This window comes from Hafnia alvei, from assembly GCF_900095695.1.
GTDB classification, from domain to species: Bacteria; Pseudomonadota; Gammaproteobacteria; order Enterobacterales; family Enterobacteriaceae; genus Hafnia; species Hafnia alvei_B.
The window spans coordinates 1-41,663 of the sequence record NZ_FMIQ01000032.1; the positions used below are offsets into that span (position 1 = coordinate 1).

43 protein-coding genes are annotated in these 41,663 nt (G+C 49.3%); 33 read left to right on the forward strand and 10 right to left on the reverse strand.

The features are described from left to right. Both asr and BN1044_RS09330 read right to left on the reverse strand, forming a co-directional pair. The coding region (gene asr, locus BN1044_RS09325) for an acid resistance repetitive basic protein Asr (RefSeq protein WP_072308438.1) at window positions 1-270 on the reverse strand (270 nt) is incomplete at its 3' end. A gap of 180 nt (window positions 271-450) precedes the next feature. After that, entirely contained in the window at window positions 451-816 is a 366-nt protein-coding gene (locus BN1044_RS09330; RefSeq protein WP_072308439.1) for a DUF4186 domain-containing protein, read from the reverse strand. Between the two features lie 202 nt (window positions 817-1,018). Here BN1044_RS09330 and BN1044_RS09335 point away from each other — a divergent pair, with 202 nt between their 5' ends. From BN1044_RS09335 to BN1044_RS09350, 4 genes are read left to right on the forward strand one after another with little or no spacing between them, the layout of a single operon-like run. Then, complete coding sequence (locus BN1044_RS09335) at window positions 1,019-1,396, forward strand: copper resistance protein (RefSeq protein ID WP_072308440.1); 378 nt, start codon at window positions 1,019-1,021, stop codon at window positions 1,394-1,396. 52 nt (window positions 1,397-1,448) lie between these two features. Then, window positions 1,449-3,476, forward strand: coding sequence for a protein-disulfide reductase DsbD family protein (locus BN1044_RS09340; RefSeq protein ID WP_072308441.1), 2,028 nt, complete (start codon window positions 1,449-1,451; stop codon window positions 3,474-3,476). Window positions 3,477-3,480: 4 nt separating this feature from the next. Further along, window positions 3,481-4,224 (forward strand): DsbA family protein, encoded by a 744-nt coding sequence (locus tag BN1044_RS09345; protein WP_072308442.1) that lies wholly within the window; start codon window positions 3,481-3,483, stop codon window positions 4,222-4,224. Continuing rightward, complete coding sequence (locus BN1044_RS09350) at window positions 4,221-4,727, forward strand: protein disulfide oxidoreductase (protein WP_072308443.1); 507 nt, start codon at window positions 4,221-4,223, stop codon at window positions 4,725-4,727. The genes BN1044_RS09345 and BN1044_RS09350 overlap by 4 nt, the downstream gene beginning before the upstream one ends. A 594-nt stretch (window positions 4,728-5,321) precedes the next feature. On the opposite strand, the gene BN1044_RS09360 is transcribed toward BN1044_RS09350, so the two are convergent. Next, window positions 5,322-6,251: a DMT family transporter gene (locus BN1044_RS09360; RefSeq protein WP_072308445.1), complete on the reverse strand. Its 930-nt coding sequence runs from the start codon at window positions 6,249-6,251 to the stop codon at window positions 5,322-5,324. Between the two features lie 152 nt (window positions 6,252-6,403). Here BN1044_RS09360 and BN1044_RS09365 point away from each other — a divergent pair, with 152 nt between their 5' ends. The 17 genes from BN1044_RS09365 to hisP all read left to right on the forward strand — a co-directional run bounded on the left by BN1044_RS09365 (window position 6,404) and on the right by hisP (window position 22,168). After that, window positions 6,404-7,180 carry an AraC family transcriptional regulator gene (locus BN1044_RS09365; RefSeq protein WP_072308446.1) on the forward strand — a complete coding sequence of 259 codons (777 nt, stop codon included), beginning with the start codon at window positions 6,404-6,406 and terminating at the stop codon, window positions 7,178-7,180. A gap of 108 nt (window positions 7,181-7,288) precedes the next feature. Next, a complete protein-coding gene (gene pdxB / locus BN1044_RS09370; protein WP_072308447.1) occupies window positions 7,289-8,416 on the forward strand; it encodes a 4-phosphoerythronate dehydrogenase PdxB in 1,128 nt (375 codons plus the stop codon). Between the two features lie 244 nt (window positions 8,417-8,660). Beyond that, window positions 8,661-9,671, forward strand: coding sequence for an aspartate-semialdehyde dehydrogenase (locus tag BN1044_RS09375; protein ID WP_072308448.1), 1,011 nt, complete (start codon window positions 8,661-8,663; stop codon window positions 9,669-9,671). 23 nt (window positions 9,672-9,694) lie between these two features. Further along, window positions 9,695-10,534 (forward strand): tRNA pseudouridine(38-40) synthase TruA, encoded by an 840-nt coding sequence (truA, locus tag BN1044_RS09380; RefSeq protein ID WP_072308474.1) that lies wholly within the window; start codon window positions 9,695-9,697, stop codon window positions 10,532-10,534. Between the two features lie 92 nt (window positions 10,535-10,626). Then, window positions 10,627-11,292, forward strand: coding sequence for a DedA family protein (locus BN1044_RS09385; protein WP_072308449.1), 666 nt, complete (start codon window positions 10,627-10,629; stop codon window positions 11,290-11,292). A 400-nt stretch (window positions 11,293-11,692) separates the two neighbouring features. After that, window positions 11,693-12,601 (forward strand): acetyl-CoA carboxylase, carboxyltransferase subunit beta, encoded by a 909-nt coding sequence (gene accD / locus BN1044_RS09390; protein ID WP_040046406.1) that lies wholly within the window; start codon window positions 11,693-11,695, stop codon window positions 12,599-12,601. A 227-nt stretch (window positions 12,602-12,828) separates the two neighbouring features. Further along, window positions 12,829-14,103, forward strand: a complete 1,275-nt coding sequence (gene folC / locus BN1044_RS09395; RefSeq protein WP_072308475.1) for a bifunctional tetrahydrofolate synthase/dihydrofolate synthase — start codon at window positions 12,829-12,831, stop codon at window positions 14,101-14,103. Window positions 14,104-14,118: 15 nt separating this feature from the next. Then, complete coding sequence (gene dedD, locus BN1044_RS09400; protein WP_072308450.1) at window positions 14,119-14,931, forward strand: cell division protein DedD; 813 nt, start codon at window positions 14,119-14,121, stop codon at window positions 14,929-14,931. A 277-nt stretch (window positions 14,932-15,208) separates the two neighbouring features. Continuing rightward, the gene (cvpA, locus tag BN1044_RS09405) at window positions 15,209-15,724 is read left to right on the forward strand and encodes a colicin V production protein (protein WP_025797824.1); all 516 of its coding nucleotides are present in this window, start codon (window positions 15,209-15,211) and stop codon (window positions 15,722-15,724) included. A 21-nt stretch (window positions 15,725-15,745) separates the two neighbouring features. Next, on the forward strand, window positions 15,746-17,263 hold the full coding sequence (gene purF / locus BN1044_RS09410) for an amidophosphoribosyltransferase (RefSeq protein WP_046457594.1): 1,518 nt from the start codon (window positions 15,746-15,748) through the stop codon (window positions 17,261-17,263). A gap of 232 nt (window positions 17,264-17,495) precedes the next feature. Beyond that, window positions 17,496-17,801 (forward strand): type II toxin-antitoxin system HigB family toxin, encoded by a 306-nt coding sequence (locus BN1044_RS09415; protein ID WP_072308476.1) that lies wholly within the window; start codon window positions 17,496-17,498, stop codon window positions 17,799-17,801. Beyond that, window positions 17,802-18,182: a helix-turn-helix domain-containing protein gene (locus tag BN1044_RS09420; RefSeq protein WP_072308451.1), complete on the forward strand. Its 381-nt coding sequence runs from the start codon at window positions 17,802-17,804 to the stop codon at window positions 18,180-18,182. It abuts the gene before it with no gap. After that, a complete protein-coding gene (locus tag BN1044_RS09425; RefSeq protein WP_072308452.1) occupies window positions 18,179-18,754 on the forward strand; it encodes a UbiX family flavin prenyltransferase in 576 nt (191 codons plus the stop codon). Before BN1044_RS09420 ends, BN1044_RS09425 begins: the two co-directional genes overlap by 4 nt. A gap of 370 nt (window positions 18,755-19,124) precedes the next feature. Then, window positions 19,125-19,907 (forward strand): histidine ABC transporter substrate-binding protein HisJ, encoded by a 783-nt coding sequence (gene hisJ, locus BN1044_RS09430; protein WP_072308453.1) that lies wholly within the window; start codon window positions 19,125-19,127, stop codon window positions 19,905-19,907. A 77-nt stretch (window positions 19,908-19,984) separates the two neighbouring features. Beyond that, window positions 19,985-20,671 carry a histidine ABC transporter permease HisQ gene (gene hisQ / locus BN1044_RS09435; protein WP_072308454.1) on the forward strand — a complete coding sequence of 229 codons (687 nt, stop codon included), beginning with the start codon at window positions 19,985-19,987 and terminating at the stop codon, window positions 20,669-20,671. Beyond that, window positions 20,668-21,384: an ABC transporter permease gene (locus tag BN1044_RS09440; RefSeq protein ID WP_072308455.1), complete on the forward strand. Its 717-nt coding sequence runs from the start codon at window positions 20,668-20,670 to the stop codon at window positions 21,382-21,384. The genes hisQ and BN1044_RS09440 overlap by 4 nt, the downstream gene beginning before the upstream one ends. 10 nt (window positions 21,385-21,394) lie before the next feature. Beyond that, the gene (hisP, locus tag BN1044_RS09445) at window positions 21,395-22,168 is read left to right on the forward strand and encodes a histidine ABC transporter ATP-binding protein HisP (RefSeq protein ID WP_072308456.1); all 774 of its coding nucleotides are present in this window, start codon (window positions 21,395-21,397) and stop codon (window positions 22,166-22,168) included. Between the two features lie 657 nt (window positions 22,169-22,825). Here hisP and BN1044_RS09450 read toward each other — a convergent pair. From BN1044_RS09450 to yfcG, 3 genes are all read right to left on the reverse strand, one after another. Further along, complete coding sequence (locus BN1044_RS09450) at window positions 22,826-23,731, reverse strand: TIGR01777 family oxidoreductase (RefSeq protein WP_072308457.1); 906 nt, start codon at window positions 23,729-23,731, stop codon at window positions 22,826-22,828. Window positions 23,732-23,801: 70 nt separating this feature from the next. Further along, window positions 23,802-24,179 (reverse strand): dihydroneopterin triphosphate 2'-epimerase, encoded by a 378-nt coding sequence (gene folX, locus BN1044_RS09455; protein WP_072308458.1) that lies wholly within the window; start codon window positions 24,177-24,179, stop codon window positions 23,802-23,804. A 99-nt stretch (window positions 24,180-24,278) separates the two neighbouring features. Beyond that, window positions 24,279-24,905, reverse strand: coding sequence for a GSH-dependent disulfide bond oxidoreductase (yfcG, locus tag BN1044_RS09460; protein ID WP_072308459.1), 627 nt, complete (start codon window positions 24,903-24,905; stop codon window positions 24,279-24,281). 211 nt (window positions 24,906-25,116) lie between these two features. Between yfcG and yfcF the strand changes: the two genes are divergently transcribed. From yfcF to yfcD, 3 genes are all read left to right on the forward strand, one after another. Next, window positions 25,117-25,761 carry a glutathione transferase gene (gene yfcF, locus BN1044_RS09465; RefSeq protein WP_072308460.1) on the forward strand — a complete coding sequence of 215 codons (645 nt, stop codon included), beginning with the start codon at window positions 25,117-25,119 and terminating at the stop codon, window positions 25,759-25,761. Between the two features lie 154 nt (window positions 25,762-25,915). Continuing rightward, on the forward strand, window positions 25,916-26,464 hold the full coding sequence (yfcE, locus tag BN1044_RS09470) for a phosphodiesterase (RefSeq protein ID WP_072308461.1): 549 nt from the start codon (window positions 25,916-25,918) through the stop codon (window positions 26,462-26,464). A gap of 122 nt (window positions 26,465-26,586) precedes the next feature. Continuing rightward, complete coding sequence (yfcD, locus tag BN1044_RS09475) at window positions 26,587-27,204, forward strand: NUDIX hydrolase YfcD (protein WP_072308462.1); 618 nt, start codon at window positions 26,587-26,589, stop codon at window positions 27,202-27,204. 19 nt (window positions 27,205-27,223) lie between these two features. Here the strand turns inward: yfcD and BN1044_RS09480 are convergent, their stop codons facing one another. Beyond that, window positions 27,224-28,243: a LacI family DNA-binding transcriptional regulator gene (locus tag BN1044_RS09480; protein ID WP_072308463.1), complete on the reverse strand. Its 1,020-nt coding sequence runs from the start codon at window positions 28,241-28,243 to the stop codon at window positions 27,224-27,226. Window positions 28,244-28,551: 308 nt separating this feature from the next. Between BN1044_RS09480 and BN1044_RS09485 the strand changes: the two genes are divergently transcribed. From BN1044_RS09485 to BN1044_RS09505, 5 genes are all read left to right on the forward strand, one after another. Continuing rightward, window positions 28,552-28,995, forward strand: a complete 444-nt coding sequence (locus tag BN1044_RS09485; RefSeq protein WP_072308464.1) for a PTS sugar transporter subunit IIA — start codon at window positions 28,552-28,554, stop codon at window positions 28,993-28,995. Window positions 28,996-29,079: 84 nt separating this feature from the next. Further along, window positions 29,080-29,349, forward strand: coding sequence for a PTS sugar transporter subunit IIB (locus BN1044_RS09490; RefSeq protein WP_072308465.1), 270 nt, complete (start codon window positions 29,080-29,082; stop codon window positions 29,347-29,349). A 40-nt stretch (window positions 29,350-29,389) separates the two neighbouring features. Next, window positions 29,390-30,775, forward strand: coding sequence for a PTS ascorbate transporter subunit IIC (locus tag BN1044_RS09495; protein ID WP_072308466.1), 1,386 nt, complete (start codon window positions 29,390-29,392; stop codon window positions 30,773-30,775). A 9-nt stretch (window positions 30,776-30,784) separates the two neighbouring features. Next, window positions 30,785-31,615, forward strand: a complete 831-nt coding sequence (locus BN1044_RS09500) for a transketolase (RefSeq protein WP_072308467.1) — start codon at window positions 30,785-30,787, stop codon at window positions 31,613-31,615. Next, on the forward strand, window positions 31,612-32,577 hold the full coding sequence (locus tag BN1044_RS09505; protein WP_072308468.1) for a transketolase family protein: 966 nt from the start codon (window positions 31,612-31,614) through the stop codon (window positions 32,575-32,577). The genes BN1044_RS09500 and BN1044_RS09505 overlap by 4 nt, the downstream gene beginning before the upstream one ends. Before the next feature lie 240 nt (window positions 32,578-32,817). On the opposite strand, the gene BN1044_RS09510 is transcribed toward BN1044_RS09505, so the two are convergent. The 3 genes from BN1044_RS09510 to ackA all read right to left on the reverse strand — a co-directional run bounded on the left by BN1044_RS09510 (window position 32,818) and on the right by ackA (window position 37,287). Next, window positions 32,818-33,480 carry a hypothetical protein gene (locus BN1044_RS09510; RefSeq protein ID WP_072308469.1) on the reverse strand — a complete coding sequence of 221 codons (663 nt, stop codon included), beginning with the start codon at window positions 33,478-33,480 and terminating at the stop codon, window positions 32,818-32,820. A 197-nt stretch (window positions 33,481-33,677) separates the two neighbouring features. After that, window positions 33,678-35,831, reverse strand: coding sequence for a phosphate acetyltransferase (pta, locus tag BN1044_RS09515; protein WP_072308470.1), 2,154 nt, complete (start codon window positions 35,829-35,831; stop codon window positions 33,678-33,680). A gap of 256 nt (window positions 35,832-36,087) precedes the next feature. Further along, window positions 36,088-37,287, reverse strand: a complete 1,200-nt coding sequence (gene ackA / locus BN1044_RS09520; RefSeq protein WP_072308471.1) for an acetate kinase — start codon at window positions 37,285-37,287, stop codon at window positions 36,088-36,090. Window positions 37,288-37,691: 404 nt separating this feature from the next. Between ackA and yfbV the strand changes: the two genes are divergently transcribed. The 4 genes from yfbV to BN1044_RS09540 all read left to right on the forward strand — a co-directional run bounded on the left by yfbV (window position 37,692) and on the right by BN1044_RS09540 (window position 41,557). Then, window positions 37,692-38,147: a terminus macrodomain insulation protein YfbV gene (yfbV, locus tag BN1044_RS09525; protein ID WP_025797871.1), complete on the forward strand. Its 456-nt coding sequence runs from the start codon at window positions 37,692-37,694 to the stop codon at window positions 38,145-38,147. 256 nt (window positions 38,148-38,403) lie between these two features. Continuing rightward, on the forward strand, window positions 38,404-38,898 hold the full coding sequence (locus BN1044_RS09530; RefSeq protein WP_072308472.1) for a YfbU family protein: 495 nt from the start codon (window positions 38,404-38,406) through the stop codon (window positions 38,896-38,898). A gap of 15 nt (window positions 38,899-38,913) precedes the next feature. Then, window positions 38,914-39,567: a sugar phosphatase gene (locus BN1044_RS09535; protein ID WP_072308477.1), complete on the forward strand. Its 654-nt coding sequence runs from the start codon at window positions 38,914-38,916 to the stop codon at window positions 39,565-39,567. A gap of 157 nt (window positions 39,568-39,724) precedes the next feature. After that, window positions 39,725-41,557 (forward strand): SLC13 family permease, encoded by a 1,833-nt coding sequence (locus tag BN1044_RS09540; protein ID WP_072308473.1) that lies wholly within the window; start codon window positions 39,725-39,727, stop codon window positions 41,555-41,557. The last annotated feature ends 106 nt before the right edge of the window (window positions 41,558-41,663 follow it).

Here is a 41,663-nt window from a genome sequence, read left to right on the forward strand (position 1 = left end):
TTTTTTAGCGGCCTGTGCTTTCTGGGCTACTGGCGCTGCTTTTTTAGTGTGTTTGGCTTTTTTAGCAGCCTGAGCTTTTTGCTCGGTGGTTGCTTTTTTATGGTGCTTCGCTTTTTTGTGGTGAGTGGTGCTGGTTGCTTTGGCAGCAGGTGCAGCGGCGGCCGTTGAAGACGCAGCCGGTGCAGCTGGCGCAGCGGTTGTTTCAGCAGCGAAAGCAACAGAAGACAGACCCATAGTAGCAGCAACAACCAGAGCTAAAACTTTTTTCATTTTCCATTCCTCAAGAATTTGTTTTTCGTAAGCCCCTCGGTGGAGCCGGTGAATGAATAATAGGAGGATGGATGTCAACTTTCCGTAAGTGTTTGGTGTCGGTACGTAACGGCATGTACAACCTGTACATTGAAAGGTAAATAGAAAGGTAAATAGAAAGGCAAATAGAAAGGCAAATCGCTAAGGGTGGCCGCTGGTTTCACTCTCAATCCAGTGCGCAATAAAATTCACAACGTACTGTTTTTCTTCTTCGTTTAACGCTTTGCCCCGTGGAATGCGATGCCATTTTTCTAAACATCCCCGGCAGCATGTTGCCGTTGCGTGCTGTGCCACGAACACGGGATGACCACGCATCGGGGTTTGTTTGCCATCATTGTCAGGAAACGCAGGCGCTAAACGGGCATCTATAAAATCATAAGCATGGGATAAAATCACCGCGGTGCCTTTTTGCTGCAGGTAGGCACTGTCTTTGGCGTTGAGGTGAAACTTCATGCGAAAAGGGGAGCGTTGTAGGCGCGCCCAGATATTTTCAGCAGACTGATACACAACAAAATCCTAAATCTGACGAGTAACTGACGGGGTTACGATCCTCTAGCAGCGTTAAAAATGCAAGTTCAGCGCGTAACAGGCGTTTTCCCAGCAGCATAAAACAGACAAACGTAAAGTTACCGCTAATGGGTTGTTTATCCTCGCTTACTCGGTAAGATAAGGCGTATCTATTTTTGGTGGTGAGAAATTTAAACGGTTTATGGTTGAACGGCAGCGTGTGGCTAAGTGGTTTCTGATATTGGCTTGTCTGGTCGTACTAACGTGTACAACTCAGCGCATGGCCGGTATGCACATGCTCAGTAAATACCTTCCCACTGATATTACGGCAACTCAAATGACTGGCGATTCACAGATCGGTGATAGCCAAGAAAGCCCCATTTCTCCCTGTGAGTTAAGTGCCAAGTCCTTGCTTGCGGCAAACGGCATGGCGGTTGAACACCTGTTTTTTGCACTGCTGCTGTTTGTTGCTTTATTGCTTGAGCCCGCGCGGCAACTGCAATTACTCATTCCCCCTCTACGGGCGGTCTCTTTGCCCCGCTTGCGAGTACATCTCCGGCTGTGTGTTTTCCGAGAATAAATTTCTACGTAACTAACTGTTAACGTAGCGAAATTATTTTTGGAGAAAATCTATGTTCCTATTTTTTAGGGCGCTGGCGTTCAGCCTGAGCCTCTGGTTGCCCATCTCTTGGGCAGCCGATAGTGGATGGTTGCAGAATCCACAAAACGACCATGCACAGGTCCGAATCAGCTCAAACCAGCCTGAAAACGGTATGGTGCGCCTTTTGCTTGATGTGAAGCTTAATGAGGGGTGGAAAACCTATTGGCGTTCACCGGGTGAGGGTGGTATTGCACCAGAAATTAAATGGCAAACGCCAATCGAAAGTATGCACTGGGGATGGCCAACGCCGCAGCGCTTTGACGTTTCTGGCATTTCAACTCAGGGATATCACGGCGATACCGTTTTTCCTATCAACGTAAATATTCCAGCATCAGCCCAGCGGCTACAAGGTGTACTGACACTTTCTACTTGTAGCAACGTTTGCGTGCTCAGCGATTTCCCTTTTGTTTTGGATCTCACACAAGCGGCACCCCAAGAATTTGAGCATGGTTTTACACGCGCTCAGGGAACGCTGCCGCTGGCAGAGGGCATGGTTAACCACGTTCAGGCCGGTTATCACAGCGATGAACTGCGCGTAAGTGCCCAGAGAGAAGAGGGATGGCAAAAGCCCGAAGTTTTCTTTGATGTGCCAGACGGCGCTGATTTTGCCAAGCCTAAAATCCAAATTGACGGCAGACGCCTTGTTGCCACGGTTCGCGTGACCGACGGTTGGGAGGGCAATGCGCCCGATCTTCACGGGCAAAAACTAAGTATGGTCTTTAGCGATGCGGGTATTGCCCAGCAGGCTATTCTCACCGTTGACGATCAACTGCCAGCTCCGGTCACCCCTGTTTTAGCACTATCAACGGCCATCCTATTTGCCTTGCTAGGAGGGCTGATTCTCAATCTGATGCCTTGTGTTCTACCTGTTTTGGCCATGAAGCTTGGATCCGTGCTGCAGCTGGAGAACCGTGAAAGTCGGGTCGTTCGTCGCCAATTTATGGCCTCGGCCGCCGGTATTCTCGTGTCGTTTTGGGCATTAGCCGGTGTGATGACGGCGTTGAGGCTAAGCCAGAGAGCGGTTGGTTGGGGGATCCAATTCCAAAGTCCGTGGTTTATCGGACTGATGGTGGTGGTCACGGCATTATTTAGTGCCAACTTGCTCGGCTTCTTTTCCATTCGCCTAGGCAGCAATACCACCACGCGGATAGCAACAGCCGGAGGCAACGGTAACAGCAGCCATTTTTGGCAGGGTGTTTTCGCCACGTTATTAGCCACGCCTTGCTCTGCGCCATTCTTAGGTACGGCACTGGCGTTTGCGCTGGCGGCACCGATGACCGATCTCTGGCTAGTGTTTACGGCTTTGGGTATTGGTATGAGTTTGCCGTGGCTGCTGATTGCCGCTTTCCCGATCGCTGCAAAAATGCTGCCGAAGCCAGGACAATGGATGAACCGTTTACGCATCGTGCTGGGGATGATGATGCTGGCCTCAAGCCTGTGGCTGATTAGCCTGCTCACAGCGCATGTCGGAATACTGGCTGCGTGGTCTCTTTGTGCAGCGCTGCTGGTGGTATTGCTGATCCTAACGGGAATTCATTACGGACGTCGGCAGTTGCTGATCTGGGGAGCGATATTGCTCTTGCTGACTGGCGCGACGCTAGCGGCGGGGTCGTTAACCGCCGAACATTGGCGCACGCCAATGACCGATAGTGTGCAGTGGCAGCCTTTAAGTGAAGAGGCTATTTCACAGGCGTTAAGCCAGAACAAAAGGGTGTTTGTTGATGTTACGGCAGACTGGTGTGTGACCTGTAAAGCGAATAAATACAACGTATTACTACGCGATGATGTGCAGAAGGCGTTGAATGAACCTGATGTTGTGGCTCTACGAGGTGACTGGACGACGCCATCATCTGCGATTAATCAATTCCTTCAACAACGCGGCGCAGTCGCGGTTCCGTTTAATCAAATTTATGGTCCAAACCTGCCAAACGGTGAGGTGCTTTCCCCATTGTTAGATCGTCAAATCCTACTTAAAACGCTGTCGAATGCTAAGGAATAATGCCATGAAAACCAAAATAACGATGCTAATCCAGAGTGCGTTGTTCTCTATTGCTGCCGTGAGTTTTACGGCTACTGCCGCTCCATTAACGGTTGAACAGCAGAATCAGGTGCGTGAATTAATACGCGAGACCTTAGTGAATAACCCACAGATCTTGGAAGAAGCGGTGACCGCATGGCAGCAGCAGAGTGCGGAACAGGCCGGAGCCCAGTTAAGTAAAGTGATTGAGCAAAACCATGATGCACTGTTTAACGACGCAGCCAGCCCACGTATTGGGGCTAAAAACGCCAAGCTTACGCTGGTTTCTTTCACTGACTATAACTGCCCTTACTGTAAACAGTTCGATCCACAGCTTGAGAAAATCGTTAAAAAATATCCAGACGTTGCGATTGTGATCAAGCTCTTACCTTTCAAAGGGGAAACGTCACAAAGCTCTGCACAATATGCTTTGACGTTGTGGCAGCAAAACCCAGCACGTTTTGACGCGCTACATCAGCGACTGATGTCTAAAAAGGGCTATCACACCGACAGCAGCATCGCGAGCGCGTTAAAATCAACGGATAACGCTGGGCTGAAAATCGATGACAAAACCTTAGATGAAGTTCGTAGCAGCCTGCGTTTGGCCGATGTGATGGGGGTACAAGGAACGCCTGCAACGCTGATAGGTCAGCAAATGATCCCAGGAGCGATTAGCTATGACGATCTGGAGCAGGTGGTTAAAGCTGAATTAGCACGGGTATCCTCATGATGCGGCTAAAAAAATGGGCCAAGGAGCTGGCCATTTTTATGGTGGTTTTAGCTGCCTTCTCATGGGGAATGGATCAATGGCGCAAACCACAGCCGCCTGAGATGATGCATTTGCCTGATGTCACGTTAGTTAATGGTCAAACAGTTTCATTAGCCGCGCTTAGCGCTGAAAAACCGCTGCTGATTTATTTTTGGGCGACGTGGTGTGGCGTATGCAAGCTAACTTCACCGATGGTTGAAGAGCTCCATAAGGACGGCGTGAACGTGCTTAGCATCGCGATTCGCTCTGGAGATGATGAACGTCTGATGCGAGGCATGGCGGCGAAAGGCTTAACTTTCCCTGTTGTGAACGATCGGTTGGGGCGCATGGGGGCAGAGTGGGACATTGGCGCGACGCCAACGTTTGTGATCCTTGATAAAGGCAACATGGTGAGTAGCACCAGCGGATGGAGCAGCGGTTGGGGGATCAAAATGAGGATGTGGTGGGCGGGCTTTAGTGGGTGAGTAGGGTTTCGTATGCTGGATAGATGTAAGGTTTAGACCGCCGATCATCTGTGAGCTTACGGTGTAAGGTTTCGACCGCCTATCAGCACCGGTATTCACATACAAACTAAGTCTAAGGCGTCCGATAAGGGTGGGCCAGAGCGCCCACCCTTAACCCGCGCTCTTTTATCCGCAATGCCATCTCCGCGCCGGGTCGGCATGCGCCATCCCTGGCGCCTCCTCCCCTTGTGGAAACCTCCTGTTTCCACTGCTCTAACTGCCAAGGCTTAAACAATTTAAAAGATAAGAAAGACAGAAATGTCTTTTGTCTTTTTTATGTTTAAAGAAAGCATTTTAGAGCCGCCAGCAGGGATGCTGGTGGCAGGTTGAGGGCGCACAGGACGTGCGCTCCGAGACCGGTCGGTCAAACGACTCAGTTAAAAGCGCGCGAGTTGAGAGTCCCCGCGCAACGGGACTCTCATCGGACGCCAACGCCAGTGGTTTCATAGAAATGTATTTGCTAATTGGCGTACGAAACCTTTCACCAATATCAGCATATGCGACCGGCGTCCGAAACCTTTCACCGTGCTAAATCTAAACAAAGTAACACTTAGGTTAATCAGCCGACGAGCAAACGTCCTTCTCTGTGTTATTCACGCTTTCAGATTTTTTTTTACGCGTTAGCGGAGTACGCAGGCGCTGAGCGACTACCACGCCGAGCAGGGCAATACCGCCGCCGATCAGATGATAGCTATGCAGCTGTTCGTGCAGGAACGATACGGCAATGATGGCGGTGAATACCGGCGTTAGATTCATAAAGATAGACGCTTTGTTAGCGCCTAATCGCACGACGCCTTGGATCCACAGGAAAGGCGCAATAATCGAAGCAGGAATACCGGCAAACAGAACCAATGGAATATTTTGCGCGTTCAAACTTACATTGTCGGTCAGCATAAAGTTAGGGATTAATAGCAACACACCAAAGACGATCTGAATATAAAGCGACTGCCAGTTGGGTAAATTGATATTCCAGCGTTTGGTTAATACACCATAGAGTGCGTAAGAAGCCGAGGCAGCGAACATCATCAACTCGCCAGAGCCAATGCCGTGAGTCAGCAGCTGTTGTGGATTACCTCCGCTCACCAGCCACACGAGGCCAAAGAATGACATCACGCTACCCAGTGCGATACCGACGGTGGGAACAATACGTAGCAGCCAAATGCTGATCAACACCGTTAACAGCGGGATAAGGGAGCTTAAAATACCCATAAACAAGGCGCTGACGCTGTGTGCGGCGTAATAAGCCAAGCTTTGATACAGCACCATGCCGAGCAACCCCAGAATCAGTAATTTTCCAAGATGCGGTCGAATGGCCTTTCGGTTGCGAATCACGCCGGGCAGTACAAAAGGCGTCAGTACTAACAACGCTAACACCCAACGATAAAATGAGATGGCCGCTGGATCGATAGCGCCAGCCGAAACCTTACTGACAATGGCGTTGATTGACCAAATCAGTACGGCAAAAAGTGGAAACAGTGCATTCATGATATTTCTTCTCAAAACATTATTGTCGACAACAGTGGCGACGAGCGTTAGTTTACGCGTGTCTGGTTTATTAGATATAGTGATAACCAGACAAAATTTAATGAAATCCAGACAAACTGAATTATCACTTACTGTGATTGGGGCAAAGCGTTATGGCTCAGCAGCGCACATTTCCGACCTCTGAGGTGAGCTCGGTACGCAACTTGTTTTTCCGCTGCGAAGAGGTCAACGCGGATACCGAATATCTGCCACATAGTCATCCGTGGGGGCAGCTTATTTATATTAGAACCGGCGTATTGGCGTTGAACGTTGGCGACCAGCGTTTTCTCGCGCCGTCGAAATTTGCCGTTTGGTTACCGGTTGGCATTGAACATTCAAGCTACAACCGCAAACTGTCACAGTTTCGTACTATCAATATTAGTGCTCGACTGTGCAAAGACTTACCTCCGCAGGCCTGTTTGCTTAACGTTAGCCCGCTGTTTAATGCCATTGTGGATGATTGCTTTGAGCGTGAACTGGTTTTGCCGGAATCCCGTGAGGACATTCGCCTTTGCCGAGTCTTGGTGGATCAACTGAAACGGGCGCCGGTTCATCAAACCTATTTGCCCACCTCACAGGACAAATTTTTAGCGCCGGTGCTGCGTGTATTGGAAAGCTGCCCGTCAGATAACACGCCGCTCAGCGTTTGGGCGCAGCGGGTATACACCACCGAGCGCACGCTATCTCGCCGTTGCCAGAATGAGCTCGGCATGTCCTTTAGCGAATGGCGCCAGCGCCTGCGTTTTCTGCACTCTTTGCCTTTATTAGAGCAGGGGAAAACCGTGCAGGAAGTCGCGTTGGAGGTGGGATACAGCTCGTCTTCGGCGTTTATTGTGATGTTCCAGCAAATTTCAGGCACAACGCCCGAACGATATCGAAAAGTCAGTTAATCAATGAAAGCGTGCTGACTTATTTGGGCTCCACCCCTAATTGGTGGCAAAATAGCGCTTCAATCATTTTCTTATTTACGCAGCGCAGTGCGCCGGCGGGAGAATTACGTGAAAATTCTGGTCGATGAAAATATGCCTTATGCGGGTGAGTTATTCAGCCGCTTAGGAAATGTACAGGCAGTCCGCGGGCGTCCATTGCCTGCCGAGGCGTTGGTCGATGCGGATGCGCTGATGGTGCGTTCGGTCACTAAGGTGAATGCTGAATTACTGAGTGGCACTGGCGTTCGCTTTGTCGGCACTGCCACTGCGGGTACCGATCACGTTGATGATAAATGGTTGAGTGATAACAATATTGGTTTTTCTGCGGCGCCAGGCTGTAATGCCATTGCCGTCGTGGAGTATGTCTTTTCTGCTTTAATGATGCTGGCCGAGCGCGATGGTTTCGACCTGCGTCAAAAAACAGTGGGTATCGTTGGCGTGGGGAACGTGGGGTCGCGGTTGAATTGCCGCCTGCAAGCATTGGGTGTGCAAACGTTGCTTTGCGATCCACCTCGTGCGGCGAAGGGCGATGCTGAAACATTTTATCCGCTGGAAAAATTGGTTCAGGATGCCGATATTCTGACTTTCCACACGCCGTTGAATAAAACGGGTGAGGACAAAACGCTGCATTTGGTCGATGCTGAACTGCTGGCGGCATTGCCTGAAAATCGCATTTTGATTAATGCGGCGCGTGGCCCGATTGTTGATAATGCGGCTTTGCTGGCCGCGTTGAAAAACGGTAAAAAACTGAGCGTGATCCTCGACGTGTGGGAACCTGAGCCAGAGCTTTCTTTAGCGCTGCTGGATTTGGTTGATATCGGTACGCCGCATATCGCCGGTTATAGTTTGGAAGGCAAAGCGCGCGGCACTACACAGGTCTTTGAAGCCTACAGCGAGTTTATCGGGCAGCCACAGCACGTTGCGTTAAGCGAGCTGTTACCGGTGCCGGAAATCGCGAGCGTAACCGTTTATGGTGCGCTGGATCAGGCAAAGCTCAAACGTCTGATGCATCTAGTGTATGATGTGCGCCGCGACGATGCGCCGCTGCGTCGTGTTGCAGGACAGGCCGGTGAGTTTGACCGCCTGCGTAAGCATTATCAGGAGCGCCGTGAATGGTCTTCGTTATGCGTGAAATGTGACGACAATGCGAGCGTTGAGCTATTGAATGCGCTGGGGTTTAGCGCCGAATTAATCTAGTGAGTGTGGCTTAGCTCTTATCCGCTTTTGTGATGAGAGAAATGACCCCACCCCAACCCTCCCCTTGTCAGGGGAGGGGGCTTATCGAGTTTATCGAATGAGATCTCAGCTCGACTTCTTTCCAAGCAAAGGGGAGGTTGGGAGGGGCTCTGGTTCATAGTGACTCAACGTTTTGTTTTCCAGCGCCCGTTTTGCTTAACCAAGTGATGTCGGGCGCTCTGTATTTTTGCTTTTGGAGAAGAACATGACTGACGGCTGGAATATCGCCTTGTTAGGAGCGACCGGTGCGGTAGGTAGCGCACTGATGGAACAGTTGGCGGAACGTGAATTCCCGGTAGGAGAATTATTCCCTCTGGCTAGCGAGCGCAGCGCAGGTGAATCTGTGCGCTTTAACGGCAAGCAAATCCTGGTAGAAAACGCGGCCGAGTTTGATTGGTCACAGGTACAGTTGGCATTCTTCGTCGCCGGAACCGAAGCGTCTTTGCGCTATGCGGAAGAGGCCGGAAATGCGGGCTGTTTAGTGATTGATAGCAGCGATGCGTTTGCTATGGAACCTGATGTTCCGCTGGTGGTTCCAAGTGTGAACCCACAGGCGCTGTCTGAATATCGTAACCGCAATATCGTGGTTGTCGCTGATAGCCTAGTGAGCCAATTATTGACGGCGATCCGTCCGTTGACCGACGAAGCTGGCCTGTCTCGCATTCACGTTACCAGCCTGTTGTCTGCTTCGGCGCACGGCAAAGCGGCGGTTGACGATCTTGCAGGGCAAAGCGCCCGTTTGCTAAACGGCATTCCTTTCGAGCCAGGCTTATTCCAGAAACAGCTGGCATTTAACCTGTTGCCGCTGGTGGCTGATGCGCAGGGCAGCGTACGTGAAGAGCGTCGCATGGTCGATCAGGTACGTAAGATTTTACAAGATGAAAGCCTGCCGATGTCGGTTAGCGTGATCCAGTCTCCGGTGTTTTATGGCCACGCGCAAACCGTGCACCTCGAGACACTGCGTCCGATATCTTCTGAAGAAGCGCGCGATGTGTTTGGCCGTTTAGACAGCATCGAGTTAAGCGAAGAGAATGATTACCCAACGCAGGTGGGCGACGCATCGGGTAATCCGCTGCTGAGCATCGGCTGTGTGCGTAATGACTACGGTTCACCTGATGTGGTTCAGTTCTGGTCGGTCGCGGATAACGTGCGTTTTGGTGGCGCTTTGATGGCTATCGAAACAGCGGAGCGCCTGATTCAGGAGTACATGTACTAATGTCTGATGTGTCGTTATCCGGTATGGATGTAAATGTAGCAGCGGCAGAGCCAGAGGCTCTGCCAGCCAAACCGGTGTATAAAATCGCGCTCGGTATTGAGTATGACGGCAGCCAATACGCAGGATGGCAGCGCCAGCTTGATGCACCAAGCGTGCAGGAGTGCCTTGAAAAAGCGTTGAGTAAGGTTGCCTGCGAGCCGATTACGGTCTCTTGTGCGGGCCGAACCGATGCTGGCGTTCATGCCACCGGACAAGTCGTCCATTTCGAGACGCATGTTGTGCGTAAAGATGCGGCGTGGACGATGGGCGTGAATACCCATATGCCAAAAGATATTGCGGTACGCTGGGTAACAAGCGTCAGCGAAGATTTTCACGCACGTTTTAGCGCTACGGCTCGCCGTTATCGCTATGTCATCTACAATCATCGCTACCGTCAGGCCGTTTTACAAAGTGGTCTGACGCATTTTTACCATCATTTAGACGCAGAACGGATGGAGCGAGCAGGGCAGGCTCTGCTGGGCGAAAATGACTTCACGTCATTTCGTGCCTCACAGTGTCAGTCACGAACGCCGTGGCGTAATGTGTCGCACCTGAAGGTAACGCGTTTAGGTGATTACGTGATTGTTGATATCAAAGCCAATGCCTTTGTCCATCATATGGTGCGTAATATCGTGGGTAGCCTGATGGAAATTGGCTGTGGTAATCAACCTGAAAGCTGGATGGCTGAGTTGTTGGCGGCCAAAGATCGCAAGTTGGCAGCGGCAACGGCTAAGGCCGCCGGATTGTATCTGGTGTCTGTTGATTATCCTGAACACTTTGGTTTACCTAAGGTTTCGATGGGGCCGCTGTTTTTAGCCGATTAGTTTTTAGCCGATTAGTTTTGAGCTAATGAGTTTTTTGCGGCCCGTTTTTTGGCTGGTGGATGCCGCCAGCGTTATTTGGAGAGTGAAGTGCCATGGAATACATTCACTGGGTAATCGATTTTATTCTGCACATTGACGTGCATCTGGCCGAGTTGGTTGCACAGTATGGCGTGTGGGTTTATGCCATTCTGTTCTTGATCCTATTCTGCGAGACCGGTTTGGTGGTAACGCCATTCTTGCCGGGAGATTCTTTGCTGTTTGTGGCGGGAGCGCTGGCGGCGTTGCCCACTAACGATCTCAACGTGCATACCATGGTGGCGTTAATGATCGCCGCGGCCATTATTGGTGATGCGGTGAACTACACTATCGGTCGAGTGTTCGGAGAGAAGTTATTTAGCAACCCGAACTCCAAGATTTTCCGTCGTAGCTATCTGGATAAAACCCATGCGTTCTACGATAAGCATGGCGGGAAAACCATTATCTTGGCGCGATTTGTTCCTATCGTACGTACTTTTGCGCCGTTCGTTGCAGGTATGGGGCATATGTCCTATCGCCACTTTGCGATGTTCAACGTGATTGGCGCATTGCTGTGGGTTCTGCTATTTACCTACGCCGGCTATCTGTTCGGGAATGTGCCGGTGGTGCAGGAAAACTTGAAACTGCTGATCGTCGCGATTATTGTGCTCTCTATTCTGCCGGGTGTGATCGAGGTATGGCGTCACAAGCGTGCAGCAAAAAAATCAGCCTCTAACGGATAGGTCGCTGTCACAGTTGAGAAATAAATTGTGTTTATTGTTCACTCAGAGTGTTCAATAAATGTAAACTCCACGCGGTTCGACCAGTTTTTTATCCACAGAGTCGAACCGTTGTGGTTTAATGAACGGCATTTATGGTCTGTTCCTGCTGGTATATCCGTCATCTTTCACGTTGCAGGTGTGTTGGCCGCACGCGTTCATCCGAATCACTGACTGATGTCAGCCTATCGGGATTTGTGCGCTTGCCGCTTTCCTGCACCATGAAATATATAGGGTATAGTCTTGAGCGTTTTGATCCCAAAGCCGATTGGCTACGGTGATTTTAAAGACTATAGCTACAACGTTACATAATGGCATGAACAGAGGACTGGCATTTCGCCAGGTTCAAACAGAAAGGTCATCGATGAGCTGGATTGAACGAATTCTTAACAAAAGTAATATCACGCAAACCCGCAAGGCGAGCATTCCTGAAGGTGTCTGGACCAAATGCGACAGCTGCGGTCAGGTACTTTATCGTGCCGAGCTGGAGCGTAATCTAGACGTTTGCCCAAAATGCGATCACCACATGCGTATGTCTGCGCGTATGCGTTTGCATACTTTGCTGGACGAAGGCAGTGAGGTTGAGCTGGGAAGCGAGCTGGAGCCGAAGGATATTCTTAAGTTTAAGGACTCCAAAAAATATAAAGATCGCATCTCTGCGGCGCAGAAAGAAACCGGTGAAAAAGACGCATTAATCGTGATGAAAGGCACCCTGAAAGGTATGCCTGTCGTTGCGGCGTCATTTGAATTTGCCTTCATGGGCGGTTCAATGGCTTCTGTGGTCGGTGCGCGCTTCGTGCGTGCGGTTGAGCAGGCGCTGGAAGATAACTGTGCGCTAATTTGTTTCTCTGCCAGCGGCGGTGCCCGTATGCAGGAAGCATTGATGTCTCTGATGCAGATGGCAAAAACCAGTGCTGCATTGGCTAAGTTGCAAGAACGCGGTCTGCCATATATCTCGGTATTGACTGACCCAACCATGGGTGGGGTTTCTGCAAGTTTGGCGATGCTGGGTGACATTAACGTCGCTGAGCCAAAAGCGCTGATCGGCTTTGCCGGCCCTCGCGTTATCGAGCAGACCGTGCGTGAGAAATTGCCAGCAGGTTTCCAGCGCAGTGAGTTCCTGATCGAGAAAGGTGCGATCGATATGATTGTCCGTCGTCCAGAAATGCGCGATAAATTGGCAAGCCTTGTGGCTAAAATGACAGGGCAACCAGAACCTGTCAGCAGTGAAGTCGTTCGCGAAATCCCTGTTGAAGGCGAGACTCAAGACTAAGTCTTTTCTCCTCCTCTGGTTGTATACCCTCACCATACGGGTTGCAGAAAGTCGGCAAATTTGTAGATACCTAGGGCATCGATCGTGATGTGCCTAGGGAAATTGCTTAGTCGATGTATATGCAGCCTGTCGTCATACGGGTATAGCAGTCTTATATCATAGCCCCATTCGGGGCTTTGTTGACTTCTTGAACCGGTTTGAACGGGACTCATGAACGATCAATGACTATGAACAATCTCCCTATCCCCCAAGCCACGTCGAACTTGAACGAATGGCTGCACTATCTAGAACACCTGCACAGTAAAACGATTGAGTTGGGACTGGATCGCGTTAAGCGCGTCGCTGAAAAGCTCGATTTACTCAAGCCTGCACCTACCGTATTTACCGTTGCCGGTACCAATGGCAAAGGCACCACCTGCCGAACCTTAGAATCGATCCTAATGGCCGCCGGCTTTCGTGTGGGCGTATACAGTTCCCCACATCTGCTGCGCTATACCGAGCGAGTACGTATCCAGGGTGAAGAGCTCAGCGAAGCCGACCACTGCCGCTCGTTTGCAGCCTTAGAAGCTGGGCGCGGCGATATCTCTCTGACCTATTTCGAATACGGCACGCTTTCGGCACTGCAGCTGTTTAAACAGTCAGCGCTGGACGTGGTGATCTTGGAGGTCGGTCTCGGTGGTCGTTTAGATGCAACAAACATTGTTGATCCTAGCGTGGCGGTGGTGACCAGTATTGCGCTGGATCATACCGACTGGCTGGGGCCGGATCGTGAAAGTATCGGGCGTGAAAAAGCAGGCATTTTCCGTGCAGGTATTCCGGCGATTGTGGGTGAGCCTGATATGCCGCTGACAATTGCCGAGGTTGCCGTAGAAAAGGGCGCGCAGCTATATCGCCGTGGTCACGATTGGAACTTCAGTGCCACCCAGCTCGATTGGCAATGGCAGGATGCAGACACCACGTGGTCGCACCTTCCACTACCGAAGGTTCCACTGCCTAATGCCGCCACTGCGCTGGCCGCGCTGCGTCACTGTGCGCTTAAGGTTGATGAATCGGCGATTCGCCAAGGGCTTGAAACCGCGCAGTTACCCGGTCGATTCCAAATTATCAGCGAGCAGCCTGTGCTAATTTTGGATGTGGCACATAATCCTCATGCGGCCGGTTATTTGGCGGGGCGTTTGCAGCTGTTGCTAGAACAGCGTCCGACTACGCAGCCACGGCGGGTACGTGCTGTCGTGGGTATGTTGGAAGATAAAGATATTGCGGGCACGCTGGCGTGTTTAAAACCACTGATCGATGATTGGTACTGCGCGCCGCTGGAAGGCCCGCGTGGTGCTCCAGCAGAGCGTTTGGCCGAACATTTGGATGAACCAAACGTGTTTGCCGACGTCGAAAGTGCATGGCAAAAAGCGATGCATGATGCGGCTCCACAGGATATTGTGATTGTTTGTGGCTCATTCCATACCGTTGCGCATGTTATGGCGGTATTAGAAACGCATCATTAGAAACGGAGAGAGCGAGTGGCAAGTAAGTTTCAAAATCGACTGGTTGGCACGGTCATTATCGTTGCGCTGGGCGTCATCGTTTTGCCCGGTTTGTTAGACGGGCAGAAAAAACATTATCAGGATGAGTTTGCTGCTATTCCGCTGGTGCCAAAGCCAGGTGAGGATGATCCTACAGACGTTATTCCTCCGGTAACTCAACCTCTGAGCGAAACGCCTCAGACACCGCAGGAAGGTGCGAATGCGCAGGCACCAATGGATAACGGCAACGTGCCGACTCAAGACCGTGAAGGGGCAAGCACGGCGGTTTCGCCTAATACCCATCAAGGGCGCGGAGATATGGTTGAACTGAAGCCGGTTGAAAGTAAGCCGGTAGAAAATAAACCTGTTGAACAGCCTAAGCCGGTGAAGAAACCTGTCGAGAAGCCGAAGCCAGTCGAACCGCCGAAAATGGTAGAAGCTAAACCTAAGCCGGTCGAGAAGCCTGTTGAACAGCCAAAACCGGTTGAGCAACCCAAGCCAGTCGAACAGCCTAAACCCGTAGAGCAAGCCAAACCAGCGGCGGTGCCGGAAGAAAAAGCACCGGCGGGGCAAGCGTATGTGGTACAGCTGGGGGCATTACGTAATGCGTCTAAAGCGAGTGAGATTGTGGCTAAGCTGCGGTTGTCTGGTTACCGTGCTTATACGGTGCCGGCGTCGCCGGTTCAGGGCGAAATCACTCGTCTGTTTGTAGGGCCAGATGCCTCTAAACAAAAACTACAGTCTGCTCTGCCTGAACTGAATAGCATTAGTGGCTTGAATGGTCAGGTGCGCAGCTATAGCGGCAAATAGCGGTCAATAGGCGTTCAGAACGTCAATTCACATAACAATGAATTGCGTTCGATTTTACAGCAGCTTTGTTCCCAGCAATGAGAGCAGGGCTGTTGTTCTATTTGGATTGATACATTTGGGCGTTGGTTTAGCCGAGGGTACTGGCTGAATCTGTGTCAAATTTTTATGAGAATAAAATTTGCGAATAGGAAGGGAAATCCTCTACGCAAACGTTTTCTTTTTCTGTTAGAATTCGCCGCGAACTGGATGCCGAGGCAATTCTTGAATTGGAATAGTCATGGTTTGGATTGATTGGGTCATTATTGGCATCATCGGATTTTCGGCGTTAGTGAGCCTAATCCGAGGGTTTGTGCGAGAAGCGTTGTCACTGGTTACGTGGGGGGCAGCATTCTTTGTCGCCAGCCATTTCTACACCTATCTCGCTGTCTACTTCACTCGTTTCGAAGATGCGCTGGTGCGCAACGGCATCGCGATTGCGATCTTATTTGTTGCAACGTTGATTGTCGGCGCCATTGTTAACTATGTGATTGGTTCGCTGGTAGAGCGAACCGGATTGAGCGGAACCGACCGCGTGCTGGGCATCTGTTTTGGTGCGCTGCGTGGGGTGCTGATTGTTTCAGCGATTCTGTTCTTTTTGGATACCTTTACCTCGATGGCGCAAAGTGCGGACTGGAAACAGTCACAGCTCATCCCGCAGTTCAGTTACATCATCAGGTGGTTCTTTGACTACCTGCAGAGCACGTCGAGTTTCATACCGGAGCATTTGCCTTCTATTCCGCTCCCGCTCCGGTAACGCTGATGAGGAAATGACAACATGTGCGGTATTGTCGGTATCGCCGGTTTTACACCGGTAAACCAGTCGATTTATGATGCGTTAACGGTGCTTCAACACCGTGGGCAAGATGCCGCAGGCATCGTCACTATTGATGCCAATAATGGCTTCCGTTTGCGTAAGGCGAACGGTTTGGTGAAAGATGTGTTTGAAGCACGGCATATGTTACGCCTGCAAGGCAATATGGGTATCGGCCACGTGCGTTACCCAACGGCAGGCAGTTCTAGCGCATCCGAGGCGCAGCCGTTTTATGTCAACTCCCCATTCGGTATTACTTTGGCGCACAATGGTAATCTGACCAATGCGCACGAGCTTAAGCAGAAACTGTTTGAGCGTGCGCGTCGCCACGTCAATACCACGTCTGATTCTGAAATTCTGCTGAATATCTTTGCTCACGAGCTGGATCGTTTTGATCACTATCCGCTGGAGTCCGATAACGTGTTTGCTGCCGTGGCGGCAACGCACCAGCAGATCCGCGGCGCTTACGCCTGCGTGCTGATGATCATTGGCCACGGTATGGTCGCTTTCCGCGATCCAAACGGCATTCGCCCCTTGGTGATTGGTAAGCGTGATTTAGAAGATGGCCGTGTTGAGTACATGGTGGCTTCTGAGAGCGTGGCCTTGGATACCTTGGGCTTTGAGTTCATCCGTGACGTTGCACCGGGTGAAGCGATTTATGTCACTGAAAAAGGGCAGCTGTTTACCCGCCAGTGTGCAGATAATCCGAAGAGTAATCCTTGCCTGTTTGAGTATGTGTACTTTGCTCGCCCAGACTCCTTTATCGACAAAATTTCCGTTTACAGCGCTCGTGTGCGCATGGGGCAGAAATTAGGCGCGAAAATCGCCCGTGAGTGGGAAGATCTGGATATCGACGTCGTTATTCCAATCCCTGAAACGTCGTGTGATATCGCGTTGGAGATTGCACGTATTCTGGAAAAACCGTACCGCCAAGGGTTTGTCAAAAACCGCTACGTGGGACGCACGTTTATCATGCCGGGTCAGCAGGAACGCCGCAAATCAGTGCGTCGTAAATTGAATGCGAACCGCGCAGAGTTCCGTGATAAAAACGTGCTTCTGGTTGATGATTCGATCGTGCGCGGCACCACATCACAGCAAATTATGGAAATGGCGCGTGATGCAGGCGCAAAGAAAGTTTATTTAGCCTCTGCGGCACCTGAAATTCGTTTCCCTAACGTGTATGGCATTGATATGCCAAATGCGAATGAGCTGATTGCCCATGGCCGTGAAGTGAGTGAAATTGCCAAAATCATCGGCGCCGATGGTTTGATTTTCCAAGATCTCGACGATCTAATCGAAGCGGTACGTGAAGAAAATCCAGATATCGAACAGTTTGAATGCTCGGTATTTAACGGGATTTACGTGACGAAAGATGTGGATCAGGGCTATCTGGATTACCTGCAGTCCCTGCGCAGCGACGACGCAAAAGCGATTCGCGGTCAGGAAGAGGCAGAGAATCTTGAGATGCATAACGAAGGGTAATTGCTACTGTAAGCAGAGTTAGGGTTTTGCATCCGATTCTTAGTTGCTGCTCGCATTTACTTGCATTGACAGCGCGATAGCTGGCTCATAAATTAGAAATACACTAATACCCCGCATGAAGAAATTTACGTTGAAGTAGATTTTCATCATGCGGGCTTTTTTTTTGCCTTGTCATAGTCCCAATATGGGATATAGTTCACTTGTCCTAAAATGGGACATCATGGATGTTATAATGCGGATAATCGCAATTGGGTGTTTGAAATCGTTTTGGGAACGGTATCCTGAGGTCGAGCAGCCGTTAAGGTCATGGATTGATGAGGTAAAAAACTCTGAATGGACAATGCCAAGTGATATTAAGCGCCTCTATTCGACGGCCAGCGTACTGAAAGGTCGCCGAGTTGTTTTCAATATCAAAGGGAATGAATATCGTTTAGTCGTTGCTATTGCCTATCAGTACCAGTCAATTTATATCAAATTTATCGGCACACATCGGCAATATGATGCAGTTGATGCTAACAGTGTAGAAATGGAGTGGTAGATGAATATTCGCCCCATCCGTAATGAACAAGATTACAAAGCTGCGTTGAAAGAGGTATCGCCCCTTTTTGATAATCCTCCAAAACCGAACACGCCTGAAGGGGATAGTTTTGACGTTATGCTTACTCTGATAGAAGCATATGAGTCTAAACATTTTCCAGTTGATCTTCCCGATCCTGTTGAAGCAATCAAGTTTCGCATGGAGCAATCTGGTTTGACAGTTCGCGATCTGACTGCGGCGATTGGCAACCCAAATCGAGTGTACGAAGTATTAAATCGTAAACGTAATTTAACGTTACCGATGATCCGACGGTTACACACGCTGTTTGGCATTCCTGCCGAATGCCTGATTAAATCTGCAAAAGTAGGCCAACACTCATGAAACGTTTAATTATCGGTATCTCTGGTGCCAGTGGTGCAATCTACGGTGTACGTTTACTGGAAGTGCTGCAGGGTGTGCCTGATATCGAAACTCACCTCATCATGAGTAATGCCGCTCGTCAGACGTTGGCATTGGAAACCGACCTGCAGCTGCGGGACGTACAGAATTTAGCCGATGTAGTGCACGATTCGCGTGATATTGCCGCCAGCATTTCATCGGGATCGTTCAAAACGGCGGGTATGGTTATTCTGCCTTGTTCAATGAAAACGCTGTCGGGTATTGTTCATAGCTATACGGACAATCTGCTAACCCGTGCAGCCGACGTAGTGTTGAAAGAACATCGTCGTTTAGTGCTTTGTGTGCGAGAGACGCCATTGCATCTGGGGCATTTGAGAATGATGACGACCGCTGCCGAATTAGGCGCGATTGTTATGCCACCGGTCCCCGCGTTCTATCATCGCCCGCAAACGCTGCAAGACATTATCGATCAAACCGTTAATCGCGTTATCGATCAGTTCGATATTGAAATGCCTGAAGATCTGTTTACCCGCTGGGACGGTGGACATAAATAGTAGTAACACCCGTGCAACATTAGTGCATTTTTGCAACATTGATCACCTTTGGTGCATAAAGTCTGTTTTTCCCCCTCTTGAACCTGTCGTTTTGCTATTGCTGCTCTATCTTTGCTAAAGCGAGGCAGAGTAGCCCATTTCTCTGAAGCCTGTTATACCGCGTAGTTCTGCATATTCTCAGCGCCGTTTGTGCAGAACGTTTCGTCGCGGAATACGGGATGGCATGAAACCTGCTAAAGATTTCAATGCACGCCTCGCTTGCAAACCTATAACAATTTTAAGTCTAACCATTGAGTTCGACACGCTGCATCACGGTGATGCAGTCAACATAAAACATCACGACCATAAACCGTTTTCTTGAGGGTAGAGTATGAAGAAGCACGTCCTAGCGGTATCTCTGTTTTTGGCGATGGTAGGTTCTTCCAGCGTGTTTGCTGCGGTTCCCGATCACATCCGTGTGGGTACCGATCCAACCTATGCGCCGTTTTCCTCTAAAAATCCGCAAGGCCAGCTGGTTGGGTTTGATATTGATTTGGCTAAAGAGCTGTGCAAGCGAATCAATACCCAATGCACTTTCGTGGAAAGCGATTTTGACGCGCTGATCCCTTCACTGAAAGCCAAAAAAATCGACACCATCATTTCGTCCCTGTCGATTACCGAAAAGCGCCAGAAAGAAATCGCCTTCACTGAAAAACTCTACGCGGCAGATTCTCGCCTCGTAGCAGCTAAAGGCTCGCCGATTCAGCCAACGTTGGACTCTCTTAAAGGTAAGCACGTAGGCGTATTGCAAGGCTCGACGCAGGAAACCTATGCCAACCAGCATTGGCGTCCGCAAGGCGTTGATGTGGTGCCTTATCAAAATCAGGATTTAATTTACGCTGATTTGGCCGCAGGCCGAATTGATGCCGCGTTTCAGGATGAAGTTGCTGCGAGCGAAGGTTTCCTGAAACAGCCAGTCGGTAAGGATTATGCGTTTGCCGGACCGTCGGTAAAAGATAACGCCATTTTTGGCGTGGGTACCGGAATGGGTCTGCGTAAAGATGAAACTGAACTGAAAGTTGCCTTGGATAAAGCGTTTGATTCAATGCGTAAAGATGGCACCTACGATAAGTTCGCCAAAAAGTATTTTGATTTTAACGTTTACGGCGGTTAATCCGAGGTCAGGCACCCACCGCTTTGAGGCGGGTGCCTGTGGGTTAAGTGGTACGCTATGAAATGGCAGGTTGAATAATGCTACAAGGCTACTCCCAACTTATTCTTAATGGTGCCCTCGTTACGCTGGAACTGGCCGTGAGCTCGGTGCTGCTTGCCGTTGCGATCGGTTTAATTGGGGCCGCCGCCAAGCTCTCTCGTTCATCCGTCCTTGCGACGATCTTTGAAGGTTACACCACGCTGATCCGCGGCGTTCCCGATCTGGTGTTAATGCTGCTGATCTTCTACGGCCTACAGATGATGTTAAACCAGCTGACTGATTTATTGGGCTGGTCGCAGTTTAATATCGATCCGCTGGTCGCTGGCGTGATCACGCTGGGTTTTATCTATGGTGCCTATTTTACCGAAACTTTTCGCGGCGCATTTATGGCGGTGCCAAAAGGTCAGATAGAAGCGGCTACGTCACTTGGTTTTTCCAGCAGCAAGATTTTTCGACGCATTTTGTTTCCCGCGATGATGCGGTATGCCCTGCCGGGGATTGGTAATAACTGGCAGGTGATCCTGAAAGCGACAGCGTTGGTTTCATTACTTGGCTTAGATGATTTGGTGAAAGCTACTCAGATTGCAGGTAAGGGGACTTGGCAGCCGTTTTACTTCGCCATTGTGGCTGGCGTTGTCTATCTGCTGTTTACCACGCTGTCGAATGGCGTGCTGTTGTTGCTTGAGAAGCGTTATTCAGCGGGCGTGAGAAGGGCCGAGCTATGAATGAGATTATTCATGAGTATTGGAAATCATTGCTCTGGACCGATGGTTTTCGTTTTACCGGGATCGCCATCACGCTGTGGTTGTTGATTGTCTCGGTGGTGATGGGGGGCGTGCTTGCCGTCTTGCTTTCCGTGGCGCGAGTCTCACCGAATCGCTGGATTTCAACGCCGGTTTGGTGTTTTACATGGGGGTTTCGTGGCACACCGCTGTATGTTCAGCTGTTGGTTTTTTATTCAGGCATGTACACGCTGGAGATTGTGAAAGGAACCGAACTGTTGAACGCGTTTTTCCGTAGCGGGCTTAACTGTACGCTGCTGGCATTAACCTTGAATACCTGTGCCTATACCACTGAAATCTTCGCCGGAGCGATCCGTGCGGTACCTCATGGGGAAATCGAAGCTGCCAATGCTTATGGATTCTCGCGTTTTAAACTCTATCGCTGCATCATTTTGCCATCGGCATTACGCACGGCGTTACCCGCGTACAGCAATGAAGTGATTCTGATGTTGCATTCGACGGCGCTGGCGTTTACTGCCACGGTGCCGGACTTGCTGAAAGTGGCGCGGGATATTAACTCTGCAACCTATCAGCCATTTACCGCGTTCGGCATTGCCGCAGTGTTGTACCTGACTATTTCTTATGTGCTCATTCGGTTGTTTCGTAAAGCGGAAAAACGCTGGATGGCGCACGTAAATCCCTCGTTAACTCACTGAGCTGCCGTTTATGAACCCAATAAAACTTAACGTTATCGAATTGCATAAACGCTATGGCGATCATGAAGTGCTTAAGGGCGTGTCGCTGACCGCTCAGGCAGGCGATGTGATTAGCATTATCGGATCTTCCGGATCGGGGAAAAGCACGTTTTTACGCTGCATTAATTTTTTGGAAAAACCCAGCGAAGGATCGATTGCCATCAACGGTACTGATATCGGCTTAGTGAGAGATACGGACGGTCAATTAAAAGTGGGTGATAAAAAGCAGCTGCGATTGCTGCGTACACGTTTGACGATGGTATTCCAGCATTTCAATCTGTGGAGCCATATGACGGTGTTAGAAAACGTGATGGAAGCGCCGATTCAAGTGCTTGGTCTGAGTAAATCAGAGGCACGCGAGCGAGCTATCCGCTATCTGGAAAAAGTAGGGATTGATGAAAGAGCACGAGGTAAATACCCCATCAATCTTTCTGGTGGCCAGCAACAGCGCGTGTCCATCGCCCGTGCATTAGCGATGGAACCTGAGGTGCTGTTGTTTGATGAGCCGACGTCTGCGCTCGACCCGGAACTGGTTGGTGAGGTGTTGCGTATTATGCAAAAGCTGGCCGAAGAGGGGAAAACGATGGTGGTTGTGACGCATGAAATGGGCTTTGCCCGTAATGTTTCTAGCCACGTCATCTTTTTGCATCAGGGCGTGATTGAAGAACAGGGGCCACCGGAGTTGGTATTTGGCAGTCCGAAGAGTACGAGGCTGCAGCAGTTTTTGTCGGGGGCAATGAAGTAGGGGGCGGATTTCAGCGATTGTTTATATGGTTAAGGTGAAAGGTTTCGTATGCTTATGACATCCAGGCTCTTTTATGTAATAGCTGTGAAAGGTTTTGTACGCCTGTGAACATTCGCGTTTTTATGAAACTGTTGGCGTAGGCGTCCGACGAAAGGTTGCTGGCGCGCAACCTCTCGACTCTCGCGCTTTTTACCGAGTTGTTTGGCCGACCGGTTTCGGAGCGCACGTCCTGTGCGCCCTCAACCTGCCGCCAGCGTCCCTGCTGGCGGCTCTAAAATGCATTCCATCCAACAAGGGAAAGATAAAAGATAATTTAGTCTCTTTGTCTCTTTGTCTCTTTGTCTCTTTGTCTCTTTGTCTTTTTAATGGTTTAAGTCTTGGTAGTGAGAGCAGTGAAAACAGGATGTTTTCACGAGGGGAGGAGGCGCCAAGGATGGCGCATGCCGACCCGGTGCGGAAATGGCATCTCGGGTAAAAGCGCGAGGATTGAAGGGGCGCGCGCTGGCGCCCCTCATCGGTCGCCTACAACTCAGTTCATATATGAATGCCGTTATGGAAAGGCGGACGAAACCTTACACGAAGGTTACATACACACTTGGCAGACGAAACCTTACACGAAGGCTGCATACTCGCTAGCGAATAAAATCTTTCCCCTACTTAAAACTCCTTCCCCAACACATTTCTCAACGCATCTTCCAGTTCAAAATATCTGAACCCAAACCCAGCTTCTTCCAGCCTTTTGGGAATAGCTCGCTGTCCACTGAGGACCAGTACGCTGGCTTCACCCATGAGGGTTTTTATTGCAAACGCAGGGGTACGCACCACCGTAGGGCGGCCTAAAATCTCGCCTAGCGTGGCGATAAATTGTTCATTGTGAACGGGATAGGGCGAAGTCATGTTGAACGGACCGTTGAGCGTTGGACACTCCAACAAGTAGAGAATGGCGTTGACCATGTCATCAATGTGGATCCACGGCATATATTGCCGACCATTGCCCATTTCGCCACCTAAACCGAGGCGGAAAAGAGGAAGCATTTTACTTAATGCGCCACCGTCTGAGGCCAGAACGATTCCGGTGCGCATCAGGCAGACGCGCGTTTTGTCGCTGGAGGCCTGTAACGCAATGCCTTCCCAACGCGCGCAGAGATCGTGGGTAAACTCATGATGTGGGGTATCTTCTTCGGTGACTAACGCTTCACCTTGGTCGCCATAATATCCCACGGCCGAACCGGAAAGCAGCGATGAAGGCGGCGTGGCGCTGTTATGAATCAGTTCGACAAGGCGTTCGGTAATATCCCAGCGGCTATGGCAAAGACGCTGTTTCTGCTCTTCCGTCCAGCGTTTATCCGCGATAGGCTCACCGGCCAGATTAATCACGGCGTCGTAGCCATCCAGCGTTGAAAGCGCTTCCAAAGATGTTACGTAGTGAACGTTATCGCCGAGCTTTTCCCTCGCTTTCTGCGGATCGCGGGTTAAAACCGTGAGCTCGTGGTGCAGCGTCAGCAGACGTTGGCAAAGAGGTTTGCCGATAAGCCCCGTTCCGCCAGTGATAAAAATACGCATAAGCCTTCTCCAAGATCAGGGATATGTCTATCACCCTTGATATAACACGAGTTATTTAGGGTATATGTCGCTATTCATTAGCCTTGCGGTAACGCATGGTCATCGAGACAGAATCTGCATAGCGCAGGGCGTAAAGCTTATCGACCTCTACTTCAGCATAGGTGACCCAGTGGTGTTCACAAGCGATGTTGAGGACATCCTGAGTTAATTTTTCCAGCAGCGCGAAACGATGATCCTCAACGTGTGCAATGATACGTTTCGTTATCGTACGATAGTTGAGCGCATCGGCGATATTCTCGCTTTTCCGCGCCTGCTCTGCTGGGTAATGGATCACAACGTTGATAACAACGTCTTGTTTATTCTTGATTTCTTCTTCGTTTATCCCAATGAAAGTGCGCAGCCGCAGGTTTTTAATACGAATAATGGCATCAGGCTGTAAAAAGCTCATAGGGTGTCCTTATCAAATGCGATGTCGCATTCAGCATACAGGGAAAGCATTACGATGATAATAGAGAAGAAGTGGCCAGCATCAGCTGGCCTATATCGATTAGTCTTGCGGCAAACTGTAGGCTTTCTTCGTTGCAGGACGGGCTGAGATGCGTTCAAACCAGTTACGTACGGCAGGAAAATCCTCTAAATCGATGCGTTGGCGGGCATGTGGAACTACCCACGGATAAATCGCCATGTCCGCGATGCTGTATTCATCACCCGATACATAGGCATGCTTTTTCAACTGCTTGTCGAGAACGGTATAGAGGCGTTTAGTTTCAACCTGATACCGTTCAATTGCATAGGGAACGGGCTGTGGCGCGTAGTGATTGAAGTGGTGGTTTTGCCCCAGCATTGGGCCAAAGCCGCCGACTTGCCAGAATAACCATTGTAGCGTGGCCGCGCGTGAACGTAATTCTTGGCTCATGAAACGGCCCGTTTTCTCAGCGAGATAAAGCAGTATTTCACCTGATTCAAACAGGCTCAGCGGTACGCCACCATCTACAGGCTGTCGGTCTACAATGGCTGGGATTTTGTTGTTAGGGGAGATGGCTAAAAACTCAGGTTTAAACTGATCGCCAGCGCCGATGTCGATGCGATGAATTTGATAGGCTAGGCCAGATTCTTCGAGGAAAAGAGTAATTTTATGGCCGTTTGGTGTCGGTGCGTAATACAGGTCGATCATGATGTCTCCCAGAAAAATCAAGCGGTAAGAGGAAGCTTATCTCTCTGACTATAGTCCAAAAGGCTCGGTGGTGAAAGCGGTGATGTTGCAAAAATGTATAATTCAGACTGAGTGAAATATCACCTGAACAGGGGTAACTTCAGCGCTGCAAAAATACACAAACGTGTAATACTGAGATTCCAATGACTGCCAAGTGTCGACAGGAGAGAAGATGAGCCAGCCGAAAATTACGCTGTATTCTGATAGCAACTTTTTCAGTCCGTATGTGATGTCTGTTTATGTGGCGTTAAAAGAAAAGGGAGTTAGATTTGAACTTGAGCCGGTTAATTTAGCTAAGAGTGAAAACCAGCAGGAGGCGTATGCCGAGCTCTCATTAACGCGCAGAGTGCCGACGCTGTTACATGAAAATTTCTCTCTTTCTGAGTCTTCGGCTATCACTGAATACCTTGATGAAGTTTTCGCTGCGCCTGACTTTGCTTCTCTTTATCCAAGAGATAAGCAAAAAAGAGCCAAGGCGCGCGAAATCCAAGCGTGGCTGCGCAGCGATTTAATGCCAATTCGACAAGAGCGCTCCACCGAAGTTATTTTTGCCGGGCTCAAACCGCCCGCGTTGAGCCTAGAAGGCGAATATGCGGCAGCCAAGCTAATTGCAGGGGTTGAGCGATTGTTGATTGAAGGACATCAGAACTTATTCGGAGAATGGTGCATTGCGGATACGGACTTAGCTTTAATGCTAAATCGTTTGGTGATGGCGGGGGATCCTGTGCCAGAACGTATCGCGGACTATGCGCATTTCCAATGGCAACGCGCATCAGTGTGCCAATGGCTGGCCTTATCGGCGGCAAAGCGGCGTTAAAAGCAGCAACTAATGAAGCAATCAGGTTAAAAGTAGGCAAACAATGCGTTGTATGCTGGCGGGCGATGATAGCCATCGTTACACTATGGCCATTCGCTACACTATGGGCATTTGTAACGCCATAGGGATTATTCTTATTTAACGAGAACCGTATATGAAGCTGATGTTTGCCTCTGATATCCATGGATCTCTCACCACGACCCAGCGCGTGCTTGAGTTGTTTGAACAAAGCGAAAGCCAGTGGCTGATTATTCTGGGAGATGTGCTCAATCACGGCCCACGAAATCCGCTACCTGAAGGCTATAACCCGCCGCAGGTTGCAGAGCAGCTAAATAAGTTTGCTGACAAGATCATCGCAGTTCGCGGCAATTGCGATAGTGAAGTCGATCAGATGCTGCTGAAATTCCCGATGATGGCGCCTTGGCAGCAAATTTTGCTCGATAATCAAAGATTGTTTTTAACCCATGGTCACCTTTATCATCCAGCGGAGTTACCACCATTAAGCCCAAAAGATGTGCTGGTCTACGGACACACGCATCTACCGGTGGCAGAACAACGCGGTGATATCTACTGCTTCAATCCAGGCTCTGTTAGCTTACCCAAAGGTGGGCATGTGCCTAGTTTTGGGATATTTGAAAACGGGGTCTTAAAAGTGTGCGCCCTGTACGGTACAGAGATACTGGCAGAAGTCGTAATCGACTGATTATTTATGGCATTTTCGGTAGGATCTGCTTTCACCGCTGTAGCGTCTACAGATGTGAACCATAAAGCAGGTGCGATGAACAAACCGCGTACAGCAGTACGCTAAGAAAAAGGTTTCAGAGGATGGTGGAACAAACGCTCAACACCGAGTTGGAGTGGGTTGATATTGTTGATGAAAACAATGATGTCATCGCGCAATCAACTCGCGCGCAGATGCGCGCGCAATGTCTGCGTCACCGTGCAACCTATATTGTGGTTCACAATGGAATGGGGCAGATCCTGGTTCAGAAACGCACTGATAACAAAGATTTTTACCCTGGATGGCTCGATGCTACCGCCGGCGGCGTGGTGCAAAGTGGTGAAAATATGTTGGAGTCAGCGCGCCGAGAAGCAGAAGAGGAGCTTGGCATTGCAGGCGTTCCCTTTGCCGATCACGGTATGTTCTATTTTGAACAAGACAACTGCCGCGTATGGGGTGGGCTGTTTAGCTGTGTTTCTCACGGCCCGTTTGCGCTACAGGAAGAAGAGGTTGAGTCGGTTCGCTGGATGACCCCAGAGGAAATCACGGCGGAGTGCGATAGCTTTACCCCTGATTCACTGAAGGCGCTCTCTTTGTGGATGACGCGTAATAGCGATAAACACTACCAGCCGATGTGTATCCAAAAAACCACATCATCGGCGAAAGCGCCTAGCGAATCTGAAGCGGAAAACGGTGTGCCGCAGAACGAAAGCGAAGAGTAGCGATTCCAGTACTGTCAGCTTAGCAACTGCTCCGTTTGCATAACACTGAGCTGACAGGAATAGTGACTCTGGTTGCTTGCTGATTCAGGCGCGCCAATAGGGCGTTGGCGGCCTGAATACCAATCTCTTTAAAAGGTACGGCGGTTGTGGTTAACGGCGGCTGACATACCTGACTCACATCCCGATTACCGAAACCCACAACGGCTAGCTGGCTTGGTATACGGATATGCCTTCTTTGGCATTCATACAATACTCCGCAGGCTAATTCGTCAGACGCACAGATCAGCGCATCAATTTCTGGCCAAGCCAGAATAAATTCGGGTAACAGGTTTGCGCCGGTTGAGAAATTGGCGGGTTCAGCAGCGTTAATAACCCGATGCGGTGAGAAATGGCTACGCAACAGCGCCTGATGCCAGCCATGAAGGTGCTGCTGAAATACCCACGGCTCTTGATTCGCACAGAGTAAGCCAATGTTTTCATATCCTCGCTCGATGACATAGCGTGTCAGGTTAAACATCGCGTCGGCATAATCTATCCCAATATTGATATCGATGGGATCTTCGCGCATGGCGCCGATTTCAACCACCGGAATTTCTGCATTTTTCAGCCATTGACGGGTGTTATCGCTTTGCTCGGTGCTAAGTAGCACCACCGCGGCAAGGCTGGCCGAAAGCAGGTTTTCTAGCATGTTGGCTTCGCGCTCTTCATCTCGTTGGGATTCTGAGAGTGTCAGTTGGAATCCTGCCGGTTGTAATACGCTTTGTAGCCCAGCCAGCATTTGAGCGCAGCCTGCTTCGGTAAACGAGGGAACCACCACCGAAATAGTGCGGCCAGCCCCAGACGCTAGAGCGCTGGCGGCAAGATTTGGCACGTAGCCCAGTTCGCTAACGGCAGACTCAATTTTTTCTCTTAGCTTGTCCGATACCTGATCGGGCGTGCGTAGAGCACGTGATACGGTCATTGAACCAACACCAGCATGGCGGGCTACATCGGCCAGCGTGACTCTGCCGGTACTACGTCGTTTTTTAATAATGGACATGCTTGTTCCTAACGGAGCCTAGGCTGCAATGGCGCTATTTTAGCTAAAAAAAGAGATTAATCATAAAACTACTACAGGCTTTGGTAGCGATATTGCCATGTACTTAGCGTTATGAGATATACGTCATCTCTGTTCATAGATTAAGCATCTATTTTTGATAGCGCTATCACAAATCTAACAGATAGCGTTTTTGGTAGCGCTATCTTTAAAGGTATCGTCTCTTTACACCACCCCATTTGCTGATAATCAATGGTCAAAATGGCCGGCAGTTAGGGTTATCAACAGAGGTCATCCGCTTAGGAGAGACAATGCTGAATACTTGGTTAACTGATGACACCATACAAATTCGCGAAAGTGTGGATACGTGGCAAGAGGCTGTGAGGCTCAGCGCCCAGCCGTTATTACAAAAAGGTATTATTACTCCCGATTACCTTGCCGCTATTTATCTGCAACATGAAAAGCTGGGTCCCTATTATGTTTTAGCTCCGGGTATTGCGATGCCGCATGCAAGGCCAGAAGAAGGTGCCAAGTCTTTAGGACTTTCATTGCTGAGCGTGAAACAAGATGTTTTATTCTATTCCGCTGACAATGATCCGGTTAATTTAATTGTGATGCTCTCAGCGCCTGACAGCCACAGCCATATTGAATTGATTTCTCATCTGGCAGAGTTTTTCTCAGATGATGATGCGGTAAAAAAAATTCACAATGCCGCTACGCGAGAGGAGATTAAATCTATCATCGAGAAATTTTAAGAGCTATTTAAATCAATAACCCCATAAAAATAACAGGATTCCCTGTGGGATCTCTGTGTTTAAAAACTCACCGAGGATTGAATAATGAAGATTATGGCGATATGTGGTTCAGGTTTGGGCAGTAGTTTTATGGTGGAAATGAATATTAAAAAAGTGCTTAAGAAAATTGGCGTTGAGGCTGATGTTGAGCACTCCGACCTTTCATCGGCTATTCCCAGCGAAGCCGACTTGTTTGTAATGGCGAAGGATATTGCTGCCAGTGCCAGCATCCCAGATAACCAGCTAATTGTTATTACCAATATTATTGATATTAATGAACTTGAAAAAAAGCTACGGGCTTATTTCAATAAATAAAATAATCGACAACTTCTCTTAGATAATTAGCGAGGCGGATATGTTTATCCAAGAAACGCTGAAGTTCATCGTTGATATATTAAAAGTTCCTGCAGTTCTCGTCGGTATTATTGCTCTTGTTGGTTTATTGGCTCAGAAAAAATCTTTCAGCGATGTTGTGAAAGGAACCGTAAAAACTATTCTAGGTTTTATTGTTTTAGGCGGTGGTGCTGGCGTTCTTGTCAGCTCACTCAACCCATTGGGAGGTATGTTTGAGCATGCCTTTAATATTCAGGGCATCATTCCTAATAATGAAGCGATAGTCTCTATTGCATTAGAAAAATATGGCGCTGCGACTGCGCTAATCATGGCATTTGGTATGGTTGCCAATATTGTGGTGGCACGCTTTACCAAGCTTAAGTACATATTCTTAACCGGACACCACACGTTTTATATGGCGTGCATGATCGGCATTATATTGACCGTCGCCGGATTTGAAGGTGTGCAATTAGTCTTTACGGGGGCATTAACGCTCGGTTTAGTTATGGCCTTTTTCCCTGCTTTGGCGCAGCGATATATGCGTAAAATCACTGGCAATGACGATATCGCTTTTGGCCATTTTGGCACATTAGGCTATATCCTTTCCGGCTGGATTGGTGGACGCGTGGGTAAAGGATCGCGCTCAACCGAAGAGATGAATCTGCCTAAAAACCTTAGCTTCTTACGCGACAGTTCCATCTCCATCTCTCTGACCATGATGGTGATTTACCTGATTATGGCGGTGAGCGCAGGCTCTGATTTCGTCGAAGCCACCTATAGCGCCGGCCAAAACTATTTGGTCTATTCCATCATTATGGCGATTACCTTTGCGGCTGGCGTATTCATTATTCTGCAAGGCGTTCGCTTAATTTTGGCTGAAATCGTTCCTGCATTTACAGGTTTTTCTGAGCGTTTAGTCCCCAATGCACGTCCTGCGCTTGATTGCCCCGTGGTTTACCCTTACGCCCCAAACGCAGTATTGATTGGTTTCCTATTTAGTTTCCTCGGCGGGCTGGTGGGGCTGTTCCTCTTAGGCCAATTTAATCTGGTGCTGATTTTACCAGGCGTTGTTCCTCACTTCTTTACGGGGGCAACGGCAGGGGTCTTCGGCAATGCCACCGGTGGCCGCCGTGGTGCCATGATCGGCGCATTTGCTAATGGCCTGCTGATTACCTTCCTGCCGGTTCTATTGTTGCCAGTTCTAGGCGCGCTCGGTTTTGCCAATACCACGTTCTCGGACGCCGATTTTGGCGGCATTGGTATTGTGCTAGGCAACATGGCGCGCTTTATGAATAAAGACATGATTATGGCCGTCATTATCGCGATATTCGTAGCGCTGGTGGCACATAACTACTTCTTCTCACGCAAGAGCTCTCCATCCACCTCCGCTAATGGCGCCAATAAATAAGGGGTAACTATGCTTAACCTGAAAGAGGTTCAACGCTACGCAACAGAAATTCGCGTAGAAACCTTAAAAGCGTTAACGAATCTGGGCTTTGGTCACTACGGTGGCTCAATGTCGGTGGTTGAAACGTTGGCGGTATTGTATGGCACAGTGATGAAGGTTGATCCTGCTCAGCCACAGTGGCCTGAGCGCGATAATTTTGTGCTGTCTAAAGGGCATGCAGGGCCCGCGTTATATAGTGCTTTGGCGTTAAAAGGCTATTTCCCTCGTGAAGAGTTAGCCACGCTAAACGAAAATGGAACCCATTTCCCCAGTCATCCCGACCGTTTGCTAACTCGTGGCGTTGATGCGACGACCGGCTCGTTAGGGCAGGGTGTTTCAATTGCGACAGGGATGGCGCTGGCACATCAGCTGGCAGGACGTAAAAACCGCGTATTCTGTATTTTGGGCGACGGCGAATTGAATGAAGGTCAGTGCTGGGAAGCTTTCCAGTTTATCGCCCACCATAATCTGAATAACCTGACGCTGTTTATTGACTACAACAAGCAGCAGCTGGATGGCACCTTAGATGAGGTCATCAAGCCATTCGATCTCAACGCGAAATTTAGCGCATTCGGCTTTGATGTGCTCAGCGTGAAAGGCGACGATATTGCCGCTATTTACGAGGCCATTGCTCCTGTCCGAAGCGGCGAACAGCGCCCGCAAGTGGTACTTCTCGACAGCATCAAAGGTCAGGGCGTTCCGTATATTGAGCAACTGCCCAATTCACATCACCTGCGCCTAACTGACCATATTAAAGCGGAAATGCAGCAAGCGATCGCAACACTGGAGGCAACGCTATGATCCATGAATTCCTGCCGTTACAGAAAGATAAAATGGAAATGCGCAAGGTTTATGCCCAGGCGATGCGCGATCAGTTCATCGCGAATACGCCGGTAATAGCGCTAGAAGCTGATTTGATGAGCTCTATGGCCATGGACAGCGTTCACCGCGATTTCCCCCATCAGGTTATTAACTGTGGAATTATGGAGGCCAACGTTATCGGTACTGCGGCAGGCCTCTCTTTAGCCGGACGCGTTCCGTTTGTGCATACTTTCACTGCTTTCGCTAGTCGCCGCTGTTTTGATCAGCTGTTTATGTCGGTTGATTATCAAAAAAATAATGTGAAGGTGATTGCATCGGATGCTGGCGTCAGCGCTTGCCATAACGGCGGAACTCATATGTCTTTTGAAGATATGGGGATTGTGCGTGGTCTTGCCCACTCCGTGGTGATGGAGATGACGGATGCCACGATGTTCCAAAACATTCTACGCCAACTGGTGGATTTAAAAGGTTTTCACTGGGTGAGAACCATCCGTAAGCAGGCATACACCATTTATCCTGACGGTACAGAATTCACCATTGGCAAAGGCAAGGTTTTACAAGATGGCAAAGATATCACGCTGATTGCCAATGGGATTATGGTGGCTGAAGCTCTGCAAGCGGCACAAGTGCTTGCTCAGCAAGGTTACAGCGCTGCGGTTATAGACATGTTTACGCTTAAGCCTATCGATAAAGATCTGATTATTGAATACGCTGCGAAAACAGGGCGAATCGTTACCTGTGAAAACCATAGCATTCATAACGGGCTTGGTTCAGCCGTGGCAGAAGTGCTGGTGGAAAACCATCCGGTGCCGATGCGACGCGTTGGAGTAAAAGAACGCTATGGACAGGTGGGGACACAGGATTTCCTGATGCAAGAATATGAACTGACGGCGGAGGATATTGTGAAACAGGCGATGGAGTTGCTTAAAAAGAGCCGATAGTTTGCTTTGAAAGTATGATGTAAAAACAAATGCCATATATTATGGCATTTGTTTTTTAGGTGCAGGGCCTACTATGCTGCCGTGCCAATTTTGTCTTTATTTATTATCTGATTAACATCACTTTTAAGTTTCGATATATTTTCTTTAGTTATGATATCGACAATATCTTGATTGCTTAGCAATTTATTAACGTCATTGACGACCTCAGCATACTCTGAACCTTCACCTGTATTTTTCAATTCAAAGTGTGGGACGATCGATTTCCCTGGCGACAAGCGATAAAGGCTTATCATCAAAGATAATGACAGACATGGTATTAAACATGCTGTGAATGTAAATTTTGAAGTCATGATCTTTGTGTACCTCATAATCATGGAATATTTCATCAAAAATGTTAATCAGCTTGCGTTGATAATACTCAGAGTCGCTTTTCCCATTCTTTCTATTCAGCAAGTTTATAAATTCAGATCTAGGGTCAAGCAGTACTAGGTTGGTTTCCTTGCCAGGTATATTGAGTCTTTTCTTAAAAATAGCAGAGTTTGCGCTAATGAATGATTTACCATCATTCATCACTACGGTTAATTTTTTACTGTTAATGATTTTATCTTGATAAGTATCGAGCTCAAAGGAATCGGATATATTTTCAATACCCCGTTCTTTCATTTTTAAGTAGATAGGTATTTTTTTGCCGATGATCTCTTCAAAATATTTGTCGCCGCGGCTGACATAAATATATTCATATACGCACATAACAAGACCGGTGGCAAAGACGGAGATAGCGATAGTTTTAATTAACTCCTCTAATGGTAGCTTGGCAATGAATGCATAAGCAACTAGAGATATGAGAGAGATAAAAAGTAATACAAACAAGCGAATGTACTTCTGAATCCTTTGTGTAGTCATTAGACAATTTAACTCCATATTTATTAGCAGTGTTAATCAATGCTAACAAAAAAATATGATAAAACTTTGAGCTAGTTTGCATAATGAAAGAGCAATTAAATTTTAGGAATTTGTATTTTCAGGAGCAAGGTGCATATGAAGGGAATAGAAATAAAAAAGGCTCCCAATTAGGAGCCTTTTGAACGCGTAATCAGAGATTACTTAGCAGCATCGGCAGCTTGTGCAGCCTGAATCGCCGTCAGAGCAACGGTGTAGACGATATCGTCTACCAGCGCGCCACGGGACAGGTCGTTAACCGGCTTACGCATGCCTTGCAGCATTGGCCCGATAGAGACCAGGTCAGCAGAACGCTGTACCGCTTTGTAAGTGGTGTTACCGGTGTTCAGGTCTGGGAAGATGAACACGGTTGCTTTGCCTGCAACTGGGGAGTTAGGCGCTTTAGACTTAGCCACGTCAGCCATGATAGCCGCATCATACTGCAGCGGGCCATCGATGATCAGGTCAGGGCGTTTTTCCTGAGCCAGACGTGTTGCTTCGCGAACTTTCTCAACGTCGCTACCTGCACCAGAGTTACCGGTTGAGTAAGAGATCATGGCTACGCGAGGTTCGATACCGAATGCAGCGGCAGAGTCTGCAGACTGGATAGCGATTTCAGACAGCTGTTCTGCGGTTGGGTCTGGGTTGATCGCGCAGTCGCCATAAACCAGAACCTGATCAGGCAGCAGCATGAAGAACACAGAAGATACCAAAGAGCTGCCCGGTGCAGTTTTGATCAGCTGCAACGGTGGGCGAATGGTGTTAGCCGTGGTGTGAACCGCACCAGAAACCAAACCGTCAACCTGGTTTTGTTCCAGCATCAGCGTGCCCAGAACAACGTTGTCTTCCAACTGTTCGCGAGCAACAACTTCGGTCATGCCTTTGCTTTTACGCAGTTCAACCAGACGTGGAACGTATTGCTCACGTACCACGTTTGGATCAACGATTTCGATGCCTTTACCCAGAACAACGCCCTGAGCCGCTGCAACGCGCTGGATTTCTTCTGGGTTACCCAGCAGAACACATTCAGCGATGCCGCGTTCAGCACAGATAGCCGCTGCTTTAACGGTACGTGGCTCGTCACCTTCTGGCAGAACAACGCGTTTGCATGCTTTACGCGCCAGCTCGGTCAGTTCGTAACGGAACGCCGGAGGAGACAGGCGACGTGAACGCTCAGAAGCCGCAGACAGGGAATCAATCCACTTGCTGTCAATGTGGCTTGCGACGTAGTTTTGCAGTTTCTCAACGCGCTGATGGTCGTCAGCAGGAACTTCCAGATTGAAGCTCTGCAGGCTCAGCGAGGTTTGCCACGTGTTGGTGTCCACCATGAAGACTGGCAGGCCGGTCTGGAATGCACGTTCGCACAGCTTAGCGATGCGCTCGTCCATATCGTAACCGCCGGTCAGCAGGATCGCGCCGATTTCCACGCCGTTCATTGCAGCCAGACAAGCGGCAACCAGAACGTCAGGACGGTCAGCAGAAGTCACCAGCAGTGAACCCGGACGGAAATGTTCCAGCATGTGAGGAATGCTGCGTGCGCAGAAGGTCACAGACTTGATACGACGCGTTTTGATGTCGCCTTCATTCACGATACGTGCTTTCAGGTGATTCGCCATATCGATTGCACGTGTGGCAATCAGTTCGAAGCTCCATGGCACACAGCCCAGAACTGGCAGTGGGCTATTAGCAACCAGCTGTGCAGTATCCAGATTGGCAATGCTTGCTTTGTTGGAATCATCGAAGATTTCAGACAGGTCTGGGCGAGTACGGCCCTGATCGTCAACCGGTGCATTCAGCTTGTTGATGATAACGCCGGTGATATTTTTGTTTTTGCTGCCACCGAAGCTAGAACGAGCCAGTTCGATACGCTCTTTAACCTGAGAAGCGGAGTCGTTGCCCAGCGCCATAACGAAGACGATTTCAGCGTTCAGGGTTTTGGCGATTTCGTAGTTCAACGCGTTAGCAAACTGGTGCTTACGGGTTGGAACCAGGCCTTCAACCAGAACAACTTCTGCGTCTTTGGTATTTTCGTGGTAACGAGCAACGATTTCTTCCATCAACACGTCCTGCTGGTTAGAGCTCAGCAGCGTTTCAACGTGAGACATGCGCAGCGGTTCAGCGGCAGGAATAGAAGAGTTAGCGCGGATAATGGTGGTGGTCTGATCTAAAGAATCGCCGCCAGTGCGTGGCTGTGCGATAGGTTTGAAGACGCTCAGACGAACACCTTTTTGCTCCATAGAGCGAATGACACCCAAGCTAACGCTGGTCAGGCCAACGCTGGTGCTGGTGGGGATCAGCATAATTGTACGTGACACGATAAAACCTCTTTACGGTTGTTCAACAGGCCGAACGAACGACGGTTGGTACAGCGCGGTGAACTTGGTCGGATAGTTTATCCCCGTCGCCTTTCAAGATGCAGGGGGGTTGGCTGCACTCATTCACCCGAATCACTTACTTATGTAAGCTCATCGGGATTCATTCGATTGCCGCCTACCTGCATCATGAAATACTTGGGTATATAAGCCGTTTAAATAACACCGCCAGCCTTGGCTGACGGTGTTGAGATGCGTCTTATGCAGTCAGACGAGAGGCGTCTTGTGCAATAACCAACTCTTCGTTGGTTGGGATAACCACGGCCAGACGGCTGCCATCTTTAGTGATGGTGCCAGATTTGCCGAAGCGTGCAGCCAGGTTGCGTTCGTGATCGATTTCGAAGCCCAGCAGACCCAGTTTGTCCAGAGTCAGTTCACGTACCATCGCTGCGTTTTCACCGATGCCGCCGGTAAATACGACTGCGTCCAGACGACCGTCCATCAGCGCAGTGTAAGCACCGATGTATTTAGCCAGACGGTGGCAGAATACGTCCATTGCGCGCTTAGCGTCAGCTTTGGTTTCGTAGTTATCTTCAACATAACGGCAGTCGCTGGTGACTTCGGTCAGACCCAACAGGCCAGATTCTTTGGTCAGCAGTTTGTTGATTTGCTCAACGCTCATACCCAGAGAGTCATGCAGGTGGAAGATGATAGCTGGGTCGATATCGCCAGAGCGAGTCCCCATTACCAGACCTTCCAGCGGAGTCAGACCCATAGAGGTGTCAACACATTTACCGTTACGAACCGCAGTAACAGAACCACCGTTGCCCAGATGGCAAGTGATCACGTTCAGTTCTTCAACTGGCTTGTTCAGCATTTTCGCTGCTTCTTGGCTAACGAAGAAGTGGCTGGTGCCGTGTGCGCCATAGCGACGTACACCGTGGTCTTTGTACAGGCTGTACGGCAGGGCGTACAGGTAAGACTCTTCCGGCATAGTGGTATGGAAAGCAGTATCAAATACAGCAACGTTTTTGTCTTTCAGGTTAGGGAAAGATTTGTACGCTTCAGCGATACCGATCAGGTGCGCAGGGTTGTGCAGAGGCGCAAACGGGATCGCATCTTTAATACCTTGCAGTACTTCATCAGTAATCAGCGCTGATTCAGTAAATTTCTCGCCGCCGTGCACGATACGGTGACCGATAGCGGTCAAAGATGCAGACAGTTCAGGCTTCTGTGCCAGAATAGTATTAACGATGAAGTTCAGGGCTTCGCTATGAGCAGCGCCAGCGCCTAAGGCTTCTTCGTGCTTAGCGCCGTCCATTTTCCATTTAATACGGGCTTCAGGCAGGCTGAAACATTCTGCTAAACCAGACAGGTGTTCTTCACCGTTGGCTGCGTTGATGATAGCGAATTTCAGTGATGAACTGCCGCAGTTAAGAACCAGTACCAGCTTCGACATGGAAGTACCTACTTGTTATGCGTGGTTAGAAATTGAGTCAATCAGACATTAAGCGTAGCGTAATATGTCGTCGACATTTATGATTAACATCATGCGTAGTGTTAATTCGTCATGATGAAGAACATCGCATTAAAAAACCGCGGTGCTCAAAAAAGCATTGCGTTGCCGGCAAGGTTTTCGCCAGACGCTGTCAGATTGTACAGGGTCTTAATGCTGAAAACTTAGCTTTAAGAAGCAGTCGTTAATGAAACACTTTATTAACGTTGTTTTTGCTTCTACAGGCCTCAAGGCCGCGCTAGGATACCGATTGCGGATGCCAAAAACAAAATAAATTTAAGACCGCTAAGTATACGTTGTGATTTTACACTGTTTTTTGATTTTTTATAAATGAAGTTGAGGTTCCTATGACATCTAAGCCAACCGGCCACGTAGGGTGGTTCCAGATTTTTCAACGCGGCCAGACATATATGAAGACGTGGCCGAGTGATAAACGCTTGGCACCGATGTTTCCTGAAAATCGTATTGCGAAGGTGACGCGCTTTGCCGTGCGCTTCATGCCGCCGATCGCTATTTTTACGTTAACTTGGCAGATTGCGTTGGGCGGCCAGCTTGGCCCTGCGATTGCCACGGCGCTGTTTGCCTGCAGTTTGCCGATGCAAGGGCTTTGGTGGTTAGGTAAACGTTCTGTGACGCCGTTGCCGCCAACCTTATTGCAGTGGTTTCATGAAATTCGCGCCAAGCTGGTGGAAGCAGGAAAAGCACAGGCTCCGGTGGAAGGAACGCCAACCTATCAGTCACTGGCCGATGTTTTGCAGCGCGCATTTAAACAGCTAGATAAAACGTTTTTGGATGATATTTAAACGATGGAGGCGTGTGTTTTTGCTCGTTTGAGTTATCGATTTGTAGCAAAAACACACTTCTTTTGCTAAAAAAATACCCAGCTAGCAATTTACAGCAGTTTCTCATTCATGAAACCCCGTTCCAAATCAAAAAAGTGATGTTCAGCACTATTTAGAATGTCAGGCTTATGCCATGCTGCGAAACATACAGTTCACCTTTTACATGACTTGACCCCGGCCTAGGTTCGACCTTCGCCGCTCGATGAGGATATCAAAGATGGAAATGACTAACGCGCAACGCCTGATTCTTTCTAACCAATACAAGATGATGACCATGATGGATCCGGATAACGCCGAGCGTTATCGTCGTTTACAAACCATCATCGAACGCGGTTTTGGTCTGCAGATGCGCGAACTCGATCGTGATTTTGGCGAGCTGAGCGAAGATACCTGTCGCACGATTATCAATATTATGGAAATGCACCATGCACTGCAGGTGTCTTTCAATAATTTAAAAGAAAAACAAGATATTGAGCCTCGTCGTCTTGAGTTCTTGGGCTTTGATGCGGCAACGGAATCGCGCTATCTCAGCTATGTGCGCTTTATGGTGGGTACTGAAGGGCGTTACACTCACTTCGATTCAGGTACGCATGGATTCAATGCCCAGACCAAAATGTGGGATAAATACCAGCGTATGCTGTCAATCTGGCAATCATGCCCGCGCCAGTATCATCTGAGCGCAGTGGAGATTGCACAAATTATTAACGCGTAAAACAGAGGAATGCCTGTGAAGTGCAAAGGTTTTTTGTTTGATTTGGATGGAACACTGGTGGATTCGCTGCCGGTCGTTGAACGCTCGTGGGTAAACTGGGCGAAACGTCAGGGCGTGGACCCACAGGAGGTTCTGGATTTTATCCACGGCAAACAAGCCATCACCTCGCTGCGGCATTTTATGTCTGGTGAGAGCGAAGATCGTATTCAACAAGAATATGATTGGTTGGAAGAAATTGAATCACGCGATACGGATGGCGTTACCGCGTTGCCCGGAGCGAAAGCGTTGCTGGATCGCTTAGATGAGCTCAACATTCCATGGGCGATCGTCACATCAGGATCGATTCCCGTGGCCTACGCCCGCCGCGCTGCAGGCCAGCTGCCAAAGCCGGATGTGTTTATCACGGCGGAGCAGGTTGCTCGCGGTAAACCTGAGCCTGATGCTTATCTACTGGGTGCGCAAAAACTGGGTCTGGCGGTGAGTGATTGCGTGGTTGTTGAAGACGCCGCGGCAGGGATCCTTTCTGGGCTGTCGGCGGGCTGTCAGGTGATCGCGGTTAATGCACCTCAGGATGCACCTAAGCTGGATTTGGTCGATCTCAACCTGACTTCGCTAACGCAAATAGGCGTTGAGAAGGAAGGGGATTACGTGGTAATCCATGCGTTATAAAGAGTAATTGATCTAAATATGATTAAGCCCCGTGATTACGGGGCTTTTTTTATGGCATTCTTAAGCTGTTTCTATCCCATGCCATCGGTATTGCAGTCCATCAATGTGGCCTCTGGCGTACAAAGTTTACCGGAGTAAATTCACAAAGGGAGATGTCGTGAACGGCGAATTATTGTGGGTTTTGACGTTATTGCTGATTGCCATTGTTCTTTTTGCTACCAACAAGTTACGCATGGATGTCGTAGCATTGCTGATCATTATTGCCTTTGTGCTCAGTGGAACACTGTCACTGAGTGAAGCAACCGCCGGATTTAGCGATCCCAACGTTATTTTGATTGCTGCATTATTCGTTATTGGTGACGGCCTTGTTCGCACCGGTGTTGCCTATCAGGTTGGCGATTGGCTGGTGAAGGTCGCGGGCGACAGCGAAGCTAAAATGCTCGTTTTGCTGATGATCACCGTTGCCGCATTGGGGGCGGTGATGAGCTCGACGGGGGTGGTGGCCATATTCATTCCGGTGGTGCTCAGCGTGGCCGCACGGATGAAAATATCACCGGCACGTTTATTGATGCCCCTGAGTTTTGCTGGACTGATTAGCGGCATGATGACGCTGGTTGCGACGCCGCCAAACATGATCGTCAGCAGTGAATTAGTTCGTGAAGGATTTCATGGCTTAAGCTTCTTTAGCGTGACTCCGGTGGGGATTATCGTTTTGCTGATGGGCGTGGGCTACATGCTGGTGGCGAGAAATTGGCTGGCGAGTGGCAAGGATGACAACGATAAAGATAGCTGGAAACGCCGTACCTTCCGCGATCTTATTCGTGATTACAAACTCACAGGGCGAGCTCGTCGTTTGGCTTTGCGCAGTGGTTCACCGCTCATCGGCCATACGCTAGATGAGCTGCATTTGCGTAGCCGCTATGGCGCTAACGTGGTGGGAATTGAGCGCTGGCGTAAATTCCGTCGCGTGATGGTGAGTGCGATCGGTAATACCGAGCTGAAAGATCGTGATGTGTTGCTGATTGATATGTCAGATTCAGAAGTGGATTTACGCGAATTTTGTGCCGAACAGATGCTTGAGCCTATGGTACTGCGCGGCGAGTATTTTTCTGAACAGGCACGTGACGTTGGCATGGCTGAAGTCACGATTGTGCCGGATTCCGATCTGATTGGAAAAACGCTGAGTGAAATGGCGTTCCGTACTCGCTATGGGCTTAATGTTGTCGGTATCCGCCGCGATGGCGTGCCGATGGAAGGTAAATTGGTGAATGACCCCCTCCAGCTGGGTGACATTCTACTGGTTATTGGTAATTGGAAGCAGATACGCCAGCTCCAGCTTCAACCTCGCGATTTCATTGTGTTGCATCTTCCGGCAGAAGTAGATGACGTCGCTCCGGCGATAAGTCAGGCGCCGCACGCGTTATTTTGTCTGGCGTTGATGATTGCCATGATGTTGACGGATGAAGTGCCTAACGCCATTGCTGCGCTGATTGCCTGCATGTTAATGGGCAAATTTCGCTGCATTGATATGGAAAGCGCCTATAAATCTATCCACTGGCCAAGCCTGATACTGATCGTGGGAATGCTGCCGTTTGCTTTGGCTTTACAAAAAACCGGCGGCATTACGCTGGCGGTTGATGTGCTGATGGATTTAGTCGGCGGCATGGGGCCAAGGATTGTGCTGTTGAGCCTGTTTGTATTCTGCGCGGTGACGGGGCTGTTTATTTCCAACACGGCAACCGCGGTGCTGATGGCACCGATAGCCATTGCAACGGCCCATGCTATGCATCTTTCGCCATATCCGTTTGCCATGATCGTGGCTATATCCGCGTCGGCAGCGTTTATGACGCCGGTATCTTCACCGGTGAATACGCTAGTGATGGGGCCGGGGAATTACAGCTTTGGTGATTTCGTCAAAATTGGGGTGCCGTTCACTATCTTGGTGATGATTGCCAGCGTGATTGTGGTGCCGTGGTTGTTTCCGTTTTGATGGGGAATTTTGTATGCATAAGGTGTTGAGTTAATCTCTTACTTAGATGCAGTGCATATTACGTCCGCCTAAAATACCGAGTCTTGCATATACATCGTGCAGGCGG

What these genes read in the sequence shown, in the direction of transcription:
- BN1044_RS09335 (WP_072308440.1), top strand. Translation starts at nt 1,019, where the DNA reads ATGGTTGAACGGCAGCGTGTGGCTAAGTGGTTTCTGATATTGGCTTGT.
- BN1044_RS09340 (WP_072308441.1), top strand. Translation starts at nt 1,449, where the DNA reads ATGTTCCTATTTTTTAGGGCGCTGGCGTTCAGCCTGAGCCTCTGGTTG.
- BN1044_RS09345 (WP_072308442.1), top strand. Translation starts at nt 3,481, where the DNA reads ATGAAAACCAAAATAACGATGCTAATCCAGAGTGCGTTGTTCTCTATT.
- BN1044_RS09350 (WP_072308443.1), top strand. Translation starts at nt 4,221, where the DNA reads ATGATGCGGCTAAAAAAATGGGCCAAGGAGCTGGCCATTTTTATGGTG.
- BN1044_RS09360 (WP_072308445.1), bottom strand. Translation starts at nt 6,251, where the DNA reads ATGAATGCACTGTTTCCACTTTTTGCCGTACTGATTTGGTCAATCAAC.
- BN1044_RS09365 (WP_072308446.1), top strand. Translation starts at nt 6,404, where the DNA reads ATGGCTCAGCAGCGCACATTTCCGACCTCTGAGGTGAGCTCGGTACGC.
- BN1044_RS09375 (WP_072308448.1), top strand. Translation starts at nt 8,661, where the DNA reads ATGACTGACGGCTGGAATATCGCCTTGTTAGGAGCGACCGGTGCGGTA.
- truA (WP_072308474.1), top strand. Translation starts at nt 9,695, where the DNA reads ATGGATGTAAATGTAGCAGCGGCAGAGCCAGAGGCTCTGCCAGCCAAA.
- BN1044_RS09385 (WP_072308449.1), top strand. Translation starts at nt 10,627, where the DNA reads ATGGAATACATTCACTGGGTAATCGATTTTATTCTGCACATTGACGTG.
- accD (WP_040046406.1), top strand. Translation starts at nt 11,693, where the DNA reads ATGAGCTGGATTGAACGAATTCTTAACAAAAGTAATATCACGCAAACC.
- folC (WP_072308475.1), top strand. Translation starts at nt 12,829, where the DNA reads ATGAACAATCTCCCTATCCCCCAAGCCACGTCGAACTTGAACGAATGG.
- cvpA (WP_025797824.1), top strand. Translation starts at nt 15,209, where the DNA reads ATGGTTTGGATTGATTGGGTCATTATTGGCATCATCGGATTTTCGGCG.
- purF (WP_046457594.1), top strand. Translation starts at nt 15,746, where the DNA reads ATGTGCGGTATTGTCGGTATCGCCGGTTTTACACCGGTAAACCAGTCG.
- BN1044_RS09415 (WP_072308476.1), top strand. Translation starts at nt 17,496, where the DNA reads ATGCGGATAATCGCAATTGGGTGTTTGAAATCGTTTTGGGAACGGTAT.
- BN1044_RS09420 (WP_072308451.1), top strand. Translation starts at nt 17,802, where the DNA reads ATGAATATTCGCCCCATCCGTAATGAACAAGATTACAAAGCTGCGTTG.
- BN1044_RS09425 (WP_072308452.1), top strand. Translation starts at nt 18,179, where the DNA reads ATGAAACGTTTAATTATCGGTATCTCTGGTGCCAGTGGTGCAATCTAC.
- hisJ (WP_072308453.1), top strand. Translation starts at nt 19,125, where the DNA reads ATGAAGAAGCACGTCCTAGCGGTATCTCTGTTTTTGGCGATGGTAGGT.
- hisQ (WP_072308454.1), top strand. Translation starts at nt 19,985, where the DNA reads ATGCTACAAGGCTACTCCCAACTTATTCTTAATGGTGCCCTCGTTACG.
- BN1044_RS09440 (WP_072308455.1), top strand. Translation starts at nt 20,668, where the DNA reads ATGAATGAGATTATTCATGAGTATTGGAAATCATTGCTCTGGACCGAT.
- hisP (WP_072308456.1), top strand. Translation starts at nt 21,395, where the DNA reads ATGAACCCAATAAAACTTAACGTTATCGAATTGCATAAACGCTATGGC.
- BN1044_RS09450 (WP_072308457.1), bottom strand. Translation starts at nt 23,731, where the DNA reads ATGCGTATTTTTATCACTGGCGGAACGGGGCTTATCGGCAAACCTCTT.
- folX (WP_072308458.1), bottom strand. Translation starts at nt 24,179, where the DNA reads ATGAGCTTTTTACAGCCTGATGCCATTATTCGTATTAAAAACCTGCGG.
- yfcG (WP_072308459.1), bottom strand. Translation starts at nt 24,905, where the DNA reads ATGATCGACCTGTATTACGCACCGACACCAAACGGCCATAAAATTACT.
- yfcF (WP_072308460.1), top strand. Translation starts at nt 25,117, where the DNA reads ATGAGCCAGCCGAAAATTACGCTGTATTCTGATAGCAACTTTTTCAGT.
- yfcE (WP_072308461.1), top strand. Translation starts at nt 25,916, where the DNA reads ATGAAGCTGATGTTTGCCTCTGATATCCATGGATCTCTCACCACGACC.
- yfcD (WP_072308462.1), top strand. Translation starts at nt 26,587, where the DNA reads ATGGTGGAACAAACGCTCAACACCGAGTTGGAGTGGGTTGATATTGTT.
- BN1044_RS09480 (WP_072308463.1), bottom strand. Translation starts at nt 28,243, where the DNA reads ATGTCCATTATTAAAAAACGACGTAGTACCGGCAGAGTCACGCTGGCC.
- BN1044_RS09485 (WP_072308464.1), top strand. Translation starts at nt 28,552, where the DNA reads ATGCTGAATACTTGGTTAACTGATGACACCATACAAATTCGCGAAAGT.
- BN1044_RS09490 (WP_072308465.1), top strand. Translation starts at nt 29,080, where the DNA reads ATGAAGATTATGGCGATATGTGGTTCAGGTTTGGGCAGTAGTTTTATG.
- BN1044_RS09495 (WP_072308466.1), top strand. Translation starts at nt 29,390, where the DNA reads ATGTTTATCCAAGAAACGCTGAAGTTCATCGTTGATATATTAAAAGTT.
- BN1044_RS09500 (WP_072308467.1), top strand. Translation starts at nt 30,785, where the DNA reads ATGCTTAACCTGAAAGAGGTTCAACGCTACGCAACAGAAATTCGCGTA.
- BN1044_RS09505 (WP_072308468.1), top strand. Translation starts at nt 31,612, where the DNA reads ATGATCCATGAATTCCTGCCGTTACAGAAAGATAAAATGGAAATGCGC.
- BN1044_RS09510 (WP_072308469.1), bottom strand. Translation starts at nt 33,480, where the DNA reads ATGACTACACAAAGGATTCAGAAGTACATTCGCTTGTTTGTATTACTT.
- ackA (WP_072308471.1), bottom strand. Translation starts at nt 37,287, where the DNA reads ATGTCGAAGCTGGTACTGGTTCTTAACTGCGGCAGTTCATCACTGAAA.
- yfbV (WP_025797871.1), top strand. Translation starts at nt 37,692, where the DNA reads ATGACATCTAAGCCAACCGGCCACGTAGGGTGGTTCCAGATTTTTCAA.
- BN1044_RS09530 (WP_072308472.1), top strand. Translation starts at nt 38,404, where the DNA reads ATGGAAATGACTAACGCGCAACGCCTGATTCTTTCTAACCAATACAAG.